This window comes from Streptococcus himalayensis (assembly GCF_001708305.1).
In the GTDB taxonomy this organism is placed as follows: Bacteria; Bacillota; Bacilli; order Lactobacillales; family Streptococcaceae; genus Streptococcus; species Streptococcus himalayensis.
Genome location: NZ_CP016953.1, coordinates 635,172 through 692,842 on the forward strand (window position 1 = coordinate 635,172; position 57,671 = coordinate 692,842).

Annotated in this window: 52 protein-coding genes and 2 pseudogenes (2 of these 54 cut by a window edge); 36 read left to right on the forward strand and 18 right to left on the reverse strand. The window is 41.4% G+C overall.

The window, feature by feature from the left end; genetic code table 11:
- The 3 genes from BFM96_RS03145 to rpsD form a co-directional block, all read left to right on the forward strand.
- Positions 1-624 carry the 3' portion of an ABC transporter substrate-binding protein gene (locus BFM96_RS03145; protein WP_068990191.1) on the forward strand. It extends 354 nt beyond the left edge of the window, so 624 of the gene's 978 nt are visible here — the last part of the coding sequence; its start codon lies beyond the left edge, outside the window; its stop codon occupies positions 622-624.
- Between the two features lie 2 nt (positions 625-626).
- Positions 627-1,349: an ABC transporter ATP-binding protein gene (locus tag BFM96_RS03150; RefSeq protein WP_068990196.1), complete on the forward strand. Its 723-nt coding sequence runs from the start codon at positions 627-629 to the stop codon at positions 1,347-1,349.
- 193 nt (positions 1,350-1,542) lie between these two features.
- Positions 1,543-2,154 carry a 30S ribosomal protein S4 gene (gene rpsD / locus BFM96_RS03155; protein ID WP_067087439.1) on the forward strand — a complete coding sequence of 204 codons (612 nt, stop codon included), beginning with the start codon at positions 1,543-1,545 and terminating at the stop codon, positions 2,152-2,154.
- Between the two features lie 344 nt (positions 2,155-2,498).
- On the opposite strand, the gene BFM96_RS03160 is transcribed toward rpsD, so the two are convergent.
- Positions 2,499-3,218: a GntR family transcriptional regulator gene (locus BFM96_RS03160; protein WP_068990200.1), complete on the reverse strand. Its 720-nt coding sequence runs from the start codon at positions 3,216-3,218 to the stop codon at positions 2,499-2,501.
- 156 nt (positions 3,219-3,374) lie between these two features.
- Here BFM96_RS03160 and BFM96_RS03165 point away from each other — a divergent pair, with 156 nt between their 5' ends.
- The 16 genes from BFM96_RS03165 (at position 3,375) to BFM96_RS03235 (ending at position 19,403) form a co-directional block, all read left to right on the forward strand.
- A complete protein-coding gene (locus tag BFM96_RS03165) occupies positions 3,375-5,162 on the forward strand; it encodes a glycoside hydrolase family 35 protein (protein ID WP_068990203.1) in 1,788 nt (595 codons plus the stop codon).
- Complete coding sequence (locus BFM96_RS03170; protein WP_068990205.1) at positions 5,159-5,644, forward strand: PTS system mannose/fructose/N-acetylgalactosamine-transporter subunit IIB; 486 nt, start codon at positions 5,159-5,161, stop codon at positions 5,642-5,644. The genes BFM96_RS03165 and BFM96_RS03170 overlap by 4 nt, the downstream gene beginning before the upstream one ends.
- 44 nt (positions 5,645-5,688) lie before the next feature.
- Positions 5,689-6,600: a PTS mannose/fructose/sorbose/N-acetylgalactosamine transporter subunit IIC gene (locus tag BFM96_RS03175; protein WP_068990207.1), complete on the forward strand. Its 912-nt coding sequence runs from the start codon at positions 5,689-5,691 to the stop codon at positions 6,598-6,600.
- Positions 6,587-7,405, forward strand: a complete 819-nt coding sequence (locus BFM96_RS03180) for a PTS system mannose/fructose/sorbose family transporter subunit IID (RefSeq protein WP_068990210.1) — start codon at positions 6,587-6,589, stop codon at positions 7,403-7,405. The genes BFM96_RS03175 and BFM96_RS03180 overlap by 14 nt, the downstream gene beginning before the upstream one ends.
- A 10-nt stretch (positions 7,406-7,415) precedes the next feature.
- Positions 7,416-7,820, forward strand: a complete 405-nt coding sequence (locus BFM96_RS03185) for a PTS sugar transporter subunit IIA (protein WP_068990216.1) — start codon at positions 7,416-7,418, stop codon at positions 7,818-7,820.
- A 275-nt stretch (positions 7,821-8,095) separates the two neighbouring features.
- Complete coding sequence (locus tag BFM96_RS03190; protein ID WP_068990219.1) at positions 8,096-9,262, forward strand: SIS domain-containing protein; 1,167 nt, start codon at positions 8,096-8,098, stop codon at positions 9,260-9,262.
- A 20-nt stretch (positions 9,263-9,282) separates the two neighbouring features.
- Positions 9,283-10,305, forward strand: a complete 1,023-nt coding sequence (gene lacD, locus BFM96_RS03195) for a tagatose-bisphosphate aldolase (protein ID WP_068990225.1) — start codon at positions 9,283-9,285, stop codon at positions 10,303-10,305.
- Between the two features lie 77 nt (positions 10,306-10,382).
- A complete protein-coding gene (locus BFM96_RS03200) occupies positions 10,383-11,417 on the forward strand; it encodes an aldose epimerase family protein (RefSeq protein WP_068990228.1) in 1,035 nt (344 codons plus the stop codon).
- A 475-nt stretch (positions 11,418-11,892) separates the two neighbouring features.
- Positions 11,893-12,891, forward strand: coding sequence for a Holliday junction branch migration DNA helicase RuvB (ruvB, locus tag BFM96_RS03205; protein ID WP_068990230.1), 999 nt, complete (start codon positions 11,893-11,895; stop codon positions 12,889-12,891).
- Between the two features lie 6 nt (positions 12,892-12,897).
- Positions 12,898-13,470 carry a nucleotidyltransferase family protein gene (locus BFM96_RS03210; RefSeq protein ID WP_068990233.1) on the forward strand — a complete coding sequence of 191 codons (573 nt, stop codon included), beginning with the start codon at positions 12,898-12,900 and terminating at the stop codon, positions 13,468-13,470.
- Between the two features lie 292 nt (positions 13,471-13,762).
- Entirely contained in the window at positions 13,763-14,635 is an 873-nt protein-coding gene (locus tag BFM96_RS03215) for a helix-turn-helix domain-containing protein (protein ID WP_068990236.1), read from the forward strand.
- A 153-nt stretch (positions 14,636-14,788) separates the two neighbouring features.
- Positions 14,789-14,926, forward strand: coding sequence for a hypothetical protein (locus BFM96_RS11205; protein WP_188595255.1), 138 nt, complete (start codon positions 14,789-14,791; stop codon positions 14,924-14,926).
- Between the two features lie 341 nt (positions 14,927-15,267).
- Positions 15,268-16,359, forward strand: a complete 1,092-nt coding sequence (locus tag BFM96_RS03220; protein ID WP_068990239.1) for a HesA/MoeB/ThiF family protein — start codon at positions 15,268-15,270, stop codon at positions 16,357-16,359.
- A 299-nt stretch (positions 16,360-16,658) separates the two neighbouring features.
- Entirely contained in the window at positions 16,659-17,756 is a 1,098-nt protein-coding gene (locus BFM96_RS03225) for an arginase family protein (RefSeq protein WP_068990242.1), read from the forward strand.
- Positions 17,753-18,277, forward strand: coding sequence for an isochorismatase family cysteine hydrolase (locus BFM96_RS03230; protein WP_068990245.1), 525 nt, complete (start codon positions 17,753-17,755; stop codon positions 18,275-18,277). Before BFM96_RS03225 ends, BFM96_RS03230 begins: the two co-directional genes overlap by 4 nt.
- Complete coding sequence (locus tag BFM96_RS03235; protein WP_068990246.1) at positions 18,252-19,403, forward strand: hypothetical protein; 1,152 nt, start codon at positions 18,252-18,254, stop codon at positions 19,401-19,403. Before BFM96_RS03230 ends, BFM96_RS03235 begins: the two co-directional genes overlap by 26 nt.
- Before the next feature lie 88 nt (positions 19,404-19,491).
- On the opposite strand, the gene BFM96_RS03240 is transcribed toward BFM96_RS03235, so the two are convergent.
- Positions 19,492-20,022 (reverse strand): TetR/AcrR family transcriptional regulator, encoded by a 531-nt coding sequence (locus BFM96_RS03240; RefSeq protein ID WP_068990248.1) that lies wholly within the window; start codon positions 20,020-20,022, stop codon positions 19,492-19,494.
- A gap of 162 nt (positions 20,023-20,184) precedes the next feature.
- Between BFM96_RS03240 and BFM96_RS03245 the strand changes: the two genes are divergently transcribed.
- The gene (locus BFM96_RS03245) at positions 20,185-22,962 is read left to right on the forward strand and encodes a YhgE/Pip family protein (protein WP_068990252.1); all 2,778 of its coding nucleotides are present in this window, start codon (positions 20,185-20,187) and stop codon (positions 22,960-22,962) included.
- A 178-nt stretch (positions 22,963-23,140) separates the two neighbouring features.
- Here the strand turns inward: BFM96_RS03245 and BFM96_RS03250 are convergent, their stop codons facing one another.
- Both BFM96_RS03250 and BFM96_RS03255 read right to left on the reverse strand, forming a co-directional pair.
- A complete protein-coding gene (locus BFM96_RS03250) occupies positions 23,141-23,440 on the reverse strand; it encodes a bacteriocin immunity protein (protein ID WP_068990256.1) in 300 nt (99 codons plus the stop codon).
- The gene (locus tag BFM96_RS03255; RefSeq protein WP_068990259.1) at positions 23,433-24,398 is read right to left on the reverse strand and encodes a S66 family peptidase; all 966 of its coding nucleotides are present in this window, start codon (positions 24,396-24,398) and stop codon (positions 23,433-23,435) included. The genes BFM96_RS03250 and BFM96_RS03255 overlap by 8 nt, the downstream gene beginning before the upstream one ends.
- Before the next feature lie 166 nt (positions 24,399-24,564).
- Between BFM96_RS03255 and BFM96_RS03260 the strand changes: the two genes are divergently transcribed.
- From BFM96_RS03260 to BFM96_RS03285, 6 genes are all read left to right on the forward strand, one after another.
- Positions 24,565-24,696, forward strand: a complete 132-nt coding sequence (locus BFM96_RS03260; RefSeq protein WP_068994135.1) for a teichoic acid D-Ala incorporation-associated protein DltX — start codon at positions 24,565-24,567, stop codon at positions 24,694-24,696.
- A 21-nt stretch (positions 24,697-24,717) separates the two neighbouring features.
- Positions 24,718-26,253 carry a D-alanine--poly(phosphoribitol) ligase subunit DltA gene (gene dltA / locus BFM96_RS03265; protein WP_068994138.1) on the forward strand — a complete coding sequence of 512 codons (1,536 nt, stop codon included), beginning with the start codon at positions 24,718-24,720 and terminating at the stop codon, positions 26,251-26,253.
- Positions 26,250-27,494 (forward strand): D-alanyl-lipoteichoic acid biosynthesis protein DltB, encoded by a 1,245-nt coding sequence (gene dltB, locus BFM96_RS03270; RefSeq protein ID WP_068990260.1) that lies wholly within the window; start codon positions 26,250-26,252, stop codon positions 27,492-27,494. Before dltA ends, dltB begins: the two co-directional genes overlap by 4 nt.
- A 12-nt stretch (positions 27,495-27,506) precedes the next feature.
- Positions 27,507-27,746 carry a D-alanine--poly(phosphoribitol) ligase subunit DltC gene (gene dltC / locus BFM96_RS03275; RefSeq protein ID WP_067087969.1) on the forward strand — a complete coding sequence of 80 codons (240 nt, stop codon included), beginning with the start codon at positions 27,507-27,509 and terminating at the stop codon, positions 27,744-27,746.
- A complete protein-coding gene (gene dltD, locus BFM96_RS03280; RefSeq protein WP_068990263.1) occupies positions 27,739-29,013 on the forward strand; it encodes a D-alanyl-lipoteichoic acid biosynthesis protein DltD in 1,275 nt (424 codons plus the stop codon). The genes dltC and dltD overlap by 8 nt, the downstream gene beginning before the upstream one ends.
- A 297-nt stretch (positions 29,014-29,310) precedes the next feature.
- Entirely contained in the window at positions 29,311-29,691 is a 381-nt protein-coding gene (locus BFM96_RS03285) for a class A sortase (RefSeq protein ID WP_068990265.1), read from the forward strand.
- Positions 29,692-29,735: 44 nt separating this feature from the next.
- On the opposite strand, the gene BFM96_RS03290 is transcribed toward BFM96_RS03285, so the two are convergent.
- The 4 genes from BFM96_RS03290 to aspS all read right to left on the reverse strand — a co-directional run bounded on the left by BFM96_RS03290 (position 29,736) and on the right by aspS (position 35,858).
- A complete protein-coding gene (locus BFM96_RS03290; protein WP_068990267.1) occupies positions 29,736-32,174 on the reverse strand; it encodes a G5 domain-containing protein in 2,439 nt (812 codons plus the stop codon).
- A 295-nt stretch (positions 32,175-32,469) separates the two neighbouring features.
- Complete coding sequence (locus tag BFM96_RS03295) at positions 32,470-33,078, reverse strand: recombinase family protein (RefSeq protein ID WP_068990270.1); 609 nt, start codon at positions 33,076-33,078, stop codon at positions 32,470-32,472.
- A 97-nt stretch (positions 33,079-33,175) separates the two neighbouring features.
- Positions 33,176-34,117 (reverse strand): YitT family protein, encoded by a 942-nt coding sequence (locus BFM96_RS03300; protein ID WP_068990272.1) that lies wholly within the window; start codon positions 34,115-34,117, stop codon positions 33,176-33,178.
- Entirely contained in the window at positions 34,104-35,858 is a 1,755-nt protein-coding gene (gene aspS, locus BFM96_RS03305) for an aspartate--tRNA ligase (protein ID WP_068990274.1), read from the reverse strand. Before aspS ends, BFM96_RS03300 begins: the two co-directional genes overlap by 14 nt.
- A gap of 134 nt (positions 35,859-35,992) precedes the next feature.
- On the opposite strand from aspS, the gene BFM96_RS03310 reads away from it, so the two are divergent.
- A complete protein-coding gene (locus BFM96_RS03310) occupies positions 35,993-36,181 on the forward strand; it encodes a hypothetical protein (RefSeq protein WP_068990277.1) in 189 nt (62 codons plus the stop codon).
- A 247-nt stretch (positions 36,182-36,428) separates the two neighbouring features.
- Here BFM96_RS03310 and BFM96_RS03315 read toward each other — a convergent pair whose 3' ends face one another.
- Together BFM96_RS03315 and hisS are read right to left on the reverse strand one after the other, a co-directional pair.
- Positions 36,429-36,626 (reverse strand): hypothetical protein, encoded by a 198-nt coding sequence (locus tag BFM96_RS03315; protein ID WP_068990280.1) that lies wholly within the window; start codon positions 36,624-36,626, stop codon positions 36,429-36,431.
- A gap of 446 nt (positions 36,627-37,072) precedes the next feature.
- Positions 37,073-38,350, reverse strand: a complete 1,278-nt coding sequence (gene hisS, locus BFM96_RS03320) for a histidine--tRNA ligase (RefSeq protein WP_068990283.1) — start codon at positions 38,348-38,350, stop codon at positions 37,073-37,075.
- Positions 38,351-39,082: 732 nt separating this feature from the next.
- On the opposite strand from hisS, the gene BFM96_RS03325 reads away from it, so the two are divergent.
- Both BFM96_RS03325 and BFM96_RS03330 read left to right on the forward strand, forming a co-directional pair.
- Complete coding sequence (locus tag BFM96_RS03325) at positions 39,083-39,616, forward strand: GNAT family N-acetyltransferase (protein ID WP_068990286.1); 534 nt, start codon at positions 39,083-39,085, stop codon at positions 39,614-39,616.
- A gap of 110 nt (positions 39,617-39,726) precedes the next feature.
- Positions 39,727-40,068 carry a metal-sulfur cluster assembly factor gene (locus BFM96_RS03330; RefSeq protein ID WP_068990289.1) on the forward strand — a complete coding sequence of 114 codons (342 nt, stop codon included), beginning with the start codon at positions 39,727-39,729 and terminating at the stop codon, positions 40,066-40,068.
- A 213-nt stretch (positions 40,069-40,281) separates the two neighbouring features.
- Here BFM96_RS03330 and ilvD read toward each other — a convergent pair whose 3' ends face one another.
- Positions 40,282-41,988: a dihydroxy-acid dehydratase gene (gene ilvD / locus BFM96_RS03335; protein WP_068990292.1), complete on the reverse strand. Its 1,707-nt coding sequence runs from the start codon at positions 41,986-41,988 to the stop codon at positions 40,282-40,284.
- Between the two features lie 366 nt (positions 41,989-42,354).
- Here ilvD and rpmF point away from each other — a divergent pair, with 366 nt between their 5' ends.
- A complete protein-coding gene (gene rpmF / locus BFM96_RS03340) occupies positions 42,355-42,537 on the forward strand; it encodes a 50S ribosomal protein L32 (protein WP_068990295.1) in 183 nt (60 codons plus the stop codon).
- Between the two features lie 15 nt (positions 42,538-42,552).
- Positions 42,553-42,702, forward strand: a complete 150-nt coding sequence (rpmG, locus tag BFM96_RS03345; protein WP_002262412.1) for a 50S ribosomal protein L33 — start codon at positions 42,553-42,555, stop codon at positions 42,700-42,702.
- Between the two features lie 326 nt (positions 42,703-43,028).
- Here the strand turns inward: rpmG and BFM96_RS10790 are convergent, their stop codons facing one another.
- The 4 genes and pseudogenes from BFM96_RS10790 to BFM96_RS03355 all read right to left on the reverse strand — a co-directional run bounded on the left by BFM96_RS10790 (position 43,029) and on the right by BFM96_RS03355 (position 44,782).
- Positions 43,029-43,175 (reverse strand): putative holin-like toxin, encoded by a 147-nt coding sequence (locus BFM96_RS10790; protein WP_083201737.1) that lies wholly within the window; start codon positions 43,173-43,175, stop codon positions 43,029-43,031.
- Between the two features lie 193 nt (positions 43,176-43,368).
- A pseudogene (locus tag BFM96_RS11065) lies at positions 43,369-43,449 on the reverse strand (IS3 family transposase); the annotation flags it as partial.
- A gap of 171 nt (positions 43,450-43,620) precedes the next feature.
- The gene (locus tag BFM96_RS03350; protein WP_083201738.1) at positions 43,621-43,872 is read right to left on the reverse strand and encodes a hypothetical protein; all 252 of its coding nucleotides are present in this window, start codon (positions 43,870-43,872) and stop codon (positions 43,621-43,623) included.
- Between the two features lie 73 nt (positions 43,873-43,945).
- Complete coding sequence (locus tag BFM96_RS03355; protein WP_068990299.1) at positions 43,946-44,782, reverse strand: CPBP family intramembrane glutamic endopeptidase; 837 nt, start codon at positions 44,780-44,782, stop codon at positions 43,946-43,948.
- A 271-nt stretch (positions 44,783-45,053) separates the two neighbouring features.
- Here BFM96_RS03355 and BFM96_RS03360 point away from each other — a divergent pair, with 271 nt between their 5' ends.
- From BFM96_RS03360 to BFM96_RS03380, 5 genes are all read left to right on the forward strand, one after another.
- Complete coding sequence (locus BFM96_RS03360) at positions 45,054-45,860, forward strand: formate/nitrite transporter family protein (protein WP_068990302.1); 807 nt, start codon at positions 45,054-45,056, stop codon at positions 45,858-45,860.
- Between the two features lie 153 nt (positions 45,861-46,013).
- Positions 46,014-52,286, forward strand: a complete 6,273-nt coding sequence (locus BFM96_RS03365; RefSeq protein ID WP_068990304.1) for a S8 family serine peptidase — start codon at positions 46,014-46,016, stop codon at positions 52,284-52,286.
- Positions 52,287-52,440: 154 nt separating this feature from the next.
- Positions 52,441-52,758 (forward strand): PadR family transcriptional regulator, encoded by a 318-nt coding sequence (locus BFM96_RS03370; protein WP_068990307.1) that lies wholly within the window; start codon positions 52,441-52,443, stop codon positions 52,756-52,758.
- Entirely contained in the window at positions 52,701-53,351 is a 651-nt protein-coding gene (locus BFM96_RS03375; protein ID WP_223245868.1) for a DUF1700 domain-containing protein, read from the forward strand. Before BFM96_RS03370 ends, BFM96_RS03375 begins: the two co-directional genes overlap by 58 nt.
- 53 nt (positions 53,352-53,404) lie before the next feature.
- Entirely contained in the window at positions 53,405-54,409 is a 1,005-nt protein-coding gene (locus BFM96_RS03380; protein WP_449618942.1) for a DUF4097 family beta strand repeat-containing protein, read from the forward strand.
- Here BFM96_RS03380 and BFM96_RS11575 read toward each other — a convergent pair.
- The 3 genes and pseudogenes from BFM96_RS11575 to BFM96_RS03390 all read right to left on the reverse strand — a co-directional run.
- Positions 54,395-54,661, reverse strand: a pseudogene (locus BFM96_RS11575) (hypothetical protein); the annotation flags it as partial. The gene BFM96_RS03380 and the pseudogene BFM96_RS11575 sit on opposite strands and share 15 nt — an antisense overlap.
- Positions 54,662-55,037: 376 nt before the next feature.
- A complete protein-coding gene (gene pulA, locus BFM96_RS03385) occupies positions 55,038-57,095 on the reverse strand; it encodes a type I pullulanase (RefSeq protein ID WP_068990317.1) in 2,058 nt (685 codons plus the stop codon).
- Positions 57,096-57,106: 11 nt separating this feature from the next.
- On the reverse strand, positions 57,107-57,671 hold the 3' portion of the coding sequence (locus tag BFM96_RS03390) for a LacI family DNA-binding transcriptional regulator (RefSeq protein ID WP_068990320.1). Its footprint extends 422 nt past the window's final position; the window shows 565 of its 987 coding nt (coding positions 423-987); the start codon falls outside the window, past its right edge; its stop codon occupies positions 57,107-57,109.

The window sequence follows — 57,671 nt, forward strand, 5'->3', positions numbered from 1 at the left end:
GCAACAGGAATTATGAAGCCTAGGGACTTGGTTGGAAAAACGTACGGGACTTGGAATGATCCGATAGAGCTGGCCATGGTGGAAACCCTGGTGAAGGCTCAGGGTGGTGATTTTGAAAAGGTTAAAAAAGTTCCTAACACGGATTCCAATTCGATCACTCCGATTGAAAATGGTAGTTTTGATGCAGCTTGGATTTACTATGGCTGGGATGGTATCTTGGCTAAGTCGCAAGGAATTGAGACTAATTTCTTTTATATGACGGATTATGCCAAGGAATTAGATTATTATTCGCCTGTGATTATTGCCAATAATACCTATTTGAAAGAGCATAAAGAGGAAGCGCGTGCAGTCATTCAAGCGATCAAAAAAGGCTATCAATACGCAATGGAGCATCCCAAAGAGGCGGCGGACATTCTCATCAAACACGCACCGGAATTGGAAAAAGAGCGTAAATTTGTAGAGGAATCTCAATCCTATTTATCTAAGCAATATGCAGAAAATAAGGAAAAATGGGGTCGGTTTGATGCCAACCGTTGGAATGCTTTCTACGATTGGGCAAAAGACAAGGGTGTCTTAACCAAAGATTTGACAGATATTGGCTTTAGCAATGAATTTGTGGAGTAAGGATGAGATTAACAGTAGCCAATCTAAGCCATAGGTATGGCAAAGAGGAGATTTTACGCAATATCAATCTAGAGGTCTCAGAGGGCGAAATTGTAGCCATTTTAGGCCCTAGCGGGGTCGGGAAAACAACCCTGTTTAACCTGATTGCAGGTATCTTAGAGGTCAAAAAAGGCCAACTGATATTGGATGGGGAAAACAATCCCAAAGGCAAGGTCAGCTATATGCTCCAAAAGGATTTATTGCTGGATCATAAAACTGTTTTGGGCAATGTCAGCCTTCCCTTACGCATTCAAGGTGTGAACAAAGAGACAGCAGAAAAGCAAGCCTTGGAGCTGTTAAGAGCCTTTAATTTAGCAGATGTGCAGTCAGCCTATCCACGGGAATTAAGTGGAGGTATGCGGCAAAGGATTGCACTTTTGCGAACTTATTTATTTGGTCCCTCTTTCTTTTTGTTGGATGAACCCTTTAGTGCTTTAGATGAATTGACAAAGGCAGATTTGCATGCTTGGTACTTAGGAATTCATCAAAGCTTGGGGCTTACTAGTCTCCTTATCACCCACAGCCTAGATGAAGCCTTGACGCTTAGCAATCGCATTTATCTGCTCAATCATCGTCCGGGAGAGATTGTCGCCGAAATCAAGTTAGACTGGCAAGAACCTGAAGATAAAGAGGTTCAAAAACTAGCCTATAAAAAAGAAATTCTTGATTACCTTTCAAAAGTGTAGAAAATTCTTTACAGAAATCTGTAATCGTGGTATAATAAAGTTTGTGTGAAATAGCAGCAGAGGAATATGAAGCTCGTCAACAGGTACTTTGCAATAGAAGTAACCTTAGCTGTTTAGGCGAAGGGTACCTGCACGAATCAGGATTTCTCAAAGACTATTTCCATAAAAAATTTATTTTATGGAGGACATTCTTATGTCACGTTATACAGGACCATCTTGGAAACAAGCACGCCGTCTTGGTTTGTCACTTACAGGTACAGGTAAAGAGCTTGCTCGTCGTAACTATGTACCAGGTCAACATGGACCAAACAACCGCAGCAAATTGTCAGAATACGGTTTGCAATTGGCTGAAAAACAAAAACTTCGTTTCTCTTACGGTGTAGGTGAGAAACAATTCCGTAACTTATTCGTACAAGCTACAAAAATCAAAGGCGGAATTCTTGGTTTCAACTTCATGCTTCTTCTTGAACGTCGTTTGGACAACGTTGTTTACCGTTTAGGTCTTGCAACAACTCGTCGTCAAGCACGTCAATTTGTAAACCACGGTCACATCCTTGTTGACGGAAAACGCGTTGACATTCCTAGCTACCGTGTTGAAGTAGGTCAAGTGATTTCCGTTCGTGAAAAATCATTGAAAGTACCTGCAATCCTTGAAGCAGTTGAAGCAACTCTTGGACGTCCAGCATTCGTATCATTCGATGCTGATAAATTAGAAGGTTCATTAACTCGCCTTCCAGAACGCGACGAAATCAACCCAGAAATTAACGAAGCACTTGTCGTTGAATTCTATAACAAAATGCTTTAATTTCATTATATATATTACAGAGAGCCTACGCAAGTGGGCTTTTTCTGATGCTCTTTAACATTGTAAAGGCCAAGGGTAGACGATTGATGAACAGGACCACAAAATCGCTACTCTTCTCATTTGCAATCTAGTCTATCCATGAACGATAGAGTTACAGACCTATAAAAGAGAGATGCTCCATATTTGTCAATTCTTGGCTGAAGAGTTTTAGGAGAAAACTGGTACAGAACTGAAGAGTTTTTTGGGGAGTGGGGGTGCTCTCAATGATAGATATTCTCGACCATTCACTTTAGGGGAAAAGAAAAAGTAGTCCATGCTCTAGATATGGACTACTTTTTTTACTTTTAATTTGGACGATTTCGTGATACAAATTTGATTTTGAAGAAATCAGCCCGTTTATAGGTTTCATCGTATTCGATGACTTGACCGGTGGTTTCCAATTGCGTTGTTTTTTCTTGGTAAACAACAGGGAACGTTGAATCAATTTCAAGAACTTGGCAGATGTCTTCAGGTGTTGGGAATAAAATCACATTGCTTTCTTCGAAATGTTCGTCATTCAAATGGATGTGATAATCTTCTTTGAAACGTTTGTAAATCGAGCTGTAATAGGACAAGTCTGGGTAATTAGCATTGATATACTGCTCTGGAATGTAGGATTTGTCATAGAGATAGACAACCCCTTTGGCCTTACGAATACGCTCAATCTTATAGTAGAATTGGGTATTTTTTAACCCTAATTTTTCTAGAATACGATCGTCATTTTCGCGTTCAATCGATAGTACAATTACCTGATCATCATCCTGAGAGCCGAAAAGCTCAACATCTGAGAATTCCACTAATTTGTGTTTGCGAGCACGAGAAACAAAAGTGCCTTTTCCTTGTTGACGGATGATGTATCCATCTTTGGCAAGTTCGTTCAATGCTCTGACAACTGTAATGGAACTAACGTTATAAAGATTGATTAGTTCTGCCTCTGTATAAAACTTATCTCCATTCTCGAATTGCCCTGAGATAATTTTGTTTTTAAGTTCGTCCTTGATGTACTGATATTTAGGGACAACCATGTACTTCACCTCACTTTAAATTTTTCCTTCTCATTATGCATTGTACCACATTTTTCAAAAAATTTGTTAAAAAGTATTGACATTTTTTAAAATATATAATATATTAAGTAGTGAAAACGATTACTTAAGTTTTCTTTAAGGAAAGAGGGTGACTGCTTGGCTAGGTTTGAGGTGCGAGATGATTTCTACCTAAATGGAGAACCCTTTAAGATTTTGTCAGGTACTATTCACTATTTCCGAATCCACCCAGATGATTGGTATCATTCTCTCTATAACTTAAAGGCTCTGGGCTTCAATACAGTTGAAACCTATGTTCCTTGGAATATGCATGAGCAAAGGGAGGGAGAGTTTGATTTTTCAGACATACTGGACTTGGAAAGATTTCTTCAGCTTGCGCAGGATTTGGGCTTGTATGCGATTGTACGTCCTTCTCCCTTCATCTGTGCAGAATGGGAATTCGGTGGTTTGCCAGCTTGGCTATTGGAAAAAAAGATGCGCATTCGATCTTCGGATCCTGCATTTTTAGAAGCTCTTCGTCATTACTATGCTGTATTATTGCCAAAACTATTACCATATCAACTGGATAACGGGGGAAATATCCTCATGATGCAGATTGAGAATGAGTATGGTTCTTACGGCGAGGATAAAGCTTACCTTCGTGCTCTTCGTGATTTGATGGTAGAGGCTGGTGTGACTTGTCCGCTCTTTACATCAGATGGACCATGGCGAGCGACGTTGAGAGCAGGAACCTTGATTGAAGAGGATATCTTGGTTACTGGGAATTTTGGCTCTAAAGGAGCTTATAACTTTTCACAGATGCAAACTTTCTTTGAGGAGCATGGTAAAAAGTGGCCACTGATGTGCATGGAATTTTGGGATGGTTGGTTCAATCGTTGGAAGGAGCCGATTATCACTCGAGAGCCTGAGGAGTTGGCAGAGGCTGTCCGAGAAGTGTTGGAGTTAGGCTCCATCAATCTCTATATGTTTCATGGGGGGACTAATTTTGGCTTTATGAATGGTTGCTCCGCAAGAGGAACAATTGATTTACCACAGGTGACTTCCTATGACTACGATGCTTTGCTAAACGAACAAGGCAATCCCACACCTAAGTACTTTGCAGTTCAGCAGATGATGAAAGAGCATTTTCCAGACTATCCTACTTGCGAGCCTTTGCTAAAGGAGAGTATGGAGTTGGCAGCAATTCCTCTAGTTGCTAAGGTGAGCCTGTTTGATACACTCGAGAGTTTATCAGAGACTATTAAGACTAATTATCCGAAGAAAATAGAGGAGTTGGGTCAGTATTATGGCTATCATCTCTATCGAACTCATGCAGAATGGGATGCGGATGAAGAAAAAATTCGGATTATTGATGGTCGAGATCGCATGCAACTTTTTGTCGACGGAAACTTTGTTTCTACGCAGTACCAGACAGAGATTGGGGAAGACATCTTTGTAGCTGCTGAGCAAAAGAAGGAGCATAGGATTGATATTCTCATGGAAAATATGGGGCGTGTCAACTATGGTCATAAACTTCTCGCAGATACCCAACGAAAGGGAATTCGAACAGGAGTTTGCAAGGATTTGCATTTCTTACTTGACTGGGAACAATATCCGCTTGAGTTGAAAACGATCAATCAGGTCGATTTTTCAAAAGACTGGCGAGAAAATCAACCTGCTTTCTATGCTTTTGACGTAAAATTGGAAGCGCTTTACGATGCTTATCTAGACCTGACTGGTTTCGGGAAGGGACTTGCTTTTGTCAATGGTGTCAATATCGGCCGGTTTTGGAAGGTCGGACCGACACTATCTCTCTATATTCCACATGGCTTGCTCAAAAAGGGTGATAATCGTATTGTCATTTTTGAGACGGAAGGGGAATATCGAGAAACGATTCACTTTGTTAAAAAACCTATATATCAAAAAATAAAGGGGGAAAACTTATGACAATTATAGGAACTCGTATCGATGGACGTTTGATCCATGGGCAAGTAGCCAATCTTTGGACTACTAAACTGAACATTTCTCGTATCATGGTTGTTGACGACGATGTGGTGAACAGTGATATTGAAAAATCAGGTTTGAAATTAGCCTGCCCACCAGGAGTAAAACTCTCTGTGCTAACCATCGAAAAAGCTGCTGCTAATATCCTAGCAGGGAAATATGACTCACAACGTCTCTTTATCGTTGCAAAACGTCCAGCTCCAATCTTGGGTTTGGTAGAACGTGGAGTTGCTCTTCCTGAGCTAAACGTTGGAAATATGTCTCAATCGCCTGAAACACGCTCAGTGACACGCTCAGTGAACGTTGTTGATGAGGATATTCGTGTCTTCGATGAATTGAATGCCAAAGGCGTGAAATTAATTCATCAAATGGTGCCAGGTGACACCGCTAAAGATTTCTTACCTCTACTTGAAAAGGTAAGATAGTATAGTCGTTCATAACATTTAAAAAATTTTTAGGAGGTTACATCATGATTCAATGGTGGCAAATTCTTTTACTTACCTTGTACTCAGCTTATCAAATCTGTGATGAGTTGACCATCGTATCTTCAGCAGGTTCGCCTGTATTTGCAGGTTTCATTACAGGACTTGTTATGGGAGATTTGAAGACAGGTCTATACATCGGTGGTGCGCTTCAATTAGTAGTACTTGGGGTTGGTACTTTCGGTGGTGCGTCTCGTATTGACGCAACATCTGGTGCGGTTATTGCAACAGCTTTCTCAGTTGCAAAAGGAATCGATGCTGAGCTTGCAATCTCAACGATTGCGGTACCAGTAGCAGCACTTCTTACTTATGCCGATATCCTTGGTCGTTTCTCAACTACTTACTTTGCTCACCGCGTGGATGCAGCCGTTGAACGCTTTGACTATAAAGGAATTGAACGCAACTACTTATTAGGTGCAATTCCATGGGCAGCTTCTCGTGCGCTTCCTGTACTTCTAGCTCTTGCCTTTGGTGGTGATTTCGTTCAAGCCATGGTTACAGCTATTGATAATGTGAAATGGGTCGCAGATGGTTTGACTCTTGCAGCTCGTATGCTTCCAGGTCTAGGGTTCGCAATCTTGCTTCACTACCTTCCACTCAAACGCAATCTTCACTACTTAGGTCTTGGTTTTGCAATTACAGCAATATTGACAACTGTATTTGGTGGTCTTCAAACTCTTAGTGGTGCAGTTGGCACACTTGCAGGTGCCTACGATGAATCAGCAGATGCTGCAATCGGTTTTGCCTCTTCAGCATTTGACAAAGGCCTTCCAATGATTGGTGTGGCTATCATCGGTATTGCTCTTGCTGTCCTTCACTACAAAAATAGCCAAAATGTAACAGTAGTGGCAGCGCCATCTAACTCAGAAAGTGGGGAAATCGAAGATGATGAAGTCTAATTACAAACTTACCAAAGAAGATTTTAATCAAATTAACAAACGTAGCTTGTTTACTTACCAACTTGGTTGGAACTATGAACGGATGCAAGGTTCTGGTTATCTTTACATGCTCTTGCCACAACTTCGTAAAATGTACGGAGATGGCACTCCTGAGCTAAAAGAAATGATGCAATTGCATACACAGTTCTTTAATACATCACCATTCTTCCATACGATTATCGCAGGGATTGACCTTGCCTTGGAAGAAAATGAAGGTGTGGCTTCTAAAGATGCGGTTAATGGTGTGAAAACTGGTTTGATGGGACCATTTGCTCCTATCGGAGACTCTATCTTTGCGTCTCTTATTCCAGCAATTATGGGATCTATTGCAGCAACGATGGCTAAAGAAGGTGGAACCTTTGTCGGTATCCTTCTATGGATGGCTGTGGCAGTAGCTTATGATATCTTCCGTTGGAAACAGCTAGAAGTTGCCTATAAAGAAGGTACAAAACTTGTGACAACCATGCGTTCTACATTGACTGCTTTGGTTGATGCAGCGTCTGTTCTTGGGGTATTCATGCTCGGTGCCTTGATTGCAACCATGATTAACGTAGAAGTTTCTTGGCTTCCACACGTTGGTGAAAAAGCGATTGACATTCAAGCTATGCTCAACAGCATCTTCCCACGCTTGGTTCCAGCTGTTATCACAGGAGGAATCTTCTGGTTACTTGGCCGTAAAGGTATGACTTCTACAAAAGCTATCTTGATTATCATTTGCGTAGCTCTTGGTTTATCAGCTCTTGGTCATTTTGCACTAGGAATGTAAGAGGTTGTTTATGAGCAAGCATTTAGTACTCGTTAGCCATGGTCAATTTTGTGAAGGATTAAAGCAAAGTACAGAGATGATTATGGGACCGCAAGATAACATTCATACCGTATCATTGCTACCAGCAGAAGGTCCTGAAGAGTTTCAAGAAAAATTCTTAGATACCATTAAAGAATTGGATGATTTTGTTGTCTTTGCCGATCTACTAGGTGGTACACCTTGTAATGTTGTTAGTCGACTGATTATGGAAGGACAAGAAATTGATCTCTATGCAGGGATGAATATGCCAATGGTGATTCGATTCATCAATGATGCTCTTCTAGGAACAACATCACATTACCACGAAAGTACTTCCGAATATGTCCAATATGTCAATGAAATTTTAAATGGCATGGCCGACGATGAGGATGAATAAACATGATGTGGAAAGGGGCTGGGATTTCTAGTCCCTTTCTTTTTTGAAATGATTTTGTTTACAGTTTTGATGGAACTTGTAGGCAAGATCTGGAAATCATGTGACAAAGGAGTGAGCAAGATTCGGTTCTAAGACGAATTGCTTTGAAGAAAATTTCTTTCAAGTAATTCAGACTCACTGAATATCAAAAATGTACAGGGTTCGTTTGTCTATTTTTGATATTCTTTGAGGATGATTGGTGAACTTGCTCTTTTCATTTAAGGAGGAAATTTAATATGTTAAACTATTCTAAAGAAGAGTTGCTCCAGTTAGGAGCAGAAATTACGACTCGTGAAATTTACCAGCAACCTGATGTTTGGAAAGAAGCATTTGCTGCTTACAAGGATCATGTTCCAGCCATCGCCCAATTTTTGGCAGAAATTGCTGAAAAACATAGCTATATCAAAGTGATTTTGACAGGTGCAGGGACTTCTGCCTATGTAGGAGATACTTTATTACCTTACTTTACTTCGATTTATGATGAGCGTCAGTGGAATTTTAGCTCGGTTGCGACAACGGATCTTGTAGCTGGCCCGCTCAATCATTTCCAAAAAGAGGTGCCGACGGTGCTTGTATCGTTTGCACGTAGTGGCAATTCGCCAGAGAGTGTTGCTGCTGTGGATTTGGCTAAGGATTTGGTTGATGAATTGTATCAAATCACGATTACCTGTGCGGCAGATGGGAAATTAGCCCAACAAGCGCAAGGAGATGATAGAAATCTCTTGCTTTTGCAGCCAAGTCGTTCCAATGATGCTGGTTTTGCCATGACAAGTAGCTTTACTTCGATGATGTTGACAGCTCTACTCGTCTTTGATAAGGCAAATTTAGAAGAAAAAGAAGAGAAATTTGCGACCTTGTCTCGTTTGACTGAGGAAGTTTTAGGCAAGGATCAAGAAGTACAAGATTTAGTGGGATTGGATTTTGACCGTGTGATTTACTTAGGTGCTGGATCATTCTTTGGCCTAGCTCACGAAGCTCAATTAAAAATCTTGGAATTAACCGCTGGGCAAGTGGCAACGATGTACGAAAGCCCAGTCGGTTTCCGTCACGGTCCTAAGTCTTTAATCAATGACAATACAGTCGTTCTCGTCTTTGGTTCGAATAATGACTATACACGTCAATATGACCTTGATTTGGTCAAGGAAGTTGCTGGAGACAAGATTGCTCGTAAAGTGATTTACCTTGGTGAAAAAGTTGAAGAACTTGATGATGTTCATCAAGTGCCACTTGGGTGTGGTGGTGTCTTAAGTGATATTTACCGCGTCTTTCCATATATCGCCTATGCTCAACTCTTTGCCCTTTTGACATCCTTGAAAGTGGAAAATAAACCAGATACTCCATCTCCAACAGGAACTGTCAATCGTGTCGTGCAAGGTGTGATTATCCACGAATTTTCAAAATAAGCTAGAAAGAGGAAGAATACATGAAAAAATTAAGACTAACTGAAGGAAAACTTCGTCACTTGCAAAACTTATCCGATGAAAATGGTGTTATTGGAGCCTTGGCGATTGACCAACGGGGTTCATTGAAAAAAATGTTGGCCAGTGGTAAGATTGAGACGGGTGAAGATGGAATTGTCACCTTTAAGGAATTGATTTCAACAGAACTAACTCCGTATGCGACTTCTATCCTTTTGGATCCTGAATATGGGGTTCCAGCAAGCAAACTTCGTGCTGAAGGAGCTGGTTTGATTGTCGCTTATGAAAAAACGGGCTATGATGCGACAGAAGAAGGTCGTTTCCCAGATTTATTGCCAAATTGGTCTGCCAAACGGATTAAAGAATTGGGTGGCGATGCGGTGAAAGTTCTTCTATACTATGATGTAGATGACAAACCTGAAATCAATGATGTCAAACATGCCTGGGTAGAGCGTGTAGGTAGCGAATGTGTGGCAGAAGATATTCCTTATTTCCTTGAAATCGTGACGTATGATGCGAGCGATGAAGATGTGAAGAGTGCGGCCTATGCCAAAGTGAAAGCCCACAAGGTAAATGAAGCGATGCGTGTCTTTTCAGATGCTCGCTATCAGGTAGATGTCTTGAAAGTGGAAGTGCCTGTAAATATGAATTTCGTGGAAGGCTACACTGCAGAAGGTGTCGAAGCTGTTCATACCTTGGATGAAGCAAAAGCTTTCTTCAAGGAACAAGCGGAAATTACTCACTTGCCATTTATCTTCCTCAGTGCGGGTGTGAGTGCGGAGCTCTTCCAAGAAACCTTGAAAGTAGCTAAAGAAGCAGGTTCAAACTTTAATGGTGTGCTTTGCGGACGTGCAACTTGGAAAGACTCTGTAGATGTCTTTGCAAACGAAGGGGTAGAAGAAACTCGTGCATGGCTTGCTAGCGAAGGTCGCAAAAATATCGAAGATTTGAACGCCGTTCTTGCAGATACAGCAGTGAGCTGGAAGGAAAAAGTGGAAGTTCCTTACGAGGACGTTCGCGGATTTTAATTTCTAAAAGCCAATCATAAACAGCATAAGGGGTGTGGACAAAAGTCCTCTCTCCTTTTTGCCATAAAGGAGGAGTTATGAGAGCCATTCGAGTAGATGTATTTGGACAGATCAATGGGCAAGAGGTTCACCGTTATCAGCTGGAAAATGAAGCGGGGTATCGTTTGTCTGTGATGAACTATGGTGCGACGATTTTGGAATATCAGGTGCCGGATCGATTGGGCATGACTGCTAATATTATTGTAGGCTATGATTCTTTACAAGCTTACATCGGAAATAGTCCCAAGCATGGGGCTAGTATTGGGCCGGTAGCTGGGCGGATTGGTCAGGCTCAGTTTACCTTGCAGGGGGAAAGCTATGAGTTAGAGGTCAATCATGCGACTAACTGCAATCATAGTGGCTCTACTGGCTGGGATAGCAGTATCTTTCAGCTAGAGGAAAAAAGCGATAAATCCGTGACTTTTTACCTAGAGCGACCTGATGGAACAGGTGGTTTTCCAGGCAATCTGAAGATTTGGGTGACGTATGGTTTGTCTGAAGAGGGTGAAGTTGAGGTATCTTATCAAGTGCAGACAGACCGAGATACCTTGATCAATCCGACTAATCATAGCTATTTTAACCTGAGTGGCAATGTGTTTCAGACAGTGGATGACCATGAATTAACGATTTATTCAAGAGGTGTTTATCCAGTGGATGAGGTCAGCTTGCCAGCTCTGCAGGTTGATGGTCAGGCTGAGTTTGTTAAGAATTTGCAGACGGGAGTGGGTCTTGGGAAGGTATTTGCGTCGCAAGATCCGCAGATTGCTATTGTAAATGGTGGACTGGATCATCCTTTCTTGTTGGATAAGAGCAATCCAGTGGCAGTTCGTCTTTATCATCCTTCCAGTGGTCGAGAGTTGATTGTGCGGACAGATTGCCCTGTGGCTGTGGTTTATACGGCGAATTATCCTGATAATCATGGCGAAAATCGCCCTCTTCACAATGGAATTGCTCTGGAAATGCAACGCTTGCCGAATGCCATTCATCGTCCAGAAAAAGAGCAGGTGATTTTGCGGGCTGGAGAGATTTTTACCAGTACGACGACCTACCAAGCTAGTGTTGTAACTGTTTGAGGATTTTATACTCGTCAACAATCAAAATCTGACCTTGTTAACTCACCTTGCTTCAACAGTTTAGCGGACTGTTGAGGGCTGGAAATAATCCTCGGCTAACCTCCGTTACCCCTGCGTTTTTTAGGACACAAGCTAGGCTCGTTTTATCTACACGAGTTTGGGAGAAAAAGATTTTCACGGTAGAAATTCTATAATTTCATATAGTATCTTTTACTAAAATAGATACAAAAAGCGAACAAAGAGAGAGTTTTAAGATTTTAATTCCTCCTTTGTTCGTTTTTCACTTTTCTAATCAGATTTTTGTCCCAAACTCCTAGTCATATTTTGGTTTTTATAGAGTACTAGTTTAAATATCGAGCAGGGAGGAAGAGGTGCTGATTTTAAGGAAGTTAGGACAGGCCTTCTTCCTTTTTAAGGTGTTAAGGTGAAAGAGTTGCCCTTTGTCTGTCTCCCTCTTTTTTGCTATAATAGGTCTATGAGTAGAATTTTAGACATGGAACAATTTGGGGATGAGGAAGTGGTCGAGCGGACCCTCAGGCCTCAATATTTACGTGAATACATCGGACAGGACAAGGTCAAGAACCAGCTTCAGATTTTTATTGAGGCTGCAAAGTTGCGAGATGAAGCCTTGGATCATGTGTTGTTATTTGGCCCACCGGGGCTTGGAAAAACAACCATGGCCTTTGTCATTGCCAATGAACTGGGGGTGAATCTCAAGCAGACATCGGGGCCAGTTATTGAAAAAGCAGGTGACTTGGTGGCTATTTTAAATGACTTGGAGCCTGGGGATGTCCTCTTTATAGACGAAATTCACCGTTTGCCCATGGCTGTGGAGGAGGTGCTCTACAGTGCTATGGAGGATTTTTACATTGATATTATGATTGGGGCTGGGGAGACGAGCCGCAGTGTGCATTTGGATTTGCCTCCTTTTACTCTAATAGGAGCGACGACGCGTGCAGGGATGCTATCGAATCCTCTGCGAGCCCGTTTTGGGATTACAGGGCATATGGAGTACTATGCAGAAGCGGATTTGACAGAGATTGTTGAGCGGACGGCAGACATTTTTGAGATGGACATTACCCATGAGGCGGCGAGGGAATTGTCTCTGCGTAGTCGAGGGACACCTCGGATTGCCAATCGTTTGCTAAAACGCGTGCGGGATTTTGCTCAAATCAAGGGAAATGGCATGATTGATGAGGCCATGACTGATCAAGCTCTGACCATGCTTGATGTGGATCATGAGGGGCTGGATTATGTGGATCAAAAAATCCTCCGCACCATGATTGAGATGTACGGAGGAGGGCCAGTCGGCTTAGGGACCTTATCGGTCAATATCGCAGAAGAGCGTGAAACAGTTGAGGATATGTATGAACCTTATTTAATTCAAAAAGGGTTTATCATGCGAACTCGTACGGGGCGCGTGGCGACACAGAAGGCCTATGAGCATTTAGGAATTGCCTATAAAGAAAAGTGAGAGACGATGGAAAGAGAAGAAATCCTCCGCTGGTTTAGGGAAGACCCCTCTATCATGGAGATTTTAAGCATTATCCGCGATTTGGGGTTAAGGGATGCATGGTTATGTGCAGGTAGTGTGCGCAACTTTATCTGGAACAGCCTATCTGGTCACTCAGCCTTTGATAGGACAACAGATGTGGATGTTATTTTCTTTGACCCAGATATTTCTTATGAGGAGACATGTGTGATAGAGGCAAGTCTCAAAGAAAACTACCCAGAATTTCTGTGGGAAGTGAAAAATCAGGTCTATATGCATGTTCATAGTCCTCATACGAAGCCCTATAAGAGCTCGCAAGATGCGATGAGCCGCTACCCAGAGCGTTGCACGGCAGTTGGTTTGCGTTTGCTGAACAATGATGAGCTGGACTTGTTTGCACCCTATGGTTTGGAGGATATTGTGAATTTTCGCTTGCACCCCACTCCGCACTTTTTAGAAAATGATGCTCGTCTGGCACTCTATCACGAACGAATTAGCCAGAAAAATTGGGTCCAGAAATGGCCGAGCTTACAAAAGAATACATTGATAAGAAAAATTTAAAAAATCAGAGAATATTTAAGAAAAGTTTAAGCTGGGAAGGCTATAATGAGGTCACAAGTTAAGAAAACCTTAACTTGAACCCCTAAAAACTTTTCTTTTTCATAATAATCTCCCTATGAAGCCACCCAATTCGGTGGCTTTTTTTGATTCCAAAATGCAGTGGTTAGTCTTGTTCTTTATAGAATATAATATATTTGAATAGGCATATTTTAAATAAAAATATAAAAAATTTACATTTTTGTTCAAGAGTGATAGAATATACTATTGGAATGAAATAAGAAAGGTAGCAGTCATGGGAACATTATTGGCAACTAGAATAAAAAGTAGAAGGAAAGAACTCCGGCTCTCTCAAAAAGAATTAGCGGATGGGATTTGTCAGCAAGGTCAAATTAGCAGATTAGAGAAAGGGGAGTATACTCCGGGTTCGGAATTATTATACCAGTTAGCTAAGAGGCTTAATGTAAGTATGGATTATTTTTTTGATGAACAAATTTTAAATGAATCAACAGAGCTTTTTGAGTTTAAAAAAATTGCTAAAGCATTCATATCTCAAAGAAATTATGAATCGTTGGTTTATATCTATGAATTAGAGAAAGAAAAAAATCATCGTTTATCACTATCAGACAAAATTTATTTGGAGTGGGTTGGCTCTCTGGTTGATTTTTATTTCTATAATAGAAAGGAGGAGGCAATAGAAAGACTAGAAGAAATAGTACAATCACTTGATAAATCTGATATTAACTTTTTTCAAATTTCAAATACTCTTTTTAATTTCTACTATGATACAGAAAATCTAGCTAGATTTGATTTAATAAAGGAAGAGTTAAAAGCTCAAGTACATCAATTAAATTTAAATACAATAGAGGAATTGGAGCTTTCAATAAAATTTAACTTTAATCTTAGTCGTTATTATTGGCTACAAAAAAATATTGAATTAGCTATCCAACAAGTAACAGCAACTATTAAGCTATGCCAAGATTATCGAACAACTTATTTATTAGCAGATTTATTTTTATTATTAGGAAACATAAGTAAGAACTTTTCAAATCAAACAGAAGTTAAAAGATACTTTGAAACAGCATTTTTTTTGTATAAGAATTTAGATAATAATAAAGAGATGGCTTTAACGATAGAGCATTATATCTCAAATAATTTTCAAGATTAAGTACTGTAGCGACATTCAAAAGATGTCGTTTTTTTATTTAAAAAATACAAAGAGGTACATTGTAATAAAAAAAGACACATAAAAGCATTAAAAATATTGAAATTTTGTATTTTAAGTGATATTATAAATCTATAAAAAATAAAGGAGATTCTAATGAAAAAAGTTTTGAAAAAGCTTATCGTTATTTCTTTGTTAGCTGGTTTCGTTTTATCTATTGGAAAAAGTGGAGTTAATAACATTAGACCAATGGGAGAAATTGACCCTGGCCCTGCTAATATTCATATGAATTAATTTCGATAAAATAATATAATTTTTTGTAAATCCGTGTTGTAGTTAAGAAGTTTGGGTTATTAGCACAGCGTTTAAATAGCAAAGTTTAATAAAATAGTAAAGTATAGGTTTTTTATCAAGTTTTTTGAGAAATATATTAGGAAATACTTCGTACCAAAGGCAATGTTCTCTATATTTAAAGAACTAAAGAGTCCTATATCAACACAGAAAAATACAGAACTTGATATTATGATGATTAAGATAAGCTGCAAAAAAGTTTATCATAGTGATTGAACTTTTTTACTATTTTAATAATTATTACGGTTGTAGATGTAAGGATCTATTTTAGTGTGGGGAGGGCTATGAAATTTCCATATTTTAAAAAACAGCTATCTTTAATACCATATGGTGAAAAGCTATCCATTGGTGCTACTCCAGATTTTGCATTAGAGATAACTGATCAAAGTGGTTTAGTTTATGATATATTATGTAACTGTAATGGAATTAATACCATTGGTGATATATACAACAAATTAAAATATAAATACAATGATTTAGATATTGAAGAAGTAATTGATATTACTGATAGGCTTTCAAGTTATCCTTTGATTCTCGAAGACTATGCATTAACAGTAGAGAGTTCATTGACTCCTAGAGAGATTGAACGCCATAGTCGTACAATGAATTTCTTATCAAATTTTGATTATCTTGGAACAGAAAAAGTTAATTACATGAAGAAAATTATAAGTTCTAATGTATTAATTATTGGGTTAGGTGGTGTAGGTTCCTCGTTAGCAATGAATTTAGCAGCTTTAGGAGTACAAAAACTTTATGGAGTAGATTTCGATAAAGTAGATTTATCTAATTTAAATAGACAATTATTATATTCTGAATCTGATGTGGGTTGTTTAAAATCTGAGGCGGCGAAGAAAAAATTAGATATGTTTGATAGTTCTATTCAGTTTACTACTTTTCAGTTAGAGATAACATGCATGGAGGATGTAGAAACGCTAATAAAAGAATACAATATTGATTTTGTATTTTGTGCAGCAGATCAACCTTCAATCTGGATATATAAATGGATTAATGAAGCGTGTCTTAATACACAAACTGCATGGATATATGGTGGAAATAGTGAAGCCTCCTCATATTTTCAAACAATCATTCCTAAAGAAACAAGTTGTTTTAACTGCCGAGAACTAAATTTAAAAGAGTTTTCGACTGAAGGTTACTTAAAATATACTGAAGTAAAAAATCATGGATATGCAACACAAAATAATTGTCTAGCAGCAACATCATCGTGTATTACTTCATTTATGATTTTTGACTTTATTAGATATATTACAAAATTTGAAACTCCTAGGGTTATTAATCAATTATTTACTTTGGACTATAGAGATTATACAATTTCTTATTTACCAGTGAAAAAAAATCAAATGTGTAATTGTAGATAATAATTTTAATTTCTGTCCCTGGAGAGGGACGTTAATCAATACTACACTTGTAGAAAGGAGAGAAAATATGAAAAATACAAAAAAGGAAACTAAAAAGATTGAAATTAGAGTGTTAGATTCAGTTGAGCTCACTAAGCGTGGCGGACGTAATACGATTAATCCAGAATCTTAATTAGTTTTATTATGAATTTTGTAAGTGCATACAAGGTTCTTTTATATACAAGAGAGAGACTGGGACAAACTAGGATGAGCGCGACGCGTTCATCCTAGTTTGTCCCACTCCTTTTTTGGGGGATAAAATGAAGATAAAAAAAGAATATATATCAGCTAGAAATATTGAGAATAATATTGAGTTATCAAACTTACAAACAGGTCAAAAGATTATTGTAAATGAATACACTTATAATGTAATTTTGAAGATGGTTGAAGGTTCTTTTCATTATGAGGGTGCAGATGCTAGTGAAATAAATTTAATTTTAAATTATTTACAGGAAATTAATCTAGTAGAATCTGATTTAAATTATAATCTTCCTCCGGTGATCAAATCAGAGATATTATCAAGTAATGTAAATAATAACACTAATATTATATTTATCGGAGTTCCTTATGATGCTGGTTCTACGGGGACAACTGGCTCTAAAATAGCGCCGGAGTATTTTAGAAAATATTTTTCAGGAGTTTCAAATAGCTATAATAATCTCTTTATGGAAAATTGCGATTATCAATATAAAAGTAATATATTGGGTAGAGTAATAGATATTGGAGATATCCTTTATCTTCCGGGAGAATCTATAATGGATTTTCAGGACAGAGTAAAAGATGTCATATCATTAAATTCAAGTTCAAAAATCCTAGTTATGGGAGGAGATCATTCAATTTCGTGTTCAATAGTTGAATCCTTATCAACTGACTCTAAACAAAATATAGTTTTTGTAAAATTTGATGCCCACTATGATTGTTCTGGAACTTTTAGAAAGCTTCCGTTAAATCATCACAATTATATTGAAAAAATTAGGGAATTTGAAGGAATTAATGAGATTATACATGTTGGAGTCAGAGAGCCAAAACTCCCATTTTATAATATTTGTGATGATAAAGTATTTAACGAATATGATGATTTTAAGGGATATTTTTCAAGAGGTGAGGTCAAAAATATCTATATCTCAATTGATATTGATGTATTGGAGCCATTAAGAAATCCAGGTACCACCTATCAAGTTCCGGAAGGATTTGAAATTGATGATTTACTAAAATATTTAAAGTTATTAAAAAAACATAATATAGTTGGAGCTGACATAGTTGAATACAATCCATTGCTTGATAAAAATAATGTATCGCTTTACAATGTGAAAAAAATTTTTGAAAAATTAGTAGAAATAATGGAGTGTAGTCAATGAAGGCATTAATTATTTTAGATTGTCAAAATGGAATGTTTTCTAGAGGAAATTTTGAAGTTCTAAGAAACAATATTTTGAAATTGCAAAATATTTTTAAATCGAACGGAGACATCATTATTAGCACAAAGCATATTGACAATGATAAAGAAAGTATTATTTATAGTGGAGATATAAGTGGACTTTTGGATGAGCAGCTATCAAAACTTTCCAATTTTATTATTGAAAAAGACTCTCCGAATATCTTCAAAAGTAAAGAATTGAATGATATTTTATTAAATAATCAAATAAATGAAATTGTTATTACAGGTTTCAATGCTGAGTACTGTTGTCTATTTTCTGCAATTATTGCTTCAGATAGAGGTTATAAAGTTACGTATATTGAAGATGCAACCGCAACGGTTAACAATGGTAATACCTATGACATGCAAGATTTAGATATTACTGATTTTGTGGGTTGTATATTGGATTGGTCGGGAGAAGTTGAGGTTTTATATTTTGAAGAGTTCAGCAAAAAAAATTAAATTCTTCTCAGACTTTGTGTGTAAAAAAGAAGGAGAGAATTCTTATATAGTTGGAAGAAGAAATTTAAATCGTTATATTGAAATTTCAGAAGATGCATATGAAATTATTAAATCAATAATGGAATTGGAGAATTTGGAATTAGTTAAGTATAAATTATTCTCTTTCTCTACTGATGAGATAGAAAATTTTATTAGTAAATTAGTTGAATTAAATTTTCTTGAAATATTCAATGGGGAATTGATTACGTCTGAAAATATTAATAAAAGAGGGATTAGTTTTCCATGGATTAGGCAAAGAGTACTGAAACGCATTTTTAACAAAGTGACTATTCTTGTATGGGTACTATATCTAAGTTATGTTTATTTGATTTTGATTCCTCAATTATCAGTTTCTTTGTTAGACTATTCAGATATCTTTTTTTCAAAATCTCTATTCATAACAACTATGACAGTCACAGTATTAGATTTTATTTTAGTAATGTTACATGAATTCAGTCATTTTTTATCAATTAGACTTCTTGGTGGAGAATTAGGTTTTATTGGTATAGGAAGAAGATTCTTTTATTTTGTTTTTGAGACTCGAATTGATAATATTTGGCTATTAGAAAAGCCGAAGCGTATACTAGTTTATTTGTCTGGGATACTTTGTGACATTACACTGTTATCATTTTTTATTTTAGTTGCAAATTTTACTAAAGTTCAGTTGTTTTATAATATATCAAAGGTTACAATACTCCTTCTAGTAGTTGGTATAATTTTTGAATTTAAGTTTTATTTAAAAACTGATTTATATTTTGTTATAGCTGATATTATTGACTCTAGAAACTTAATGACAGACTCGCTTATGTTTATAAAATCTTATTTTAAGCATAAAGGGATCTCGGCTGCATCTAAGTATTATAGTATTCTGATTGGTTTAGGATTAATAATTGAACTTTTTATTCTTGTTAAAGTAGGGATTCCAGCTAGTATATTAGCAGTCGTTCAAACTTATAATAATTTTATAAATGAAGAATGGGATTATTTTTTATCAAATTTAGTTGTTATTCTACTCACATTTATTGAATTACTTATTGTAGGAATAATATTCTTTAAGGAGAAATTAAGTCAATCTAGTAATCTTTAAAACGAATATCACTTGATTTTTTACTTGCTTCGTAATTAACTTTATTATGTCATTTTTGATTCGCAGAAAATCTGGTGAATTTCTCTTATTACTCCAACATTTTTAGAAGAAAGTCCGCCATTTGGGTGGGGCTTTCTTTTTTGCCTCTGGCAATCCACATCTGGCAGACACCGAAAAAGGCATTGGTTAGATAGACATGGCTGTACTCTGTCTCAAGCGGGGAAAGGCACCTGCTACCAAATCGTTCTTGCAGATCCTCAGCCAACATAATCTGCAATTTATGGCGGAGAAAAGTCTGGATTTCCTTAGTACCATTTTCAGTCAATAAGGCGGATAATAGGGCTTCTTGAGCAAGGAATTCAAAAACTTCCAGAATCGCTTGGTACTTGTCTTGGGAGTATTTATCAAAGATATATTCCAACTGGTGGAAGAGCTTTTCTTGGTAATGCTCAATCATATCATACTTATCGCGGTAGTGGGTATAAAAACTACTGCGGCTAATGCCAGCTGTCTCTGTCAGTTGCACAGTGCTAATCTGATTAAAGGAATCATGTTTGAGGAGCTCGACCATGGCCTGCTCGATGATTCGCTTAGTTTTTTGACGTTTGTTACTTTCCATTAGTCTCCCCTTTTACACAAAAATGAACATCGTGTCTAAAATTAATGATTTCTACTTGTGAAATTTTTTAGAATGAGTATAATTCTATTATATCAAATATTTGGACAATATGTGCAAAAAATGCCCTTTTGGGGTAGTCAACTATGAAATGGGAAGCGAAATATGTTTAAAGAGTGGAAAGCAATTTTAAAAAAACCAAGTTTTATCATCATTATGGTGGGAATTTCCTTGATTCCGGCCTTGTATAATGTGATTTTTTTGAGCTCAATGTGGGATCCTTATGGGAAATTATCGGATTTACCCGTAGCGGTTGTGAATCAAGATCAGCCAGCGACCTTTAACGCCCAGACCTTGATGATTGGCGAGGATATGGTTGAGCAGTTGCAGAAAAATGATTCCTTGGATTTTCAGATGGTATCTGCAGAAGAGGCGAGAAAGGGGCTTGAAAAAGGGGATTACTATATGATCGTGACCCTGCCCAATGATTTGTCCGCAAAAGCGGCTAGCATTTTGACAGATCAGCCAGAGGAGATGGTGATTGATTATCAAACATCTAGTGGACATAGTTTTATTGCGAGCAAGATGGGAGATTCCGCGATGGTATCGCTTAAACAGACTGTTGCTAATAATATCACCAACACCTATACGACTTCTTTATTTGACAGTATGGGAAATATTAAAGACGGGCTGGAAAAGGCTGCAGCTGGGAGCGGTCGTCTAGCAGAAGGTGGTAAGACCCTGCAGGCTGGCAATCAGACTATGGAATCTGGTTTGCAGACCTTAGCGGCCTCGACGATGACTTTTTCAGATGGGGCTCATCAATTACATACAGGGCTTGGCACTTATACATTAGGGGTGCAACAATTAGCCACAGGTCTTGATACTTTGTCTGGTGGGATGATGGCTTATACGGACGGTGTGACTACTCTGTCTAGTGGAGTGTCAAGGCTAGCAGGAGGTGTGATGGCCTACACCCAAGGCGTTTCTGAGCTCTCTGCTGGCACCAATCAATTGTCTGATGGGGTCACAGCTTATACGCAAGGGGTGGCAGATTTATCAGCTGGCTTGTTTCCTTATCTGCAAGGAGTGGGAAATCTATCTGGTGGTTTGGAGCAATTTTCTCCAAATCTCTCTCGTTATCTGCAGGGGGTGACAGCGGTCGCTAATGGTGCGAATCAGTTGAGTGCTACCTCTACTAACTTGACTGCTGGTGCCAATCAGCTTGTAGTCGGACTGGAAAGTTTGAAGACCGCAGTAGCAGATGCAGGAATAAAGCCCGAGCAGGCGCAACAGTTGCAGGCTTTAGAAGTAGCTCTGGGTCAGATTCAAGCAAGTCTGAGTCAACCTGTGAGTGCACCTGATGGGAATGGTCTTGAAGCCAGTTTAGCTACAATCGAAAGTCAGGCTGGTGTTATTGCTTCTAGTGCCCATGCAGAGCGTTCAGCCGTTTTAAACAGTGTAACAGCCACCAGTGCTTATCAGCATCTTTCTGAAGAAGAGCAGACCGAATTGAGCGCTGCGGTGCTTGGAACATCTAGCCAGATTGAAGCATCTGCCCAAGCTATTTTGGATTTGACGGGCAGTATCCGTGGACAATTGACTAGCTTATCAAGTAGTGGAGCAAGCCTTAACGTTCAAGAAGCGAGTAGCGTGATTGAACAGACCAGAGGAGCTATTTCAGGAATCGTCGCTAGCACAGACCAGCAAGTAAACCTTCTAGCTGGCTTAGAAAGGGCGACAAAGGGGGCTACTTCCCTTTCGGAAGGCTTGACCACTTACACCCAAGGTGTATCAAGCGTGGCAGATGGTGCTGCGCAGCTTGTGGCGAATCACGAACAGCTCGCCCAAGGGGTTAACCAGTTAGAAATAGGAGCCAAGACCCTTGTCTCAAACAATGATAAATTGGCATCTGGGGCAAACCAGCTAGTAGCGACCAATACTACTTTGAACGCTGGGATGGGAGCCTTGCAGGTAGGTAGCGCCACTCTGGTAGGAAAAAATACAGAAGTTCATAGTGGTCTTGATCAATTAGTGGAAGGCGCTACTCAATTAACCAGCAAAAATGGAGAGCTTTTATCAGGCTTGGGTCAACTAATGACAGGGACAGGCTTATTGAATCAAAATTCTGCTGCTCTCTTATCAGGAGCTACTCAATTAAGCGAGGGGGCGACACAAATTGCAGCAGGTTCAGGGAGCTTGGCTGATGGAAGTCAGCAGTTGGGGACAGGACTTGCTAGTCTTGTGACAGGAGCTGAGCAGTTGCAAACGGGGCTTGATACAGCTGATCAAACCCTCTCCACGGTGACAACTGGTAAAAAGAATGCTGCTATCCTTGCCAATCCTTTGCAAACAAAGAAAACAGATAAGGACCATGTTGGCAAAAATGGGGTGGGCATGGCACCCTATATGATTTCGGTTGCCCTTTTTGTCGCAGCAATCTCGACCAATATGATCTTTAGTACCTTGCCATCTGGTCGTGTACCGAAAAATCGCCTGGAGTGGTTCAAGAGTCGTCTTGAAGTCAATGGCGTCATTGCCCTGATAGCTGGTTTTCTCGTTTATGGAGCGGTGCATTGGATTGGCTTGACTGCCAACCATGAATGGGCAACTCTCTGGTTGATTCTCCTTGCAAGCAGTACCTTTATGGCAGTGGTGACTAGCTTGGTTACGTGGAATAACAGACTGGGTGCCTTTGCGTCCTTGATTTTACTGCTCTTGCAATTGGCGTCAAGCGCGGGAACCTACCCATTGCAGTTGACGGATAAAGTATTTCAGGCTCTCAATCCATGGCTTCCTATCAGTTATTCTGTGGCAGGACTGCGGCAAACCATCTCCATGGGAGGACATATCGGTGGACAGGTTACAGTCTTATGCCTCATGCTGTGCCTAGCGATTGGTTTTGGTCTTGCAATCTATAAACCTCAATCAGGTGAAAAATAAAGAAAAGAGCTCAGGAGAGCTCTTTTGGTTTCATGCTGAAAGATCGGTCGGTAATAGTTTTGCCTATATGTTTACGGAATTCAAACATGAATGGTATTGTCCTTCAGGAGAGATGTTAAGACGAGAGGGCGATTTAAAAAATCTTGGTAGCATGTTAGAGTTGTTTTGATAGGAAAGACTATCTGCCAAAAGTCATACCAACACTGAGTAAACCTCGTCCAAGCTCTTGCTTGCTTTTTGCATAATAAGCGATTTTTTGGTAAAAATTAGCTACTTCTTTGGACAAATGGGTGTTTTTGCGGATATTTTGAACAGCTAGTTGTCGGAGTTCTTCTGCCAAGTAAGGGATGAGCAGGCTCATATCTTTGTTTGGATGGGCTTGGTCCTTAAATCGGCGTAAAATCGCTCGTTCCTCTTCCTTGATAGTGGGATTTAGGATGAGATTGACTATTTCTGTGAGAAGGTCATTATCAGTCATCGTTTCTTTCCTCCACATGTACGGTCAGGGTCTTTGTATCAATGCTTACGGTCGCTCCAATGGTGACTGTAAAGAGGGGCTGAGTATGGGCAAAGTCCATGTCATAGATGACGGGTATGGTCTGTAAGACAGGGTATTTGTCTAGGATGTAAAGGAGAAGTTCTTCGGTCATTTCGCATTCTTTTGGGAAACGCCCGATGAGGACAGCCTTGGGCTCTGGGTAGGCTTGAAGGAGTGCTGCAAGAGCACGGTCAAAGTTGAAATAATCGTCTTCCTCAGCTTCTTCTAAGAGGAGGATGTAGTCCTTGTCTTGTGGTGCATAGGGCGTGCCACGAAGGAGCGAGAAGGTGGACAAATTACCACCGATAGCAGTAGCCTTAGCTTGTCCGTGGTTGTAAACTTTCCATTTGGTTTGATGAAAGGTCATTTCCGCATCCGGCAGATACCAAGCATTGCTCCCCCATTCCTTGCTTGGGGTCAAGTCATAGGAAGTCTGGGTCAGGGCTTTTAGCCAACTTTCTGTCTGATAGTCTTGGAGAGCTTTCATCTTAAAGCTAGAATAGGCTGGTCCCATATAGGTGTGCAGTCCAGTTTTTGCATAAATGGCATTGAGCAGGGCGGTTGTATCAGAATAACCACAGAAAGGCTTAGGATGAGCCTTAATCAGCTCATAATCCAGATAAGGCAACAGTTCATTGCAGTTAAAGCCACCAATCGTGGTTAAAATCATACCCACGCTATCGTCTAAAAAGGCTTCGTGCAAGTCAGCTACACGACTGTCGATACTGGCTGAGTCTAGCATATCATGCTCATCGTAATGGCTTGAAAAGGATACCTGAAATCCAAGCCCTTCTAAACGCTCTTTGGCCGCTCGATTGGCTTCAAATCCACCGATGCTCTCAATGGAAGAAGAGGGACTGACAACGCGAATATGGGCATTTTTAAGCAATTTTTTCATTAGCATACCTCCTTTGATGTTTGTTTAGTATACTCCTTTTTCAGAGGAAATGCAAGGCTTTTCAGGCTGAAACTGTAGAATAGCTATTTTAAAAGTTTTGTATTGAATATTTGCCCTATAAAATGGTAAAATAGGTTAGATATTCTAACAAAAGAGTGACTGAATGATGAAAAAACATCCAATTATTTATAAGTTTTTAGGGCAGACCTTGCTGTATTTCGTGATTTTTCTGGCCCTATTGTACTTTTTTTCCTACCTTGGACAAGGTCAAGGTGGCTTTATTTACAATGAATTTTAGAGGTGTATGGTGAGACAGTTGATGATAAAAGACATGATTGAAACAATTGAACAGTATGCGGCAACTCAGCCTGATTTTCCTGTTTATAATATCTTGGGCGAGGTGCATAGCTACCGTGATTTAAAGCAAGATTCGGATAGCCTTGCGGCAAAGATTGACAGTCTAGGTTTGCCTGAAAAATCTCCTGTCGTGGTCTTTGGTGGACAAGAGTATGAGATGCTAGCAACCTTTGTCGCCTTGACCAAGTCGGGTCATGCCTATATCCCGATTGATAGCCACTCGGCCTTGGAGCGCGTATCTGCGATTGTGGAAGTCGCAGAGCCTAGCTTGATTATTGGGATTGCAGATTTTCCATTAGAAGTAGCGATTCCTCAGCTCAGCCTGTCAGAAGTCACAGCAATTTTTGAAGAGAAAAGACCTTATGAGCTGACCCATTCGGTCAAGGGAGATGATAATTACTATATCATTTTCACATCTGGCACTACTGGTAAGCCAAAGGGGGTGCAAATTTCCCATGACAATCTGCTCAGTTTTACCAACTGGATGATTACCGATAAGGAGTTTGCGACACCAGAAAGACCGCAAATGCTGGCTCAGCCTCCTTATTCTTTTGACTTGTCGGTCATGTATTGGGCACCAACTCTGGCTCTTGGTGGCACTCTTTTTGCATTGCCAAGTAGCATGGCACAGGATTTCAAGAAATTATTTGCAACGATTTTGGAGTTGCCGATTGCGATTTGGACCTCAACCCCTTCTTTTGCTGATTTGGCGATGTTGTCTGAGGACTTCAACGCAGAGAAAATGCCGCAGATTACCCATTTCTACTTTGATGGTGAGGAATTAACGGTGAAGACAGCTCAGAAATTGCGTGATCGTTTCCCAAGTGCGCAGATTATTAATGCGTATGGTCCGACCGAAGCAACAGTAGCCTTATCAGCGGTTGCTGTGACAGACGAGATGTTACAAACCCTTAAACGCTTGCCAATCGGTTATACCAAGGCGGATTCGCCAACCTTTATCATTGATGAAGCAGGCAATAAACTTCAGTTTGGTGAGCAGGGAGAGATTATCGTTTCAGGACCTGCTGTTTCAAAAGGCTACATGAATAATCCTGAAAAAACAGCAGAAGCCTTTTTTGAATTTGAAGGATTACCAGCCTATCATACAGGAGACGTTGGTTCTATGACAGCAGAAGGTCTTCTGCTTTACGGTGGTCGGATGGATTTCCAAATCAAGTTTAATGGCTACCGGATTGAATTAGAAGATGTATCTCAAAATCTCAACAAATCCCAGTATATCAAATCAGCAGTAGCGGTGCCACGCTACAATAAGGACCATAAGGTACAAAATCTCTTGGCCTATGTCATTCTGAAAGAGGGTGTCCGTGAGCAATTTGAACGAGACATTGACATCACGAAGGCCATTAAGGAAGACTTGGAAGACATCATGATGTCGTATATGATGCCGTCGAAATTCCTCTATCGCGAGAGCCTGCCTTTGACCCCAAATGGCAAGATTGACATCAAGGGCTTAATCAGCGAGGTAAACAACCGATGATGGGCTTTGTCAACCAACTTCCGCATTTGGAACCCTACGGAGATCCGCAGTATTTTGTCTATCTGATTGCTGCGGTCTTGCCTATCTTTATCGGTCTCTTTTTTAAGAAGCGTTTTGCCTGGTATGAAGGGGTGGTCAGTCTAGCCTTTATTGTCTTGATGTTGACAGGAACGAGCCTAGCTCAACTTTTTGCCCTCTTCTTTTATGTCATGTGGCAAACTAGCTGGGTTTTCAGCTACAAATGGTATCGAGCGAAAAAAGATAATAAATGGGTCTTTTATCTTCATACGGCACTCGCTGTTTTTCCACTGTTTATGGTCAAGGTAACTCCAGCAATCTCAGGACATCAATCGCTCTTTGGTTTCTTGGGGATTTCCTATCTGACCTTCCGATCAGTCGGGATGATCATTGAATTGCGAGATGGGGTATTGACAGAATTTACGCTGTGGCAATTCGTACGCTTTTTGCTCTTTATGCCAACTTTCTCAAGTGGGCCGATTGACCGTTTCAAGCGGTTTGAAGCGGATTATACTGCAATTCCAGACAAGGATGAGTTACTGGACATGCTAGAAGTTGCAGTGCGTTACATCATGCTTGGCTTTTTATACAAATTCATTTTAGCCCATATTTTTGGGTCCATGATTTTGCCACCACTCAAGCAGTATGCCCTATCCCAAGGTGGCTGGTTTAACCTACCGACCTTAGGAGTGATGTATGCCTTTGGCCTTGACTTATTTTTTGACTTTGCAGGCTACTCTATGTTTGCTATTGCAATTTCTCATCTCATGGGGATTAAAAGTCCAAGAAACTTTGACAAGCCCTTTCTCTCTCGTGACCTCAAGGAATTTTGGAATCGCTGGCATATGAGCTTATCCTTTTGGTTCCGCGATTTTGTCTTTATGCGGCTGGTCATGGTTCTCATGCGCAATAAGGTTTTTAAAAATCGAAATACAACCTCAAGCGTGGCTTACATACTCAATATGCTAGTCATGGGCTTCTGGCATGGAGTGACCTGGTATTATATCGCTTATGGCCTTTTTCATGGTCTTGGTCTAGTAGTCAATGATGCTTGGCTTCGAAAGAAAAAAACGCTCAATAAAGAGCGCAAAAAAGCAGGGCTTGCCCCTCTCCCAGAAAATCGCTTGCTTCAAGCCTTAGGGATTGTGGTGACCTTTCACGTTGTCATGTTGTCATTTTTAATCTTTTCTGGATTTTTAAATGACCTGTGGTTTAAGAAATAAAAGGAGTTTACAATGGATATTAAAGCAGAAGTCATCGAAATTATTGATGAATTATTTATGGAAGATGTGTCAGATATGATGGATGAGGACTTGTTTGATGCAGGTGTCTTGGATAGTATGGGAACCGTTGAATTGATTGTCGAGATTGAAGCTCGCTTTGATATTCGTGTTCCAGTATCTGAATTTGGCCGTGATGATTGGAATACGGCAAACAAGATAATCGACGGCATTACGGAGTTACGAAATGCTTAAACGCTTATGGCTCATTTTAGGCCCGGTCTTTTGTGCAGCCTTGCTGGTTGTCTTGTTATTGGTTTTTTATCCGACCCATCTTCGTCACAATTTTGAGCTTGAAAAACGCTCGGCAGTCACCCTAACGGCTCGGAGTTTCAAAGGACGGACCCAGAAAGTCCGTGCCTTGACGGATCCTGACCACCGCTTTGTTCCTTTTTTTGGCTCCAGCGAATGGCTGCGTTTTGATAGCATGCATCCGTCTGTTTTAGCTGAAAAATATGACCGTCCTTATCGTCCTTATTTGTTGGGACAACGTGGCGCGGCCTCTTTGAACCAATACTTTGGGATGCAACAAATGTTGCCAGAACTGGAAGGCAAGACCGTCGTCTATGTGGTCTCTCCTCAGTGGTTTACCAAGAAAGGCTATGACTCTAGTGCCTTTCAGCAGTATTTTAATAGCGACCAGTTGACGAGTTTTTTGAGCCAGCAAGCAGGAGATGAGGCGGCTCGGTATGCAGCAGAGCGCCTCCTAGAACTCTATCCTACGGTAGCGATGAAAGGCAATCTGGAAAAGCTGGCTAAGGGAGAGTTTCCTAATCTCCTTGATCAGCAGTGCATCTCGCTCATGGAGCGAATCAATAAACGGCAGGATTTATTTTTCAGTCAGCTCACCTCAGAAAATAGTGATCATTTTGAGAAAAAGATTTTACCAGAAATAAATCAGTTGCCGACGACCTTTTCGTATGAAGAATTGGAAAAGGTAGCGATGAAAGAAGCTAGAGAACACACAAAAACCAATGATTTTGGGATTGAGGATCGCTTTTATAAAAAACGCTTGAATAAAAAACTTAAAAAATTCAAGGGATTTCAAAAGAAGCTATCTTATATCCAGTCGCCAGAATACAATGACTTGCAGTTGGTGCTGCATCAATTTGCCACATCTAAGACCAATGCTCTCTTTGTCATTCCACCAGTCAATGAAAAATGGATGGAGCATACAGGGCTGGATAAGAACATGTACCAAAAGACGGTCGAAAAGATTAAGTACCAGCTGGAGAGCCAAGGCTTTACCAATATTGCAGACTTTTCAAAAGATGGGGGAAAACCCTACTTTATGGAAGATACCATTCACATGGGGTGGCTTGGTTGGTTAGAGTTTGACAAGGTGGTAGATCCTTTTGTGAGAAATCCCAAACCAGCTCCGAACTATCAGATTAACCCTGCTTTTTTCAGCAAGGAATGGGCCGATTACAAGGGCGATGTTAGGAAATTTTCGGTAAAGTAAATAATTGAGAGAAAATCGAGAAATCTATAAAGGAATTGAGGCTGAGACAAAAGTGTCCAGCCTCGTTTCTTTTATAGTTTTACAGTTTGACGCATATCCATCGTCAGGGGAGTGACGATGGATACCTGAGCCCAGAAATCAAAAAGCGAGGTTTGCCTGTTTTGTAAAACGTTGCTCAATCAACAGTCTAATAGAAGAGGCTAACGAACAGTTCTTCGCTAGCCCCTATTTCCAAGCTTTCACAACCCTCCATTGTGAGAGCTAGTTAACATGCGGGGTAGGAGTGGAGCGGGTACGATGAAACCTGAACAACAATTAGGGGTTGGTAATTATGCACTAGCCAGTCATCATATCTTTGAGGGCGGTGACATTGCAAGACGGATATTATTTTCACCTCTCGTGAATGCTAAGGAAGGACAGATGATCTATCTGACGGATAAGACCAATATTTACGTCTATAAAATTACGAGCATACAAACCGTCAATCCCTCACAATCTGAGGTAATGGACGACAATCCGGATGGTAGTGCGGAAGTGACTTTAGTGACTTGCACGGACGCTGAGGCTTCAGGACGGTTGATCGTAAAAGGTGTACTAACGGAAAACGTGAGATACGAGGGATCACCCTATCAGGCGCACTTTGAAACGGCATACACTCGTGTAGAGTTACAGGAATAAAACAAAAAGAACTACATTAAGTTTGTAGTTCTTTTATCATTGTTTTAATTATTTGTAAATCCAATGGACATCATACTAATAAGGGCAACGTTGTCATCACTTTGACGTTCCAAAGAATGCGCACCACCCCATGAGTTAACTGCGAAGTGGAAAGTTTTACCTTCTTGGTCGGCCATCATTGCACGATAATGACCTTTAGATGCTTTCCAACTTTCAAACATACTTTTCGCTAGCCAACGTTCGTTTAAAATTTGAAATACACTTACATCGCCGAGGTAATTTAAAGCGTTTTCATTTACGAAGTCAAACATAGCACGTTCGTCTTTTGAATACACGGTGTGGAAACCACTACCATCCGGACGTTTGTGTTTACCACTTACATCAGCACCATAACGACTTGAACCATAGTGTGCCATTTCCTTCGAACGTTGAGTTGCGGATTTTTGGAGCACACTATTCTTACCATCGTAGACGGCTTTGGAAAGACCTTTACTTTCACGTTCAGCATTCAACAACTTGAGGAATTCTTCATTCAACTTATCAAGATCAATGTATTTCATCAATTTGTCAAGCTGCTCCTGTGAAAGGTTATTGGCGCTAGCATAATCCATTGCATAAGGGTTTTTACCATCGACATCCGCATTAGGGTCCAAACCTAGACGAATTTTTTCCTTTTCATCAAGTGACAGTTGTGCGAAGGTTAGGGCAGACTTAGGAAGTCCTTTATACCATGGAAGGTCGCGGCCAATCGCCACGTCATCGTCATTCAACAATACAGAAGAGCTAACAGGTGCCGCAGAACGAGTGTTCACGGCTGGAGCCACTGGTTGTACAGGCGTTGTCACTGCTGGTTCCACAGGAGCTGGAGCTGGTGTAACTACCGGACGTTTCTTCGTACCTTTGTAGATGATGGTGTTTTTCGCTTCCACACGTTCTACGACACGACGAGAAACTTCCGTTTTTTGACCGGTCAAGCCACTCACATTGTACGTCACTTCGTAAACCACGTAACCATCTTTACCTTCTTCCGTACGAGTTTCACCTTCAAACAAGTTATTATCAAAAGATGTCACCGTACCATGTGAGATGTGGTCCGTGATACGACGTGTTTCCGTGGTATCTTTTGGAGCTTCAAAGCTACCAATTGCCACGATTTTCGCCACGGCTGGTCGGCTACTTACCTGTTTACGGTTGATTTCCTTACGAACACCCGTCTTAAGGTCAACTTCAGAGGTTACTTCGTAAACATCCTCGCCATCCTTACCATTTTGAATGACCTTCATCTGACCTTTTGGAAGGGTCACATCATTGATAGTCGTTGTTTCAAATGGTGTAGTGCTCGTTACACGGTTCGTAACGATCTGGATGCGTTTCTTCGTACCGTATTTCACGACCTTGTTGACAAGGCTATTATCCGCTTGTTCATCAACCTTAAGACGAGAAATTTCATCCCCCTTGTAGTTGTAGTTAACGACAAACTTAACGGTTAGAACACCATCTTTACCGTCAACGGCAACAACTTCATCACCTTCAAAGAGTGTGTCATCGGCTTCACGAATAGTGCTAAATGGAATTGGTTCTTTTTCGAAAACGTCACGACTTGACACAATCTTCATTGGGTCTTTTTCATCAATTTTAGATGCTGACGGTTTATCATTTGGTTCAAGTGGTACATTAACTTTAGGTGCTAATGGTTCACTAGGAACAGTCGGTTCAACTGGTTTAGGTAATCTATCAGGATCATTTGGTTCTGCATGAGATGGACTATAGACATAAGTTGGCTCATTATAAATCGGCACGTCAACTTTAGGTTTGTCAAAGATGTTATCACCATACTCGTCGATATGTGCGGGTTCAATTTTCATGACGCCATTAGCATACACACGAGCCATTGATTCCGAGCGAGCGCGGTCAACACCTGCACTTGGCATCGTGTAGTTTACGTTTAAAAGATAATGGGGTTTTAGCATATTCAGCACAGTTGTTTTTGGTGCCACTGCAGTTAGCTCATCAACGATGGCTTTCACACCACGGCTTTGTATGGCCGCTTTAGCACGCTCTGCCTTTTGTTCTTCCGTGATATTTTTCCAATCGCCGTCTTGCTCTTGAAGGACGGTCACGGATTTGTCCCCATTTTGGAAGGCGAGGATTTTATTTTCCGCATCGATATACAGCTGATGACCAGCGACAATCGCATGTGCATCGCCGATGTTATTGATGGATTGGAGGGCTTCTACAGAAATCCCAGAAGCAGCTGAAATGGCAGAAAGGGTATCTCCCCATTTAACCGTGTACATGTGGTTGGCAGCGACTTCTTTTTCCAAGTCTGCGCGAATCTCCGTCACCGAGCGAGCAGTCCACTCCTCTGCATGGACTTCTTCAGCAGAAGCAAAAGCAGCACCCCCCAAGGCAGCGATCATCGCTCCGACAAAGAGGAGTTTCCCTGTTCGTGTTTTACGAATCTTATAAATCGTGTTTCTCATATCTTTCCTTTCTTTTTTCACATTCGATTACCGACATAGACATTTCTATAGACACTAGCTCATTTTCTCTCCCGCCTCCTTTCCTTCATTCTTGTGAACAAATCACAAACGTTCCATTAAACGTTCGTTATTTGGAACACCTATAAATACAAAAAATCCACCCCTTCAATGCCTGATAGCACTGATGGGATGGCTTCTACTTATCTTATTTTTAGGCTGTTTCGACAGACGAACGTTTATCGAAACATCTCAACACCAATATTTTACCATAAAAAGATGGAAAATCAAGTTATTTTCATTGTTTTTTTGATTTCAACTCCACTTGATTGCGACAGATGACATTGTAAATCGTAGAGGTCGAAACCTGTACTTTTTTAGCAATAGCGCGGACGGAGAGCTCGTTTGCTTGGTAGAGGGCTATGATTTGTTCCTCTTTTTCCTTGCCAATGCCTTTATTGCCCAGCTTGACCCCTTTTTCACGCGCCTTTTGCAGCCCCTCCTTGGTTCGCATGCAGATATTTTCCAGCTCCATCTCTGCCACATAGCCCAAAAGGATACAAAGGAGCTTGCCTGTCGGGCTGGTCGTTTCGATATTTTCTTTGACGCTAATCAGAGAAATGCCATATCGATTGAAGTCTTCAATCATCGCAAGCAGCGTCAGCATCTTTCGAGTTAGCCGATCCAGCTTATAAATCATGAAGCTGACCTCTACGCCTGATTGACTGAGTTCCTTGGCAAGAGTGAGGGCTTCTTGGAGCTGGGGTCTATCATCGTCACTTCCAGACTGCTTTTCATAAAAGACCTTGTCACAGCTCTCTAGGGCCGAGCGTTGCACTTCCAGTCCCAATTCCTGCCGATTATCCATTGAACTTACACGTGCATATCCAATTCTTATCTTATCCATGTTATGGCCTCCTTGATATTCTCATCTATAGTGTAGAGGATTTTGCCAAAAAGAAAAAGCCCTTTGTCAAAGACAAAGAGATTTTGTGAGTGATTTTCTAGTTTTCTTCTTCGACAAAGCGGCCCAAGATATGGACATTGTCTGAGACTGAGACAAAGGCGTGGGGGTCTGTTTTTTGCATGATTTGCTTGAATTCTGCATATTCAGCCCGCGTGATGATGGTGATGAGCACGGCTTTTTGCTCATGATTGTAGGTGCCTTCAGCACCGTGAATCATGGTCGCTCCACGATGAAGCCGAGTATGGATTTTCTTAATCACTTGCTCGGGGTGATTGGTGATAATCATGGCCTGCATCCGCTTTTGCTTGGTAAAGACCGCATCTGTCACACGGCTAGAGACAAAAATCGTAATCATGGAGTAAAGGGCGTATTTCCAGCCAAAGGTCACCCCTGCAATCAGCATGATGGTGCCATTGACCAAGAGAGAGATACTGCCGACATTTTTTCCCGTACGCTTGCGAATGGTCAAGCTCACGATGTCTGTCCCGCCACTCGAGATATTGGAACGCAGGGCAAAGCCAATCCCAGCACCCAAGACCACACCCCCAAAAAGGGCATTGATAATCGGGTCATTGGTCAAGGTCACCTCTGGCACCAGCTGGATGAAGAAGGAACTCATCGAAACCGTGATAAAGGTAAAAATGGTAAACTTGTGGCCAATCTGGTACCAAGCCAGCACCATCAAGGGCAGATTGATGAGGTAAAAGGTCACAGAGACGGGCAGATTGACCCCTAAAAAGCGGCTGCTGAGCGCTGAGATAATCTGGGATAGACCCGTCGCCCCACTGGCATAGACATGCCCAGGTTGAAAGAAGAAATTGACCGCCACTGCGGATAAAAAACCGTAGAGGATGGAAGCCGAAATCTTCTCATCATATTTCTCTTTCGAGATGCTCTGGAGGACACGAAAGAGCTTAAACCGCCGTGTTCTTCGGCGCACTAGATAGCGAAAACGCCTGTATAATTTACTTTTCTTCATGGCTTTCTACATGTAGAGACAATTCGTCTAATTGTTTGGCAGATACAGGGCTTGGTGCCTGTGTCATTGGGTCTGAAGCCTTATTATTCTTAGGAAAGGCGATGACTTCACGGATATTTTCTTCGCCAGCAAGGAGCATGACAAAGCGGTCCAAACCAAGGGCTAGGCCTCCATGTGGTGGAAAACCGTAGTCCATGGCTTCTAGCAGGAAGCCAAATTGCTCATGGGCTTCTTCGTTTGAAAAGCCAAGAGCTTTAAACATCCGCTCTTGCAGGTCTTTTTGGTTAATCCGCAGGCTTCCCCCACCGAGCTCATAGCCATTTAGCACGATGTCGTAGGCAATGGCACGGACCTTACTCAAATCGCCTTCAAGCTCATGGCTGGTTTCTGCTTGTGGCAAAGTAAATGGATGGTGGGCACTCATATAGCGGCTTTCTTCCTCAGACCATTCAAACATTGGCCAGTCGACAACCCAAAGGAAGTGAAAGGCTTCTGTATCAATCAAGTCTAATTCTTTAGCAATTCGTAAACGAAGAGCACCGAGCGTCGCATGGGCAACCTCTGGCGTATCGGCCACAAAGAGCACCAAGTCATTTTCAGCCAAGTCCAAAGCCTCTGTCAAGCTGTCTGACACAGCTGTTAGGAATTTCGCCACAGGGCCATTGAGACTGCCTTCTGTGTATTTGACCCATGCAAGGCCTTTGGCTCCATACTGCTTAGCCTGCTCTGTCATCTTGTCGATGTCCTTGCGAGAATAGCGGTCCGCAGCATTTTTGACAACGATGGCTTTCACGACCGATGCTTCCGCAAAGACTTTGAAGTCCAAGCCACGCACCAAGGCTGTCACATCTTGCAACAACATCTCAAACCGCGTATCTGGCTTGTCACTGCCGTAGAGATTCATCGCGTCATCGTACTTCATCCGAGGGAAAGGTAGGCTCACTTCGATGCCCTTAGTATCCTTCATCACCTTGGCAATCAAGCCCTCAACGATGTCTTGAATTTCTTGCTCATCTAGGAAAGACGTTTCCAAATCGACCTGTGTAAACTCAGGCTGACGATCTCCGCGTAAGTCCTCATCACGGAAACATTTGACGATTTGGTAGTAGCGGTCAAAACCAGCATTCATCAAGAGCTGCTTGGTGATTTGCGGACTTTGCGGAAGTGCATAGAAATGCCCTTCGTGAACCCGACTTGGCACCAAATAATCCCGTGCCCCTTCTGGCGTTGACTTAGACAGAAACGGGGTTTCCACATCGATAAACTCTAAAGCATCCAAATAATTGCGGATGCTGTGGGTCACTTTCGCCCGCAATTTGAGATTGTCCAGCATCTCTGGACGACGCAGGTCCAAATAACGGTAGCGAAGGCGTGTATCATCGCTGATTTCCACCCCATCCTTGATTTCAAACGGCGTTGTTTTCGCTGTGTTCAGCACTGTGATGGCTGTCACATGCAATTCCACCTGACCAGTCGGCAACTTATCATTGGCTTGCTCACGCTGGGCTACAAGACCAGTCACCTCAAGGACATACTCACTACGCAAGCTCTCGGCTGTCTCCATGACACTGGCAGAAGCACTCTCTGGATTGATAACCAGCTGCATGATCCCTTCACGGTCACGAAGGTCAATGAAAATCAAGCCTCCCAAGTCACGACGGCGAGCAACCCATCCTTTCAAGGTAATTTCTTGACCGACATGTTCCGCCCGAACACGCCCCGCATACATTGAACGTTTCATTCTTTTTTCTCCAAACTTTTATTTCTTCTCTCTATTTTACCATAAAAAATACCCAAAAGGAGCCGTCATTCTCTAAATTCTTGCAATCTATTTTGAAAGCAGTATAATGGAGAAAAATGCAAAGGAGGCTCTCGATGCACACAAAATCTTGGCAAAAATATCTCGTTTTACTTCTGATTTGGATCCTTGCGAGACGGATTTGGTTCGCCCTTAGTCATGGAGATGTTTTGTTTGATTGGCTAGGCGATTGGGCCATTCCTATGATTGCAGGGGTGAGCTATGGACTTTACAAACTCATCCAAAGCAAAAAAGGAACGAGGTAATCCCTCTCGTTCCTCTTGTCAGCCTGTGATAAACTTCAATCAGCGTTATCTAGTCGTAAAATAGGAGCTAATCACCGTGTTTTAGCTTCTAATGCATGTATGGATAAAGGGGCTGGGCAAAAACTAGCTTCGAAATAAAACCACACAGTGATTTCACACTTGAAAGCAATCAAGAAGTGAGAATGACAGTGTGGTTTTTGATTTTTAGTGATTATAGAAGCCAAGTTCTTGGCAGTAGGAGTGTTTCCTACTCTTTTTTGTCCTCTTCTGGACGCAGCAATTCCAACATATAGCCGCCCACAAAGCGAACAAGGCCCGCTACCAAGCCTAAGAGCGGTGCCAAATAGACATAGAAAAAATCACCGCGGATGATCCAACACAAGACCCCAATCAAGATAAATAGAACGAGCGCTTGGAGCACAGCTGCAAAAATTACCTGTTTCATCGTTTCCTCCATTTTCCCTATTATACCGATTTCCCACAAAAAAAGCCACCAGATTGGGTGACTTTTATGGGAGATTATTATGAAAAAGTTTAGGATTCTATCAAATAAAGTTAGGAGGTCTTTACTTGATGGTCTTATTATAGCGGTGCTAGCTTAAAATTTCCTTAAGCTTTTGTTGGGGAAAAAAACTTTTTTATCTAAGCATCTTTGAAGGCTGGATAGTAGCTCTGACAGGGCTGTTTCTTGGCACTTGTAGGAGTAAATCAGCTATTTTTAGAATCTGTATTCATACCATCACAAGTTCCTTAAAATAAGATAAATTTGCGAAAATTTCACAAATTTATCTTTCTAGGATGTTGAACAGTCAGTATCACAGAGGTCGCTTTGGTGAAATGCTCACACATTAATCGTTTTTTAAAGCATTATGACATGGTGAATACAGGTTTTTAGTTTATTTTTTCAAAGATTTCTTTAAAATTCCCTGTTAGTTCAGCGAGGCTCACCGTGATTTCTTCGCGTGTTTGATTGTTTTTAACCGTCACTTGACCTTGCTCGACCTCGCTGTCGCCAAGGGCGATAACTGTCTTCGCGTTGAGCTGATCAGCTGACTTGAACTGAGCCTTGAGTTTTCGACCTAAGTAATCTCGTTCCACCTTAAAGCCTTGATTGCGGAGGGCTTGGGTGATTTCCAAAGCCTTACCGTTCACTTCTTGCCCCAAAACAGCGATATACACATCCAGTCCTTGTGCCACAGGTAGTTCAACCCCTTGCTTGTCAAGAACGAGGAGCAAACGCTCCATTCCCATGCCAAAGCCAAAACCTGGTGTTGCCGGGCCGTCAAAATACTCGACCAAGCCATCATAGCGACCACCCGCACAGATGGTCAACTCACTGCCTGATACCTCCGTGATAAATTCAAAAATGGTGTGGTTGTAGTAGTCCAAGCCACGAACCATATTGGTATCAATAACGTAGGCAATTCCAAGACTATCAAGCATGGCACGCACGCTATCAAAATGTGCCTGACTTTCCTCATCCAAATAATCCAAGATTGACGGTGCATTCTCAACTGCTGCCTTATCCTCTTTTTCCTTGCTATCTAGCACACGCAGCGGATTTTCCTCCAAACGGCGTTGGCTATCTTTTGACAAGGTCTCCTTCAACGGCGTTAAATAATCAATCAAGGCCTTGCGGTAAGCAGCACGGCTAGCACTATTTCCCAAGGTATTCAAGTGCAGTGTAATGTTTTGAATGCCGATTTCCTTGAAGAATTGTGCCGCCATGGCAATGGTTTCCACATCTGTTGCAGGGTTGCTAGAGCCAAAGCACTCCACCCCAATCTGGTGAAATTCACGCAAGCGTCCTGCCTGTGGACGCTCATAGCGAAACATAGAGCCCATGTAGTACAATTTCACCGGTTTTTGGACTTCTGGTGCAAAAAGTTTATTTTCCACATACGAGCGGACGACTGGGGCTGTTCCTTCTGGCCGAAGCGTGATATGGCGGTCACCCTTGTCATAGAAATCATACATTTCCTTGCTGACGATGTCCGTCGTATCTCCGACCGAACGGCTAATCACCTCATAATGCTCGAAAATCGGCGTGCGAATTTCTTGGTAATTGTACTTGCCAAAGGTCTTACGGGCAAATGCTTCTACATACTGCCACTTGGCAGATTCTTTTGGTAAAATATCTTGGGTTCCTTTAGGTTTTTGTAATTTCATCCGTTTTTATCCTTTTCAGAGTGTCATTGTCCCTATTTTATCATATTTCAAGGAACAAGAAAAGCTAGAGTTTAGATTTCATTGACAGACGATTAACCATTTTGCTATAATAGAATTGTTCGAAAACTTGACGAATTACTGTTAAGCCGAGCAGGATAGCTGAGTTTTAATCTGCTCTTGTTTTAACTTCCAAACAAATCTAAGAACCTGTGTTCACCGTGTCATAATGCTTTAAAAGACAATCTGTGATAATACTGGCTTTTCAACATCCTAGGAAGCTAAAATTGTGAAATGTTCACAAATTCTTCTTATGTTAATCAAAATCTAACTAAATAGCGAAATCGCAGATAGAACTAGAGGTTACGCTGGGGAGTGGGACAAAAGTGTCCAGCCTCAATCCCTTTATAGATTTAACAATTTGACGCAGTAGTTGTCGGATTTTAAAACATTGATCAATCAACATTCTACAAATCGCGTCAACCTTGCGGGGGTGGGAGTAACCTAATCGAGTGGCTTCGTTTAGCCCGAACTTAGAAAGAAGTGAGGATAATCGATTTCTACGAAATCACGATTTTTATCTCACTCCCTTATTTCCAACCTTCAACAGTCCGCTGGACTGTTAAAGCAAGGTGAGTTAACGACACCTAGATTTTGATTTTTGACGAGTATGAAAGAGCCTATGATGGTGTGAATACAGGTTCTAATAAAACAAAACTCCGCAGGAGGCATACTATGGACACCTATTTTCTGGCTAGACCGAGCGAGAGCGATCTCCCTCTACTGGAGAGGTTCAGGCAAGAATTTTTCAACAGCAAACAGCACCTCAATGGAGGAGCTCGCTTGGCAGACATGCAAGATTTATCCGCTTGGCTCGCTCACATTCGCCAGCAAGAAAAGCAAGCAAAACCAAATCGGGCTCCTTCTACGACCCTTGTCTTCAAGCGGCAAGGGCAAGCCAAAATCATCGGCATTGTCAATATCCGCCATCATATAGAGCTGGATTATTTGAGAGATGTTACGGGTCATATCGGTTACTCGATTGCACCGAGCGAGCAAGGTCAGGGGCTTGCAAAACGTCAACTGGCTCAGGCACTAGAGGTTTGTAAAGACATGGGACTAGACAGGGTTTTAGTCACTTGTGCGACCTGGAATACTGCCTCTCGTAAAACCATTCTAGCCCAGCCTCATTGCCACTTTGACGATAAACGACTGGCCCCCGATGGAGATACCATGGAACGTTACTGGATTGATTTGCCCAAAGACTAGAGATTTTACCTAGATTTTTTGATGATAATACGCTTTCACGCAAAAATGTCTTGCAAAAATGTCAGAATTATGAGAAAATAACACCAATTTAGCTCATAGGAGGGGATAGAATGAGAGACGATATTCAGATAAATGACCGAGCTCTTCAGCTAAAAGACCAGCTGATTGAACGATTGGAGCGGATTTACGACCCTGATGTGGAGCTTGATATCTATAACTTGGGCTTGCTCTACGAGATTTCCCTTGATGAAACGGGCCATTGCAAGGTTGTTATGACCTTTACCGATACGGCTTGTGAGTGTGCAGAGACTATCCCGATTGAGATTGTAGACTCGCTCAAGCAGATTGAAGGCATTGAGAGTGTCACGGTTGAGATTACCTGGTCGCCTGCTTGGAAAATCACCCGCATTAGCCGTTTTGGCCGCATCGCCTTAGGCATTAGTCCCAGATAAAGGAAAACGAGGTTGGACACTAGAATTCCACCTCGTTTTATTATATACTCATCCAAAATCACAGGTAGCGAACCATCTGATACTCTCCAAAAATCTGACAAGGAAACGGAGCCGCAGCTAGAACTAGAGCCCAGCAAGGTATAACGACACTATTTTTGATTTTTGACGAGTATAAGAAGTCGTAAATATGCTGACTTTTATGTGCATCAAGTGTTATCTCTTCCCTGTTTCTTCTGGTTTCCAGAAGTCTGTGACTGCTCCTTTAGAAGAAGAAGAGACAATATGAGCATATTTCCCGAGCACTCCACGGCTGTAAAGCGGTGGTAGTACTGTTTCTGCCTTGCGTTTTTCCAATTCTTCCTCAGACACACGCATGGTTAATTCTTTCGTATCCTGATCCACCACGACAATATCGCCATCACGAAGATAGGCAATTGGACCACCATCTTGAGCTTCTGGTGCGATGTGCCCGACAACCAAGCCATAAGTTCCACCAGAGAAGCGACCATCTGTCAAGAGAGCGACAGACTCCCCTTGCCCTTTTCCGACAAGGATAGAGGAGAGAGAAAGCATTTCTGGCATTCCCGGACCACCTTTTGGTCCCACATAGCGGACGACTACGACATCCCCGTCTACCACTTCGTCGCGAAGAACAGCATTTACAGCGTCTTCTTCAGTATTAAAGACCTTAGCTGGTCCTTCATGCCGACGGACATTTACCCCTGAAACTTTGGCAACCGCTCCATCAGGTGCCAAGTTCCCATGAAGCACGATAAGAGGACCGTCTGCACGTTTTGGATGTTCAAGTGGCATAATGACTTTCTGGCCTGGTGTCAAATCTGGTGCGTCTGCTAAGTTTTCTGCCAAGGTCTTTCCTGTACAGGTCAAGCAATCGCCGTGCAAGAAACCACGCTCGTACAAGTATTTCATAACTGCTTGCACACCGCCGACATTGTACAAATCTTGGAAAACATATTTTCCAGATGGTTTCAAATCAGCCAAATGCGGGACTTTCTCTTGGAAATCATTGAAGTCATCCAAGGTCAATTCTACATTTGCTGCATGGGCAATGGCTAGCAAGTGCAAAATCGCATTGGTCGATCCACCGAGTGCCATGACCACTGTAATGGCATTTTCAAAGGCCTTACGAGTCATGATATCCTTTGGATAAATGCCCTTTTCTAACAACTTCACAACGGCACGACCCGCTTCTTCGACATCCCGAGCCTTTTCAGGAGACTCCGCTGGGTGAGAAGAAGAACCAGGCAAACTCATCCCCATAGCTTCAATCGCAGAAGCCATGGTATTAGCTGTGTACATACCCCCACAGCCTCCAGGGCCAGGGCAGGCATTGCATTCCCTGGCATAGACCTCTTCTTCAGTCATGTCCCCGTGATTCCATTTTCCAACGGATTCAAAGACGGACACGAGGTCAATATCTTGACCATCCAGATTTCCCGGTGCAATAGTTCCCCCATAGACAAAAATGGCAGGAATATCCGTATTGGCAATGGCAATCATGGAGCCGGGCATATTCTTATCACAGCCTCCAATAGCGACCAAGGCATCACAGTTATGACCACTGATCGCTGCTTCAATCGAGTCTGCGATAATATCTCTGGAAGGCAGAGAAAAGCGCATTCCAGGTGTCCCCATGGCAATTCCATCTGCCACGGTAATGGTTCCAAACTGAACAGGCCAAGCCCCTTGCGATTGAACACCCTTTTTAGCCAATTTTCCAAAATCATGGAGGTGGATATTACAAGGTGTATTTTCCGCCCAAGTCGAAATCACCCCGACAATCGGTTTTTCAAAATTTTCATCTGTCATTCCTGTCGCTCGTAACATCGCACGGTTAGGGGATTTGACCATCCCTTGGTAGATGTTACTGCGGATTCGAATGTCTTTTTTCTCTGTCATCAGGCTTTCCTCCCAAGAATCATTCAAGTCTCTTTATTATACCATATTTTTATCGTTTATAGGGAGATTTCTGGTTAAATTTTTTGAATATTCTGATTAAAATTGTCAGATAATAACAGATTTTCGCCAAAAACGAAAAAAATTTGTCAAGTAACTTTACTTTACAAAAGAAATGTGATATTCTATTACAGTTGGCGAAAGCCAAATGAATAGGATAGTCTTTCTATTTTCAGTTAGTGCGAGGCAATGCATCGCAGGCATAACTGGAGTTAAGCAAGATGCACTAATGACGTAATAAGTGAAAATAGACGGACTATGAAACTAAAACGAGCCTGGCTCGTCCATTACAACGGAGGATAGAAAGAAATGGCAGTACCTGCACGTCGCACATCAAAAGCGAAGAAAAACAAACGTCGTACGCACTACAAATTGACAGCTCCATCTGTCCAATTTGACGCAACTACTGGAGATTACTCACGTTCTCACCGTGTATCTTTGAAAGGATACTACAAAGGACGTAAAATCGCTAAAGCTGCAGCAGCTGAATAATAGAAGGGAGATACCATGCGCGTAAATATTACACTTGAACACAAAGAATCTGGTGAACGCTTGTACCTTACTTCTAAAAACAAACGTAACACTCCAGACCGTCTTCAATTGAAAAAATACTCACCAAAATTGCGTAAACACGTAATTTTCACTGAGGTTAAGTAAGGGTTTCATTACACGTCAATAGACGTCAAAATATTGATTTCATATGATTTTTGAAATTTTTTGAATTTCACTATATTACAGTAGAAATCAATAGAAACTCTACCTTTTAGATAAAAATATTGAAACGGATAACGATTAAACCGCTCTTACGAGTGGTTTTTTGTATACCACTAATTCCAATGCTTGCATTATTTTCTAAAAATGCTACAATAGCAGTAGAAAAGGAGTTGGTTTGCCGACCAACTCCCATGTAGAACCGTTAAAAAAACGGTGGCTTCATATATTAGATTATAATCTCGTCTACTTAGCCAAAAGTGGGGACGGGATTATTTTTTATCTCGAAGCAGAATTAAGGCAATCACAAATGTTAGTAGGCTGATGATAAAACCACCAAAACCTAACATTACTTGCAATGCTTCCGCAACTGACAAGATGCTACTCCTTTCTAAGTGGATTTGCGTACTTACATTCATAAGCACCACCCCTTTCAAAATTTGTAGCCACCGTCTTCACTTTTCTACAGAATCTATTATATCATAAATTACAACTAACTCTTTTATCCTCATTCTCCAGAGATTGTTGGAATAGTTTGTTCTTTCCAACGATTGCTGAGAATATAAAAGCAACTCCCGAATATGTACTGACCCCCAAAAGTTGGACAATAAATTATTGCAAGGATTTAGTTCTGTACTGGACAAGGCTAAGTCCTTTTAATTTTACTTTAATGCGTTTGTTATTGTATGTGTCTCTTATTCCTACAAAACAAAAAAAGCAAGTCCAAAACTTGCTTAATGACCATTTACGTCATATATATATGAGATATAGTGGTAAAATATCCAATTTTCTTACGGTTAAATTCAATCTCATCAAAACAAGAACTATCTGCTCTCTCACTTGTTAAGTAGCGAGCAACCAATTTCAAGGTAAGAATGACTTGATTGTGTTTATTTGTCTACTATCATCAGTCGCCAGTCGCTCCTCACGGCTAATAAGATACCAATTAGAACGAATTTGCCTGTACTCAATAGCATTTTTTACAAAGTCCAACCAATACTCTTCAAACTCCGTCTCTCTCTTTTTCATTGTATCTAGTATTTTTTGATGATACTCCTGACATTTTTCAAATGACAACGTTCCTTTTTCATCTAGAAATGTTTGATAAGAAAACATAGCGTCCCCTTTTTACTATTTCATATAGATTACGATAAATATTTAAAAACCCAATGGATAACTCAATGAGTTCTCATATCCGTTGTTTCTTTAATCTCCATGCGATAGCCGCTGAACCTAAAAGACAAACAAGTGGTGTGATAATAGAACCTGTAAGACCTCCCTCTCCTCCGCTGATTAAAGGAACATCTTTTGAAATAATAATATTAATTAAAAAATTATCCTGCCATTTGGGACTGATATTAATGAAATATACCATAATATTCCATATCACATGTCCCCAAGCGGCATTCCAGATAGAATCAGAACTTTCAGTAATGTATGCAAAGAGAATGGCTATGGCTACTGCACTAAAGAAAAACTGAGAGAATGTGGTAATTGTCCAGTTTGCATTGTCGTTTGGTAAGTGCACCAACGCAAAGATAATCGCTGTCCCAAAAGCAGCCCACCAAACTGACAGTTTTTGACGAAAAAGTGGATATATTAAAGCATGAAATATCACTTCTTCCGTTACGGAACCAAGAAAACCAGTATAAATAATTCCACCGACGAAAGTTTCAACAAATGGGAAGTTCGTGCCAATAGCTCCTAATTTACCTCCAAGTAAAATTGCAATGATAGCTGTTACAATAAGTGGTAGCAAAGTGACCAATACAACCCATTTCCAGTTAAAACTGACTCTTTTTAACCCATAAGCAGACGGATTATCTTTTAGAAAATATCGGATAATCAGATATGCTATTAATATAACAGAAATATTAACGAACGGCACAAAAACAAGAACACCTAAATTTTGATTATACTCAAATAATGGTACAAGCGGAAAACCTAGAATGATTTGCGTAGAAAATAATCCCAAAAGTCCGAGTAATGTAGCCGCAATAATTTTTCCCCATGATTGTTCTTTCATAAAATTCCTCTAATAAAAAATATTCAAAATATTTTCCATTTTACACCAATTATCACAAAAGTGTCAAGTTTTCTGAAATTTTTTGAATCAATCATCAAAAGTACCAAATCTCATTATCTTTTGATCAGACTGCCTATGAAATTCTCTGTAAAACAGGGGCTCCTAATCATTTTCTTTTATAAAAGCCCTTACATTTTCTGGATTTTTTTGGTATAATCTTATATTGTGATAAACTTCTCAATTAGGAAATGGTAGAAAGATAGGAAACCGTATGGCAGGACAAGATCAAGCATTGATGTACACAATCGATAAAAGTATCAAGAAAAAGGCTGACTTGATTGAAAGCAACTATTGGGCGTATGCCCTTCGATCGATTTTTGCGAGTGTCTATCTGGCACTTGGGATTGCCATTGCGCTCTACACAGCAGACAAGCTCGAGCATGTGGCAGCAGGACTCGGGAAATTTAGCTACGGTCTCATGTTTGGCTGGGGGCTCCTTATGATTCTTTATATGAATGCCGAACTCGGTACATCAAATATGATGTATATGACGGTGGCAATGGCGCGCAAGGTTATTCCAACCAAAACAGCCCTGAAAATTCTAGCAACCTGTATTTTCTTTAATTTCGTTGGAGCGGTCTGCATCACCTTGCTGCTCTCGCAAACAGCTCCTTTTTCTCTTGGGCATGTGGCACCTGATAGCTATCTTATCCAAGGAACCGTTGCTAAGATTGCTAAAAGTCCACTGACGCAGTTTATCGAAGGAATTTTTGCCAATGCAGTGGTCAATATTGCCGTCTTTGTCTTTCTAAAAATGAAAGACGATGCTGGAAAGGCGATTGCCGTCATTTTCATCATTTTTATCTTTGCTTTCCTCGGCTTTGAGCACGTCATTGCCAACTTCTCAACCTTCTCCCTTGCCTTCTTTTCTAATGGTGGGCCTGTCGAAGGAATGACTGCCTTTTCTGTCCTTTCCAATTTCCTCTTCTCAGGACTGGGGAACTTTGTTGGAGGTGGCCTACTGATAGGTTTCCTATACCATTGGCTCAATCAGCAGTCAACGATTTATATCGATTAAATAACATCCTTCTCTTTTCGCAAGAGGAGGATTTTTTTGACACACAAATCTAGAAAATCTACAAAAAACTTGAATTTTCAGAATATTTTTATTACTATAGAAAGACCAATATCTTTTCAAAAAGGTCTTGATTATTTTTTTAAGGAGAATCCTATGAAGCAACAGCGTTTTTCATTACGCAAGTATAAGCTAGGTTTAGCTTCTGTTTTACTGGGGCTGGCTATCTTTTCAGCCGGTCATCCAGTATTTGCAGATGAGCTGGCAACTAGCTTTGCAAATGAAGAGATTGTCTCAAATTCAGCCGAGATAACCTCACCTTCAGCTGACATCCGTCAACCTGAAACAGCCACCCCTGAGCTAACACCTCCAGCGACAAATCTGGAAGCTCCCGTACCTGTTTCTGATACGACAGCTCTCACTACAAGAACGACTGTCGAAGAGCCCACTGCCACAGCTGCTCCATTGAGCAATAGTAGCAATGAACTCATCCATGTACCGCCTGTCTGGAAGGAAGGCTATAAAGGACAGGGGACAGTTGTAGCGGTCATTGACTCTGGTTTGGATGTCGAACACGATGTCCTTCATCTCTCTGATAGCTCGACTGCCAAATACAAGGATCAAGCTGCCTTTGAAGCGGTTAAAAAGGCTGCAGGGATTTCCTATGGAAATTGGTACAATGACAAGGTCATCTTTGGCTATAACTATATGGAAAGCAATTCCAATATCAAGGAAGCTGAAGAAGGATCCCATGGGATGCACGTCGCAGGGATCGCAGTCGGAAATCCAACCAAGCCAGATAGCAGTGGCGAGTACATCTACGGTGTGGCTCCAGAAGCGCAATTGATGTTTATGCGGGTCTTTTCCGATACCAATAAAGGGACTGACGCTCCTCTTTACGTCCGTGCCATTGAGGACGCTGTCAAACTCGGGGCAGATAGTATCAATCTCAGTCTCGGTGGAGCAAACGGCTCTCTTATCAATGTGGGACCCGCTCTTGATGCGGCTATTGACCGAGCCAAAAAAGCTGGAGTCAGCGTTGTCATTGCTGCTGGAAATGACGGTGCCTACGGTTCTGGTCATGCCGCTCCCCTAGCGGAAAATCCAGACTATGGCTTGGTGGCTAGTCCATCAACCGCCTCAGGAGCCATCTCTGTTGCTTCTTACAACAATTCAAACATCACCACAGAAGTTATGAATGTCATTGGAAATGATAGTAGCCTGCCTCTTTATCGTAGCAAGGTACCAGTGACCATCTCAGAAAGTGACCAAGATTTTGAAATAGGCAAATCCTATGACTATGTCTTTGCTGGACTTGGAAAAGAGGAAGATTTCGCAACTGTAGACGTAGCTGGAAAAATCGCTCTCATCAAACGTGGGGAAATCACTTTTATTGATAAAATCAAGCATGCCATTGCAAAAGGAGCAGTAGGTGCTCTCATCTTTAACAACCAAGATGAACCCAATCTCAATATGAGCTTGGACAAGGAATCAAAAGCCATTCCAAGTGCCTTCATTCCTTTGAGCTTCGGTGAAGAATTGGTCAAAAATAACTATCAAATCCAATTTAATAAACAAATGGGGCAAATCCCAAATCCTGCTGCGAAACAACTCTCGGATTTCTCCAGTTGGGGATTATCCGTCGATGGTGAGCTAAAACCCGATGTAGCAGCACCTGGTGGCGGTATTTACTCTTCGATCAATAATGGAAAATACGAATCCAAAAACGGAACCAGTATGGCTGCCCCTCACGTTGCTGGAGTTGCTGCTCTTGTCAAGCAAGCCTTACGAACCAAATACCCAACCAAAACACCCGAAGAAATCGAAAGCTTGATCAAAAACTTGATCATGAGCACCGCAAAACCGCATTTCAACGAGGAAACCAAAGCCTATACCTCTCCAAGACAACAAGGTGCAGGGCTGGTCGATACGCACGGTGCGATTTCCACTGACTTATATGTCACAGGAGCCAATGGCTACGGAAGTCTGAGCCTTGGTAATGTTGGATCTACCTTCACTCTTCCCCTCATTCTGCACAATATCAGTGATCAAGATAAAACCCTTACCTACGTAACGGAGGTTAATACCGACACTGTCGAAGAAGGCCACATTACCTTGCAACCTCGCTCACTGGAGCAAATCAAGGGCGAAACCATCACGGTCAAAGCAAATAGCAGCCTAGCACTTACAGTCACTGTGGATGCCAGCAAATTCCATGACGAACTCATCAAGGAAATGCCAAATGGCTACTACTTAGAAGGGTTTGTTCGTTTCCTTGACCAGGCTCAAGAAGAAGTTGTCAGCATTCCTTATGTAGGTTTTAAAGGAGAATGGCAAAATTTAGCTGTTCTCGAAAAATCAATCTACGAATTACTCAAAGACAATCAAAACGGCTTTTACTTCGAGCGGGTAGATGATTATATGGCATTGGGAGATAGCGATGCAACGGCTCTTGTGACAGACAGTTCTGAAGACATCATTTCTCTAAACAAACGCGAAAAACGTGACCCGATTATTTTAGGAAGTCAACTCATTTCGCAAGGTGCTTCCCTAATCACCGTTGATGAAACTGGAAATGTCTTGCTCGCTTTTTCTCCAAATGATGACAAGAACCAGGATATTATTGGTCTCAAAGGTGTTTTTCTCCGCAATTACCGAAATCTCATCGCCAGCGTCTATGCAGCTGATGACCAGCTATTGGAGCATCCAATCTGGCAAAGTGAACCTGCCGAAGGAGATAAAACCTATTATTCTGGCAACCCAAGAAATAAAAAATCACGCATTATTGACGAAAGCATCTGGGATGGAACCGACCAAACTGGAAAATCTGTTCCAGAAGGAAGCTACAAATACGTGGTCCGCTATACGCCTCTTGTGCCTGGAGCAAAAGAGCAAATGGTCGCCTTTGATGTGATTGTTGACCGTCAATATCCTGTCATTACGACCGGAACATTTGATGAGAAGACCCGCAACTTTACCCCTCGAACTGCTATTGAAGAGGGTGGTTCAGGAATCCGCAGCGAACAAGTCTTTTACTTGGCTGAGGGTGACGATGGGTTGACCTACACATCATCAGAGGATGACAAAGAACATTATGATAACAAAGTGCCTATCCAACCAAATGAGGACGGTAGCTATACATTGCCAGAGGGCATTGAACTAGCAGAGGTCTTCTATACTGTAGAAGATCATGCTGGAAATAGACAAACACTTCCGCTCTCTGAGATTGTCCAAGCAGATAATCAATCTGGACGCGTGGAGATTCGTTTGAAGGACACGGAGGAAGGAGAAACTCTCAACACTTACTTCTCCTATCTCATTCGTGACACTGCAGGGAAAATCATTGACCCTGTTTTCACCCCAAATGGCCTTATTAGCCTCCCATTTGGCGACTATAATGTAGAACTCTTTGCCTATGACAAGGATCATTTAAAATTAGTAAGTTCTAACATTCTGCCAATTCAGGTATCCGATGAAAAGAGCTATGCGACGCTTGATTTCCTTGTTAAGCCACTCACTTGGGCTCCTGTGGATATTCAATTCAATCAAGCCACGCCTGAATCCCTTCAAGTTCGTCTGGAAGACACAGAAGGACGTAGCTTCCTACTCCCACTTGAGAAATATGTGGCCAATACCTACGGAAAAGATGTGCCGACAGGTCAGTATCAACTAGCGGTCACTTTGCCAGAAGGCTTGGAAATCTTGGAAGAGGTCAAAGAAGTCACTGTCACCCCGACTGGGGCAAACTTCCAACGTTTGACGATTATTGACAAACGTCCGCTCCTTTCCTTGCTTGAACAATTGGCACCTGTAACAGATCAAGCACTCTACTTCAATGCGTCAGCAGAAAAATTGACGGCCTTCCAAGAAAGTCTTGCGGCCGCTAAAGAAGGAGCTCACCAAAAACAAACTCAGGAAGTTTTGGATCAATTAACTGCCAAACTACAAGCTGCCTTCACAGCTTTGGATGGTAAGGAAACGGACTTCAGTAAACTTCAGGAAGCTCTGAACAACTACCGTCCCGTGGTCGCTTCTGCAAGCTACTTCAATGCTGATAGTGATAAAAAATTGGTTTACGATACCAACTACCGTATGGCTCAACTATTGGTGAATCAGGAAGGAATTACCCAAAAAGAAGTGGATGCTGGTTTGCAACAACTCTTGGAAGCTCAAGGAGCTTTAAATGGGCAACAAACAGACGCTCGTCGTTTGAAAGAGCTTGTCGGACAGGATCAAGAATTGAGAACAACTGCAGCGAGCTATGTATTTGCCTCAAATTCTAAGAAAGCTTCCTATGAAGCCAGTCTTGCCAATGCTAAGGCAATCTTGGCTGACCCAGCTGCTAGCCAAGAAGAGGTCAATCAAGCCCTTGCAGCTCTTGAAGCTGCCCTTGCAGACCTAGATGGACGACCTGCCAATACAGCAAACCTAGAAAACTTGGTCAAAGCTCAAAATACCTTCCAACAAACAAGTGCTTCGTTCCTATTTGCGACGGACTTAGCTAAAGACGACTACGCAAAAGCGATAGAAACTGCAAAATCAGTACTCGCAAAACCGTTGGCAAGTCAAGCAGAGATTGATGTAGCGTTCCATACGCTCAAACAAGCTGTAGAAAAATTAGATGGCGTAGAGCCTAGCAAGACTAACTTGGATGAACTCGTCAAAGCTCAAGGTACTTTCCAACAAACAAGTGCTTCGTTCCTATTTGCGACAGCTTCAGCCCAAAATGACTACGCAAAAGCAATAGAAACTGCAAAATCAGTACTCGCAAAACCGTTGGCAAGTCAAGCAGAGATTGACGCGGCGTTCGATACGCTTAAACAAGCTGTAGAAAAATTAGACGGCGTAGAACCTAGCAAGACTAACTTGGATGAACTGGTGAAAGCTCAATCTTCTTTCCAACAAACAAGTGCTTCGTTCCTATTTGCGACTGCTTCAGCCAAAAATGATTACGCCAAAGCGATAGAAACTGCAAAATCAGTACTTGCAAAACCGTTGGCAAGTCAAGCAGAGATTGACGCAGCGTTCAACATGCTGAAACAAGCGAAGGAAGAATTAGACGGCGTAGAACCTAGCAAGACTACCTTGGATGAACTGGTCAAAGCCCAATCTGCTTTCCAGAAAACAAGTGTTTCGTTCCTGTTTGCAACGTCTTCAGCCAAAGACGATTACGCAAAAGCGATAGAAGCTGCAAAATCAGTACTCGCAAAACCATTGGCAAGTCAAGCAGAGATTGACGCGGCGTTCGATACGCTGAAACAAGCGAAGGAACAATTAGACGGCGTAGAGCCTAGCAAGACTAACTTGGATGAGCTCGTCAAAGCTCAATCTGCTTTCCAGCAAACAAGTGCTTCGTTCTTGTTTGCGACTGCTTCAGCTAAAAATGATTACGCAAAAGCGATAGAAACTGCAAAATCAGTACTTGCAAAACCGTTGGCAAGTCAAGCGGAGATTGACGCGGCGTTCCATACGCTGAAACAAGCTGTAGAACAATTAGACGGCGTAGAGCCTAGCAAGACTAACTTAGATGAACTCGTCAAGGCTCAATCTGCTTTCCAACAAACAAGTGTTTCGTTCCTGTTTGCGACAGCTTCAGCTAAAGACGACTATGCAAAAGCTCTTGAAGCTGCAAAATCAGTACTTGCAAAACCGTTGGCAAGTCAAGCGGAGATTGACGCAGCGTTCGATACGCTCAAACAAGCTGTAGAAAAATTAGACGGCGTAGAACCTAGCAAGACTAACTTAGATGAGCTTGTTAAATCTCAATCTGCTTTCCAACAAACAAGTGCTTCGTTCCTATTTGCGACGTCTTCAGCCAAAGACGACTACGCCAAAGCGATAGAAGCTGCAAAATCAGTACTCGCAAAACCGTTGGCAAGTCAAGCAGAGATTGATGCAGCGTTCGATACGCTGAAACAAGCGAAGGAACAATTAGACGGCGTAGAGCCTAGCAAGACTACCTTGGGTGAACTGGTGAAAGCTCAATCTGCTTTCCAACAAACAAGCACCACATTCCTATTTGCGACAGCTTCAGCCAAAAATGACTACGCCAAAGCGATAGAAACTGCAAAATCAGTTCTTGCAAAACCATTGGCAAGTCAAGCAGAGATTGACGCGGCGTTCGATACGCTCAAACAAGCTGTAGAACAGTTAGACGGCGTAGAACCTCAAACACAACCGATTATCATCGCAAAACCTGCTGGAAACCTAACAGTACTTGCAAAAAATCTGAAAAAGGTAAATACTTCTGTTCCTGCAGTACCTGTGGATCAGCAAACAGAGCACGCAAGTACACCTACATCCATCACTGCTCAAAAAACAACCCTACCAAATACAGGTAGTCAAACGATGGAAATCCTGCTTGTAAGCCTTGGATTTATCCTTCTTGGATTTACGGTTGTCCTCCAAAAACACAAGGAACAGCAATAAAGAATTTCATGTATCGATTAACATGAATCAAGAAAAAGACTGGGGAAATTCCCAGTCTTTTTGTATTTCTGTCTTGACAAGGAGCATCAATAGGTATATAATTTATATATAAAATAATTATATATAAACATTTTACATATAAGGAGGTGAGTCTATGTATTTTCCCGTATCATCGACCTTGATTGAATTTCTAATCTTATCCATCGTGAAAAAGGAGGATTCCTATGGTTATGAGATTAGTCAAACGATCAAACTTATCGCGAATATCAAGGAGTCCACTCTCTATCCGATTTTGAAAAAATTGGAAAAAAATGACTTTTTGACCACTTATTCGCAAGAATATCAAGGGCGTAAGCGAAAATACTACTCGATTACTCAAGAAGGAATCGAAGCATTAGCCGTCCAAGAGCAAGAATGGGAGAACTACACAGCGACCATCGCTGGGATTATCGAAGGGAGGATTCGCAAATGACACGAGACGACTATTTAGCAGAACTCAAAAAATACTTAAAAAAATTACCAGCCAAAGACTATGAAGAGGCGATGGACTATTTCACCGAGTATTTCGATGAAGTCGGTCCAGAGGGCGAAGGGGCAGCCATGAAGGAATTAGGAACTCCGAAAGAGGCAGCACACGATGTCCTTCATAACTTATTAGAGGAAAAAGTCAATAGCGACGAGCCTGAACAGCAAAAACAGAGTTTCTTGATTGCTCTCTTAGCCCTCTTTGCAGCACCAGTAGCAATTCCGATGGCTATCGGCATTGCAGGTGGATTTATCGGCTTGATTTTAGGTATTCTAGCCATTGCCGCAAGCATTTGCTTTACGATTGGAGCCTTGAGTTTCACAGCCTTTCTAATCGGAGCCAGTCTGATTTGGGAGAGTTTTACGGTTCTCCTTGCCACCTCTAGCAGTGCTTTTGCTCTTGGTTTAGGCCTGGGCTTGTTTGCAATAGGTGCCGGGCTCCTAGCTTTCCTTGCTGACTTTTATATCATTAAAGGAAGCAAATGGACGCTCTTAAAAGTTATTCAATGGATTAGCCAAAGAAGGAGGAAAAACGCATGAAAAAATGGAAATCCCTCGTATTTGCAACTGGTTTGATAGCTCTTGTTCTTGGCATGGCTTTAAGTGCTATCGGTATTCACAGTGCAGGTTGGAATGATATTGAAACAGCTTATGGAAATGTGACTTCCACCGAAGATATTGCTGAAAAAGACAGCCAAACGATTCAAAAATTAGCCGTAGATCTGGATACCAAACATGTACTGATCGTTCCTTCCTTAGATGACCAAATTCATATCCGTTCAGTTGTGCCAAAAGATCAACAGAAACTAATTCGCCATACCATCACGAATGGCACCCTTTCCATCCATGAACAGACTCAGCAGAAACAGGATATAAAAATCTCCAGTGGTTTTGCTCCCTTGGTTGACCTCATACAGCACATTCAAGAGCGAAACTACAATATTATTATCCAAATTCCCACAAGGGTAACTCTGGAATCTATCCATGCAAACGTCCTCCAAGGAGATATTGAATTTGGGAATATTTCCAGTCAGAAGATTATGGCTACTAGTGGCTCTGGCACGATCAAGCTTGACAGTACAAACTTCAAAAATGGAACTTTCACGGTTGATACGGGTATCATTCGGCTTGAGGAAGTATCACTTAATCAGGCAAATATCCAGACAAGCGGTCGATTAGACATCTTTGATAGCAACCTTTCCAAAACACAGATCAAAGCTACGTACAATTCTGTATATATAAAAAATACCAAGCTCCTTGAAAGTACTGTCAGCAATCCAGATGACATGATTACTGTCTTTCAAGGACAGATAAATCATAGCCAGCTCAGCACAGCAACGGGAGATATAGCCTTCTCGAATACAAGTTTCACGGGAAACAATACCATCACCAGCCAACAAGGTGATATTCAAGCTAATCTTAGCCAAAAAGCACTCAAACGTCTGCATCTTCTTGCTGAAACCAAACAGGGAGAACTCACCCAACCTTCTGACCACATAACGGACTCTCCGATTTATGAACAGAAGGTAGAGCAAGCAAGTGGCAAGCTCACTCTTACATCTGACACTGGAGATATTCAGATTACCCTTGAAGATTAGAAGAGAGTAGCAAAAAAGGAATGCTCCCACTCCATTTTTGCTAATGATAATTGTTATCCTATCTGATGAGCTGGCGGTATTGAACTTAGGATGATAGGAGGGACGACCATAGTCGTGATAGAAAGACTAAAACAGCGCATCGTCCAGCTCATTTACGACCATTTCAATCGTAAACACGATATGGTTGGGTGGCAGACAAGAAGCAAGTTCTAGTGGTAAAATGGTTTGATTTGTGTTATAGTGGAGGTGCATGGGATAGCCTTTCTAATATTTTTTAGACAACTATATTTTACCAAGACTATCTCTATAAAGCAAAAGCAACGGGCAAAACCGTTGCTTTTTTGTGTTGCGAGGACTTTTGGTCCAGGCTCATTTATGTAGTTTTTTCTTATTCTTGCAATTCTACATGAGTGTAAGCGGATTCAAGGCAATCCTGATAAGGTGAGCCTTCCTATCTCACGTTTTCCGTTAATACATCTTTTACAATCAGTCGCCCTGAGGTCTCAGCATCTGAACAGGTCATGAGTGTTACTCTCAGCACTAGCGTCTGGATCACCTCAGATTACAAAGGGGTGACTGTCGCCATTGCGATTTTACAGAGTATCTGCGACGATGGTTTAAGTATTTCTTATTTTAATACCATCACCTGTTTGGCGGGTAGGACATAACGGTCTTGTTTTTCTTCTAATCCAACCGTTGGATAGCGCAGGATGAGTGTTTCTTGTTTAGGATTGTCATAGTAGATTTCTTCATTTGAGAAGTTGATGAGAATGGTGAGATGGTCGTTTTGAGTTTGGATGGTATAGCGGAGCAAATGTTCAGAGAGCCATTCGACTTGGCAAGCTTCTTTGATGTCATCTGCCGTTTCTAAGCTGAGGAGCGGATGAGCCTTCCGAAAGGCGATGAGTTCACGGATAAAATCAACATCCTTTGCGTGTTTACAGATGCGAATCCAGTCAAGGTGATTGATAGAATCGGGGCTATTGTAGCTATTTGCGACTAGATTTTTTGTTCGAAAAGTCTCTTGTCCGCTGTGGATAAAGGGAACACCTTGAGCGAGTAGAACGATGTGAAGGGCCAAACGACTATTTGCATAGCGTTCTTCTTCGCTAAGATGAGCATGTTTGAGTTTAAAGTAATCAAAGGCAGTCGCATCATCGTGACATTCGACATAATTGATTGCTTGCTGAGGACGGGTGAAATGCCCCTCCTCCAGTAGTCCGATATTGGCAGTTAGGATATTTTCCATCTGATAGATGGGAAGCTCTTTTGAAATCTTTTTTCCGTCTAAAATCGTTTCTTTGATAGTATCTCTGAAATGGTCGCTGAAAAAACCATAGTCGGGGAGTTTATCCGCATTGAACTGATGAGCGAGTTGAGAAGGTTCCAAGCCTGTCGGCATTTGCCAGCCTTCTCCGTAGAGATAAATATTTGGGTAGATGGCCTTGAGATCGCTTGCGATTTCTGTCATTGTCTTTATATCCAGAATTCCCATCAAATCAAAACGAAAGCCATCAAATCCGTAGAGCTCGACCCATTGCTTCAGAGATTGCTTGAGGTAAGAGCGAACCATAGCACGCTCACTGGCGACATCGTTGCCGCAGAAAGTTCCATTCGTCAGCTTGCGATTTTCATCATAGCGGAAAAAATAGCCAGGTACAATTTGTTCAAAAGCATAGGTACTTGCATTGTAAACATGATTATACACGACATCCATGATAACGCTAATGTCTGCTTGATGATAGGCTGAGATGGCTCCTTGCAGTTCGATAATCCGGCTGTAGGGGTTATCAGGGTCAGTCGCAAAACTGCCATCAGGTAGATTGTATTGAACAGGGTCATACCCCCAATTATAGGAAAGCTCAGGGTGTTTTTCATCAACGCTACCAAAGTCATAAAGAGGCATGAGTTGGATATGGGTGATGCCCAGCTGTTTGAGATATTCCATACCGATGACCTGTTCCCCTATCCTTGGACTTTCGAGTAATCCCTGAAATTTTCCTGCCTGTGTAAAATTTGCTTCTTGTTGCATGGAGAAATCGCGTACACTCATCTCGTAAATAATAGCCTTGGTAGGTTTGACTTGATGTGCTACGCGTGAGATAGGTTGGCTGATTTTATCCTTGTCAATGACAAAACTTCGTCCAGAATTTGCCTCAGAAGCAAGAGCGTAAGGGTCGTGGACCTCTCGCCATTCATTTTGAACTTTATGGAGATAGCTGTAAGCTTGTCCTTCAAAATCTCCTTGAAGAGTGGTTTGCCAGACACCTTTATCCCCACGAGAAAGCGGAAAACTTTGGCCTCCTAGGAGAATAAAGACCTGTTCGGAAATCGGTGCCCAAAATCGAAAATGAGTTGAGTTTGGGGTATAGTTAGCTCCCAAATCATCGCCTTCATAAGCAAAGAGCTCATCGAAAATTGGTTGACGAATAATATCTCTAAGATTTAAGAAAGCCTTGTTGCGGTCTTGGTCATAAATCCAGTAAGGTGTGTCCAGCAAAAATTTTTCAGGACTTTGAAGAGTGAGGAGTACTTGCTTGTCCTTGTGGTGAACTTCTAGAAGTGACAAAGCTTGTTTTGGATTTTCAAGGCTAAAGACAAGATCATCAGAAAAGAAGGCCATGTCCATCTCGATACGGACAAGATCTTCACCATCTAAAAAAGCTTGAAATGTGCGGAAAACCATAAGTTTCCTTTCTAATGTTCAATGATTTGGTGGGGGATGAGCTGGCGGTAGCAGATTTGCCGATTGTTTTTGGCATCGTTAATGATTTGTAAAATGGTATTAAAGGATGTTTGCCCCAGCTCTAAGGTATTGATGTCGATGTGGGCAGCTAGATTTAGCTTTGGTCGAAGAGACGAGAAGGTCAAGACAGGGATATCGAGCTGAGCTTTTTCGAGGAATTTGCAGACCCCTTCAGCCAAGAGAGCATCAGTCGTGATAATGGCGTCTATGGCTGGATTGTGCTTGAGCAGACGCTTGGTAAACTGATAGCCCTTATCTTCTAGAAATTCACTGGCAAAGGCCACACGATGGCTGTCCAGTGAGAGGTTGTGCTCTAGCAGTGCTTCTTGGTAGCCTTGATAGCGGTCTTGGGTGACAAAGAGTTTTTTATTGCCCCCTAGAAAGGCGATGTGCTGGCAACCTTTTTGGATAAAGTAGGTCGCCGCATCAAACCCTGCTTGGATATTGTCATTATCGACCAGAGGGATGAAGGGTGAGAGGGATTTCCCAAGGATTAAAAAGGGGAACTGCTCCTCG

What these genes read in the sequence shown, in the direction of transcription:
- rpmG (WP_002262412.1), top strand. Translation starts at nt 42,553, where the DNA reads ATGCGCGTAAATATTACACTTGAACACAAAGAATCTGGTGAACGCTTG.
- BFM96_RS03215 (WP_068990236.1), top strand. Translation starts at nt 13,763, where the DNA reads ATGGGAACATTATTGGCAACTAGAATAAAAAGTAGAAGGAAAGAACTC.
- BFM96_RS03245 (WP_068990252.1), top strand. Translation starts at nt 20,185, where the DNA reads ATGTTTAAAGAGTGGAAAGCAATTTTAAAAAAACCAAGTTTTATCATC.
- BFM96_RS03175 (WP_068990207.1), top strand. Translation starts at nt 5,689, where the DNA reads ATGATTCAATGGTGGCAAATTCTTTTACTTACCTTGTACTCAGCTTAT.
- BFM96_RS03180 (WP_068990210.1), top strand. Translation starts at nt 6,587, where the DNA reads ATGATGAAGTCTAATTACAAACTTACCAAAGAAGATTTTAATCAAATT.
- BFM96_RS03170 (WP_068990205.1), top strand. Translation starts at nt 5,159, where the DNA reads ATGACAATTATAGGAACTCGTATCGATGGACGTTTGATCCATGGGCAA.
- BFM96_RS03190 (WP_068990219.1), top strand. Translation starts at nt 8,096, where the DNA reads ATGTTAAACTATTCTAAAGAAGAGTTGCTCCAGTTAGGAGCAGAAATT.
- BFM96_RS03220 (WP_068990239.1), top strand. Translation starts at nt 15,268, where the DNA reads ATGAAATTTCCATATTTTAAAAAACAGCTATCTTTAATACCATATGGT.
- BFM96_RS03285 (WP_068990265.1), top strand. Translation starts at nt 29,311, where the DNA reads ATGAAACCTGAACAACAATTAGGGGTTGGTAATTATGCACTAGCCAGT.
- BFM96_RS03325 (WP_068990286.1), top strand. Translation starts at nt 39,083, where the DNA reads ATGGACACCTATTTTCTGGCTAGACCGAGCGAGAGCGATCTCCCTCTA.
- ruvB (WP_068990230.1), top strand. Translation starts at nt 11,893, where the DNA reads ATGAGTAGAATTTTAGACATGGAACAATTTGGGGATGAGGAAGTGGTC.
- BFM96_RS03160 (WP_068990200.1), bottom strand. Translation starts at nt 3,218, where the DNA reads ATGGTTGTCCCTAAATATCAGTACATCAAGGACGAACTTAAAAACAAA.
- BFM96_RS03375 (WP_223245868.1), top strand. Translation starts at nt 52,701, where the DNA reads ATGGGAGAACTACACAGCGACCATCGCTGGGATTATCGAAGGGAGGAT.
- dltC (WP_067087969.1), top strand. Translation starts at nt 27,507, where the DNA reads ATGGATATTAAAGCAGAAGTCATCGAAATTATTGATGAATTATTTATG.
- BFM96_RS03240 (WP_068990248.1), bottom strand. Translation starts at nt 20,022, where the DNA reads ATGGAAAGTAACAAACGTCAAAAAACTAAGCGAATCATCGAGCAGGCC.
- BFM96_RS03150 (WP_068990196.1), top strand. Translation starts at nt 627, where the DNA reads ATGAGATTAACAGTAGCCAATCTAAGCCATAGGTATGGCAAAGAGGAG.
- aspS (WP_068990274.1), bottom strand. Translation starts at nt 35,858, where the DNA reads ATGAAACGTTCAATGTATGCGGGGCGTGTTCGGGCGGAACATGTCGGT.
- BFM96_RS03255 (WP_068990259.1), bottom strand. Translation starts at nt 24,398, where the DNA reads ATGAAAAAATTGCTTAAAAATGCCCATATTCGCGTTGTCAGTCCCTCT.
- hisS (WP_068990283.1), bottom strand. Translation starts at nt 38,350, where the DNA reads ATGAAATTACAAAAACCTAAAGGAACCCAAGATATTTTACCAAAAGAA.
- rpmF (WP_068990295.1), top strand. Translation starts at nt 42,355, where the DNA reads ATGGCAGTACCTGCACGTCGCACATCAAAAGCGAAGAAAAACAAACGT.
- BFM96_RS03290 (WP_068990267.1), bottom strand. Translation starts at nt 32,174, where the DNA reads ATGAGAAACACGATTTATAAGATTCGTAAAACACGAACAGGGAAACTC.
- BFM96_RS03300 (WP_068990272.1), bottom strand. Translation starts at nt 34,117, where the DNA reads ATGAAGAAAAGTAAATTATACAGGCGTTTTCGCTATCTAGTGCGCCGA.
- BFM96_RS03360 (WP_068990302.1), top strand. Translation starts at nt 45,054, where the DNA reads ATGGCAGGACAAGATCAAGCATTGATGTACACAATCGATAAAAGTATC.
- BFM96_RS03250 (WP_068990256.1), bottom strand. Translation starts at nt 23,440, where the DNA reads ATGACTGATAATGACCTTCTCACAGAAATAGTCAATCTCATCCTAAAT.
- BFM96_RS11205 (WP_188595255.1), top strand. Translation starts at nt 14,789, where the DNA reads ATGAAAAAAGTTTTGAAAAAGCTTATCGTTATTTCTTTGTTAGCTGGT.
- pulA (WP_068990317.1), bottom strand. Translation starts at nt 57,095, where the DNA reads ATGGTTTTCCGCACATTTCAAGCTTTTTTAGATGGTGAAGATCTTGTC.
- BFM96_RS03350 (WP_083201738.1), bottom strand. Translation starts at nt 43,872, where the DNA reads ATGTTTTCTTATCAAACATTTCTAGATGAAAAAGGAACGTTGTCATTT.
- ilvD (WP_068990292.1), bottom strand. Translation starts at nt 41,988, where the DNA reads ATGACAGAGAAAAAAGACATTCGAATCCGCAGTAACATCTACCAAGGG.
- BFM96_RS03230 (WP_068990245.1), top strand. Translation starts at nt 17,753, where the DNA reads ATGAAGGCATTAATTATTTTAGATTGTCAAAATGGAATGTTTTCTAGA.
- BFM96_RS03365 (WP_068990304.1), top strand. Translation starts at nt 46,014, where the DNA reads ATGAAGCAACAGCGTTTTTCATTACGCAAGTATAAGCTAGGTTTAGCT.
- BFM96_RS03330 (WP_068990289.1), top strand. Translation starts at nt 39,727, where the DNA reads ATGAGAGACGATATTCAGATAAATGACCGAGCTCTTCAGCTAAAAGAC.
- dltB (WP_068990260.1), top strand. Translation starts at nt 26,250, where the DNA reads ATGATGGGCTTTGTCAACCAACTTCCGCATTTGGAACCCTACGGAGAT.
- BFM96_RS10790 (WP_083201737.1), bottom strand. Translation starts at nt 43,175, where the DNA reads ATGAATGTAAGTACGCAAATCCACTTAGAAAGGAGTAGCATCTTGTCA.
- BFM96_RS03225 (WP_068990242.1), top strand. Translation starts at nt 16,659, where the DNA reads ATGAAGATAAAAAAAGAATATATATCAGCTAGAAATATTGAGAATAAT.
- BFM96_RS03315 (WP_068990280.1), bottom strand. Translation starts at nt 36,626, where the DNA reads ATGAAACAGGTAATTTTTGCAGCTGTGCTCCAAGCGCTCGTTCTATTT.
- lacD (WP_068990225.1), top strand. Translation starts at nt 9,283, where the DNA reads ATGAAAAAATTAAGACTAACTGAAGGAAAACTTCGTCACTTGCAAAAC.
- BFM96_RS03295 (WP_068990270.1), bottom strand. Translation starts at nt 33,078, where the DNA reads ATGGATAAGATAAGAATTGGATATGCACGTGTAAGTTCAATGGATAAT.
- BFM96_RS03260 (WP_068994135.1), top strand. Translation starts at nt 24,565, where the DNA reads ATGAAAAAACATCCAATTATTTATAAGTTTTTAGGGCAGACCTTGCTG.
- BFM96_RS03185 (WP_068990216.1), top strand. Translation starts at nt 7,416, where the DNA reads ATGAGCAAGCATTTAGTACTCGTTAGCCATGGTCAATTTTGTGAAGGA.
- rpsD (WP_067087439.1), top strand. Translation starts at nt 1,543, where the DNA reads ATGTCACGTTATACAGGACCATCTTGGAAACAAGCACGCCGTCTTGGT.
- BFM96_RS03210 (WP_068990233.1), top strand. Translation starts at nt 12,898, where the DNA reads ATGGAAAGAGAAGAAATCCTCCGCTGGTTTAGGGAAGACCCCTCTATC.
- BFM96_RS03380 (WP_449618942.1), top strand. Translation starts at nt 53,405, where the DNA reads ATGGCTTTAAGTGCTATCGGTATTCACAGTGCAGGTTGGAATGATATT.
- dltA (WP_068994138.1), top strand. Translation starts at nt 24,718, where the DNA reads ATGATAAAAGACATGATTGAAACAATTGAACAGTATGCGGCAACTCAG.
- dltD (WP_068990263.1), top strand. Translation starts at nt 27,739, where the DNA reads ATGCTTAAACGCTTATGGCTCATTTTAGGCCCGGTCTTTTGTGCAGCC.
- BFM96_RS03370 (WP_068990307.1), top strand. Translation starts at nt 52,441, where the DNA reads ATGTATTTTCCCGTATCATCGACCTTGATTGAATTTCTAATCTTATCC.
- BFM96_RS03355 (WP_068990299.1), bottom strand. Translation starts at nt 44,782, where the DNA reads ATGAAAGAACAATCATGGGGAAAAATTATTGCGGCTACATTACTCGGA.
- BFM96_RS03310 (WP_068990277.1), top strand. Translation starts at nt 35,993, where the DNA reads ATGCACACAAAATCTTGGCAAAAATATCTCGTTTTACTTCTGATTTGG.
- BFM96_RS03200 (WP_068990228.1), top strand. Translation starts at nt 10,383, where the DNA reads ATGAGAGCCATTCGAGTAGATGTATTTGGACAGATCAATGGGCAAGAG.